This is a genomic window from Acinetobacter sp. WCHAc060042 (assembly GCF_003231195.1).
Classification (GTDB): domain Bacteria; phylum Pseudomonadota; class Gammaproteobacteria; order Pseudomonadales; family Moraxellaceae; genus Acinetobacter.
The window spans coordinates 1-52,206 of sequence record NZ_QKVN01000028.1; the positions used below are offsets into that span (position 1 = coordinate 1).

Sequence of the window (52,206 nt, forward strand, 5' to 3'; positions counted from 1 at the left end):
TGGATTGGGGAAAACTCAGCTTTTGAATGTTTATGCAACAAAGCCGATTATATTTAATTGTTATAAGAAATAAAAAAATCTATCTTTTATCATTTTTTATAAAAATACTAATCTAAAAAAATTCTTTCTATATTTTTCAAAAATCACTCATTATGCTTTCAATGTTTTATTTAACCAAATTAATTCACTCACCTGTGAATTAATAAAAAACTTAAAATTGAAAGAATATTTTATTATTCAAATTAAACCAATTTAATTGGTGAAATAAAAAATATTCTGCAATGAAAATTAAATCTTATTGAATGGTGCCTTACTGATATGAGTGAAGTCAGTCGAAGTCCTTATAAAAAGGCAATTTTGTTTGAACAACTTCAAAATGTTCAGTCCAATGTATTTCCAGCTGCAGATCCATTTGTTGCCCATTTGGCAAGTCCGATCGCAGCAGAAAAACCCGTTCAAACCCATAAGATCTTTTGGGCAATTGGTGCTGTTCTAGCATTGCATTACAGCATTTTTTATCTTGCAGAGCATCTTCCAACACCGCCGTTAGTGGTGAAAAAGCCTGAACCAATTGCGGTTGTAATTGAAAAACCCAAGGAAGAGCCACCTAAGGTGATTGAACCCAAACTTAAACAGGAAATACAAAAACCGATTATTCCTCCTGTGTCAGCAAAGCCTCAACCTGTACAAAAGCCTGTGGTTGAAAAATCCATTCAAAAGCCTGTCGAGCAGAAGCCAATTGAGCAACCTAGACCAGTCGCTAAATCAACGCCTCAAGCTGTACCACAGGCTGAACCCGCAGAAAATGTCGCACCGACCCAAAAAGTCGCTGAAGCTGTGAGTAAGCCTGCTCAAGAAAACTTGCCCGTCACGGCAGCCAAAGGTTATGCCGGTTATTTGAGTAATCCTGCCCCTGAATACCCAGAAGTGGCATTAGACCGAGGTTGGGAAGGCGTTGTGATGTTACGTGTGAAAGTCTCACCCACAGGCAGTCCTTTAGAAATCAACCTGAAAAATAGCAGCGGTAAAAAAGCACTGGATGATGCTGCTGTCAAAACTGTGAAGCGTTGGAAATTCTCGCCTGCAATGCGTGGCAATACCCCGATAGAAGGCTGGGTCGATGTTCCGATTCACTTCAAATTACCCAATTAAACTGTAAAATTTTATCTTAGGAAAATTCGATATGTCTGATATTAATACGATTATTCATGATGCAACCATTTGGCTATTGATCGGTTTTTCGATCGTAACGTGGGTGTTGATTGTGGTGAAAGCCATACAAACCTCAAAAGCCACCAAAGAAAGTAAACACTTTGTCGACAGTTTTTGGTCAGCCCAAAACTTGGCAGAGGCGATTAACCAATCTGAAAATGCACAGGGACCTACAGCACGTATTGCTCAAACTGGTTTTAAAACTTTGACTGATGCCAATGAAAAAACCCATCAAGACTTACAACAAACCTGGAGCCGTCAGGATTTATTAGAACGACACTTACGCAAGCAAATTCTTGCTGAGCGTCGCCAACTGGAGAAAGGCTCGGCTGTTCTTGCATCCATTGGTAATAATGCCCCATTTATTGGTTTATTTGGCACCGTGTTTGGGATTATTCACGCCTTACAAGCGATTGCTCAATCAGGCAGTGCCAGCATGGATGTAGTCGCAGGTCCAATTGGTCAGGCATTAGTTGCAACAGGTATTGGTATTGCTGTGGCTGTTCCTGCTGTACTTGCCTATAACTATTTTGTTCGTAAAGTAAAAGGCATTGGTGCAGATTTAGATGACTTTGCAACAGACTTTGTCAGCCTCACTCAAAAAGTAGGTTTCCAACTTCCAACCAAAACTCAAAGTACCCATGTTGCGGCAAAACCAGTGACGGCACATCAGCTGTCATCTCAAGAAAAGGAGGCTTTGGCTTAATATGGCTATTTCAACCTCTCAAGATGACGATGTCGTCAGCGACATTAACATTACCCCACTGGTCGACGTGATGTTGGTGTTATTGATCGTGTTTATCGTCACGGCGCCTTTATTAACCAATAGTGTGAAGGTCAACTTACCCAAAGCTGCACCAACACAATCTACAGATCAAAACAAAGCGCTGGTGATTAGCGTAAAACCTGATGGTGCAATCTTTTTGGATAAAGACCCAGTCAAACTCGAAAATTTTGAGCAAGAAATCACACAGCGTAAAAATACCAATGCGAAGTTAGCATTAAACTTAAATGCCGATGAAACTGTCCCTTATGGTACAGTGGCTAAACTCTTAGCCAGCATAGAGCGTGTTGGTGTAGAAAAATTATCGGTGATTACTGAACCAAAATAGTGGATTACTCACTGAAACCCAAGACATCTTCAACATTTCGATCTGTATTGATCCCAATGTTGTAGGTGTCTTTTTTATTGAACCTAAAAATTCGGGGTTGCAGAACTACTCTGTCCTTCGCCATTTGCCATGGTAACAACATAAACAGATCACGAAAATCTTAAATAAAAAAAGCACCCTTTGAATTAGACACAATGATCCAACTTCTGGGGTGCATTTCGTACTGGTACGGTTTATTCAGTTTAAGCCAATACGATGTTAAGAGACTTAGCGACTCACTCGCTGAATGGCTTCCTCATAGGTCGCACTTGGCTTGTATTGATTTGCCAATTGGTAATGTTGTTTAGCTTGAGTATAGTCCTGATTATTTTCATAAATTTTACCAATATTGTAATGTGAATACGCTTTGGTATTGTCATTGGACGCTAAAGCAATCGCCTTTTGATTTGCCCATAATGCCTCAGATGAACGATTCAACTTTTGATAAGCAACAGCAAGATTGCTATAGGTCTGCCCGACATTCGGATTGTAGTCAATGGATTGTTGATAAATCAGTGCAGCTTGTTCAAATTGATTGTTTTTATACGCCTTATCCGCTCTCAAATTCAGTGCCTTAGCCCTTGCCTGTGCATTGGCTGAAACAGGAACATAATGCACCTGCATCGCTTGGCTTTGATAACTCGATACAGTTGAACCCACTTGGCTTGCCCCAATGGTTGTCCCCGAAATACGGTTAATATCTTGGATTTCACCCTCTGGACTAATGCGGAACACAGTCCATAAGTTCCCTGTCAAACCCGTTGGAATATAGTAAGAGCGGATCAAAGACTCGCCTACATAAACCATAACTTTAGCTTGGCTATTCGACAAGTTCGCAGTATTGGGTTTCGCGCGGTCTGAATAATCATGCACTGAATAAACATAATATTGCCCATCTAAACGTTTATCAATCGTCACCGTTTCAGGGCCATAAGCGTCTGTGTCGTCAACATCTAAATTGGCATCTTGCCCTTGTTTATTGTCCCAATACACATGTTGATTTGTATAACTTAAATGTGAGTCCAGATCTGAAGGACTCTGCCCCCAGTTTAAAACGATTCGCATACTGTTTAAGTCTTTCAATACAGGGCTTAAAGCATAGGTCATACCATCACAAGGACATTTTGCCACCAGTGTAGAATAGCCTGATTTTTTGATAATCAATAAATTGTCTGCGCCATTTGCACTGCTACTGTTCACCGTTGCCCGACCGTCTGCGTTGGTTGAGGTTGATGCAGACTGTTCACCATTTTTTTGTAATATGACTTGTGCATCGGCAATATTTTGATCTTTTACCGTTGCACTTAAAACATGAATATTGGTTGTATCTGCATAGCTCAAAACAGGTATGCTTAAACCCAAGATAGAAGAATAAAGTAGATGTTTTTTCATTGCGTATCTCTTATTAAGATGCTTATCTCTTTTCAAAGTCTTTTTAAGCCTAGGACTTAAACGTTAAATTATACAAATTATGCGATACATTGGATGTATAGACGATGGCTTAAATCTTGAACTTCTGCTTAGGCTATTTTAAAAAATGCTCTGCCCATTTTTATTGTTCCGCAACACTCTAGGTCAACACGAGTATTCATCATGCTCTCGCCATCTTTAAATAATCGTATATTAACAAATTAACTCTGTGTCTCTTCATTTTTCAAAACAGGTTCAAGGCTTAGTTTCTTTGCAATAAACTGGATAAAAACCTCGATTTTCGGTGCTAAGTAGCGTGTAGGCGGATAAAGTAACCAAGCATCCCCACTATAATAGGTCTTGAAATGCCAATCTGGTAATACTTGGATCAGTGCTTGGCTATTTAAAGCATGTCTCGCCATAAAATACGGCAAACTTGCAACGCCCATATGCTTTAAAGCTGCATCTAGACGGATACCCGTATGATTTGCTGAATAACGTCCTTTTACAGTTACACAGGTGGTTTTATTGCCTTTTTGAAATTTCCACTTTGAGTCGCTGACTTGTTCACCTAAAAAAATACATTGATGTTGATTTAAATCACTCGGTTGCTGAGGCGTTCCATTCTTTTTTAAATACTCAGCTGTCGCCACTAAGACATGATCAATACGAATCAGCTGTCGACCCTTTAAGCCCAACGGCGGTTCATTAGTAATACGAATAGCTAGGTCAATTTCATCGTCAATAAAATCTATCAACCGATCTTCCAGTAACAGTTGAATATCTATTTGCGGATACAGTTCAAGAAACTCGGGGATATAGGGGTGAATCAGATAATGCCCTACGGCTTTCGGGACACTAATCCGAACGGTGCCACTCGGTTCAGTATTGAATTTGCCTGAATGCTCAATCACTGCTTGGGCGGCTCTGACCATCTCTAGACAATGATCATAAGTTTGTTTCCCACTCTCACTTAAACGTAGTTTTCGTGTTGTTCTTTCAAGTAGCCGTGTTCCTAAAGCCCGTTCCAATCGGCTAATGGCTTTACTCACTGCGGACGGTGTATTTCCAAGCTGTCGTGCAGTTTCTGAAAAACTGCCTGTCTCCACAACTTTGACAAAAATAGCCATTTCTTGGAGTAAAGCTATACTTTGATTTGTGCTCATGAGGAAAAAGTAATTTAATTTTTTACTAGATTATCATCAATAATGAAGCCTCCTATAATCTTTTCTGTGAAATTTTGACAGAGATAATCATGACTCAAGCTTTATATCTATCCGACATCACTCAAGCTGAGGTAGAGGTTCTAAAGTGTGAACCCACTGAAGATGGTCGATTTGCCATTCAGCTCTCCAACACACCATTTTACCCGCAAGGTGGTGGTCAACCCAGTGATGTAGGTAAAATCAATGATGCAGATGTACTTCATGTTGTCATGCAAAATGATCAAATTATTCATTATTCTAATCACGCCACTACATTAGGTCTGGCGCAAGCACGAGTTGACCTCAACCGACGACGTTATCACAGTCGCCTACACTCCGCAGGACACTTAATCGGGCATGTAATGCAAGCATTTGGCTGGGAACCTACCAAAGCACAGCACTGGCCAGAGGAATGCAAAGTCCAATTTGTCAAACAGGACCATTCTGAAGACCAAGATTTAGAAACTTTAGAGCTTCTATGTAATCAATATATTTCAAGCCAACTCGTCCGACTGACTCAACAAAATGCTGATGGCTACCGTGAAGTCAGTTTTGGCGATTTACCTGCATTTCCCTGTGGCGGAACCCATGTCCAAAATTTATCTGAAATTGGGACGCTCGAAATTACAAGCTATAAACTTAAAAAAGATAAATTAACCGTGAGCTATCGCGTTTCGGATGAGCATCAATAATATGTGGATGCAATATAGTTCAGAATTTTTAGCTTTGGCTTTGGTACATTTTCTTGCGGTCCTTTTACCCGGCCCCGACTTCGCCATTACGGTTAGAAATAGCGTGCGCTATGGCTATGCGATGGGTTGCATCACGGCTATTGGAATTGGTCTAGGAATTTCCGTTCATGTTTTATATACACTTATAGGCTTGGGGATTGTTATTCAACAAAGTCCGTGGTTCATGCTTATTTTGAGAATAGCAGGCGCACTGTATTTAATTTATTTAGGTTGGAGCTTATTACGTGCCCCCTCGATCAATATTGATCCTTCATTTGAACAGGCATCCAATACCCCATTAAGTCGAAGCAAAGCCTTTATGACAGGCTTTATGACCAATGCACTTAACCCCAAAGCGACTATTTTTTTTCTGGCTATATTTACTACACTGGTCAGCCCCACAACCCCGATGAAAGTGCAATTTGTTTATGGGGTATGGATGTGTAGCGTCAATGCACTTTGGTTCATGCTTGTTGCTGTTTTGTTTTCTCGCCCCATCGTTCGACAGCAGTTTTTAAAAATGGGAAAAAAGTTTGAGCGAGTGATGGGACTCATATTAATCGCTCTGGCACTAAAGCTTTTATTTACCCATTTATGATGTTTTATAACTTCAACAACTATCTAATTATTCAGATTGCTTAACCACAGACATCCTGAATAATTAGATAAAAGATAAGCAGTAAAGTTTTAATCATTAAATACGAAGTCATCTCGCTAAAATTTGGCTTCACTTTAATTTCTTATATTTTGAAAATGCCTTTTAAAATAAAAATCATTAAAATAAATCTGTACTAAAAATGATCAAATCAGCCATACTGTATTTTTATATCACGTGGTAAAAAATATACATAAAAAAAGGGGCTGACATGAAATTTAAAACATATTTATTTCTTTCACTCGGTATTTCTCTAAGCCAAAGTACAATGGCAGAAAGCTTTACAGAGACCTTTCACGGCGCACCAAAACTAAATCTGAATCTATATGCCTTTGGTGCAGATGTCGATGGAAAAATAAGCCAAGGAAATTTGAGTTATGAGGTCGATCAACCTGTCAGAGAAACCATCAAGGAGCTAGATCATTCTTTTATGGCACACGTTGATCTGAGTAAAGGTCGCTGGGGACTTTTTCTCGACCACCAAACTGTTGAAACCTCTCAAGAAAAAAGTGCGATGTCTGTGCCTGTTGCTCTCAGCACCAAGTTGAATCAAGCCAGCTATGGACTTTACTATCAAGCTTATATTTCTCCCGAAACCACTACTCAAAATTATCCAAAACTCGTGATAGAGCCGACCATTGGGATAAATCACACCAAAGCCGAAGCAAACTTGAGTGCTTTAAACCAAACATTAAATATGGAGACCTCATGGAACGAATTTTTCTGGGGTTCTCGTTTTAAATATAACTTTGACTCAGCTTGGAACTTGGCATCAGAAATTACTTTTGGCGTTGAAAATACTATTTCTGTACATGCTTATTTGGGGTATCGCATTCCAATCATGAATCGAAACCTAAACCTCAGAGCGGGTTATCGTTATTTTGACCAAGATTATAAAGCGAATAATTTTCATTGGGACATTCGACAACAAGGGCCAGTGATTGGCATTAATTTACCTATTTTCTAAGAGAGCATGATAATGAACAATGTATTAAAAAGAGTATTATTTGCCGCTGGAATATTTGTAGTAGCCGAAGCTGCTATGGCATGTACCCGTGTGGTTTATCTGGGCAATAATGATGTCATAACTGCGCGCTCGATGGACTGGAAAAGCGATGTTGGGACAAATTTGTGGATCTTACCCAATAATGTCAAACGTAATGGTATGGCAGGTCCAAAATCTATTCGATGGACATCAAAATATGGCAGTGTGGTTGCAACAGGTTATGACATTTCCACCACTGATGGCGTCAATGAAAAAGGGCTCATGGCAAACTTGCTGTGGCTAGTCGAGTCTGAATATCCAAATGTGCAAACCGCTAAAAAGCCGCCCTTAAGTATTTCACTTTGGGCACAATATGTTTTAGATAATTATGCCACTGTGCATGAAGCCATTCAGGCACTCGAAAAAGAGCCTTTCATCGTTGTGACTGACCAAGTTCCGGGTGAGAAACGTTTAGCGACACTGCACTTATCTATTTCCGATGCCACGGGTGATAGTGCCATTATTGAGTATATTAACGGTAAACAAGTGATTCATCATGGTCGACAGTACCAAGTGATGACCAACTCACCAACCTTTGATCAACAGCTCGCTTTAAATAGCTATTGGAAGCAGATTGGTGGCACAACCATGCTTCCAGGCACTAACCGCGCATCCGATCGTTTTGCCCGTGCTTCTTTTTATATCAATGCGATTCCAAAAAATGCGACCCCAGACCATTCGCTTGCCAGTGTATTTAGTGTCATCCGCAATACCTCAGTCCCTTTTGGCCTAAATACTGAAGAAGAGCCGAATATTTCCTCAACCCGTTGGCGTACGGTGGTCGATCATAAACGTGGTTTATATTTCTTTGAATCTGCCGTTTCGCCAAATGTGTTTTGGGTCGATTTAAAAGAGATTAACTTTAAAGATGGTCAAACCAAAAAGTTAGAACTTGGTCCAGACCAAGCGATGACCTATGCAGGCAAAGCCAATGCTTCTTTTAAAGTCACCAAACCATTTGAGTTTTTAGGAACCAAGCCCTAAGTTTTAGTTAAATCATAGACTTAAAGGTATAAACACTTCCCGTAATAGCCCTGCTCAAAGGGCTATTATTCACTCCAAATAAAGTTTCTTATGCTTATCTTTCACGACCAGATTTGACGTAGCCTTATTTATTAGCTGTTTTAAAATTTGAATTTTGACTCACATCAGCATATTCTAAACAGACCGATTTCACTTCCAAACACGTCTTGTTGCGTAGGAGTATTTATCATGTCAAAGAAGTTACCCATCTACTTCTCGGACGACGCATGGTCGTCTTTACAAGATCTCATGGGGCCCGAAGGTAAACCCAGCCCCACCATCAATAGTATGCTTGAGCAAATTGCGCAGCAAGCCGAATTTGTGGATCAACTTGGGCTGACACCTATTTTGCCTCAGTCCAAAGTCTCCCTTCCTGTCTCTTTAGAACGCATTCCCGCAGGTCCAGCCTTCAGCACAAAAGATGAGCAAGGCAAAGCCATTGATCTGAATGATTTTCTAATTCAAAACCCAATTGCGACATTCATCGCTTATGTAGACAGTGAGTCAATGTTAGGTGTAGGTCTTGAAGTAAATGATCCGATTATTATTGATCGGAGTATTGAAGCCAAACACTACGACATCGTGGTGGCTTTAATTGATAATAAAGATTCCACCATTAAAAGGTTGATGATTACGAGCAAAATGTCAAAGTCGGACATCAAAGACATTTTTGGGGATGAAAATTACCCTTTGCCTCAAATGTGGCTGAAAGCTGAAAACCCCGATTATGAACATATTATTCCGACAGAGAATCAAACCTTTGTCATTTGGGGAGTAGTGACGTTTAACTTAAAACGTCTGTACCACCGTTAAAAAAATAAGAAGAAGCAACATGAAAAATGAAACTGAAATATTCGCGCTCGTTGACGTGAATAATTGCTATGTCTCGTGTGAACGTGTATTTAACCCAAAACTGAATGACCATCCTGTCATTGTGTTAAGTAATAACGATGGTTGTGTCGTTGCTCGGAGTCAAGAAGCCAAGGATCTCGGCATTCGTATGGCGGTCCCTTTTTTCCAAATTCAAGAACTCGTCCAGCAGCACAATATTCAGGTATTTTCGAGCAACTACGCTTTATACGGTGCAATGTCTAGCCGCTTCATGCAGTTACTCGGGCAATATGTCGCAGCCGATGAACAGGAAATCTATTCTATTGATGAATGCTTTTTAAAGCTGACGGCCTATGAGCATTTATTCGATATCACTGATTATGCCAAAGATATGAAAGATAAAGCATGGCAATGGCTTGGACTTCCTTGCTGTATTGGCATTGGTCGCTCCAAAACAGAAGCCAAAATAGCCAATCATCTAGCCAAGAAAAATAAGGCTCTAAATGGCGTGTGCAATTTGGCACACATGGACCCGTGTACGGCTGAATACATGCTTGCACATGTGGAGGTCGGTGAGGTCTGGGGCGTTGGTCGGCAGAACTGTAAAAAACTAAATGCCATGGGCATTCATACCGTTTTAGACTTGATTGAGTCTAATCCCTGTGAAATCAAAAAGCATTTTAGTATTGTCATGGAAAAGACTGTCCGTGAGCTTCAGGGAACATCTTGCATTAATATTGAGAGCGATAAGGTTGCCCATAAACAGATTATTAGTAGTCGCTCCTATGGACAGGCTGTTTATGATATTGATGACATTAAAGCCTCTGTACGCTTATATGTTGCCAGTGCAGTGAAACGTCTACGTCATGATCGCTCTATTTGTAAAATGATCGGGGTGTATATTCAAACTGGCCGTTTTAATCAACAGGAACGTTACTCGCCCTATACCATTGTGCACATGCATGAACATACTGACGATTTGCTCAAAATCACACAGGCAGCGATGAAGGGCATTGATCAAATTTACAAGGCGGGGTTCAAATACAAAAAGGCTGGCATTGTCTTGTTGGAAATTATGGATAAGACTCAATTTGTACATGACCTTTTTACTGACTATAGCCATCAAAATGACCGTGAAATACTGTCCAATACGATAGATGCTATTACAGAGCGTTTTGGCAACAATCTAATCTCATTAGGGCTATGCCATGAGAAAAAAGAACCCTGGCAAATGAATCAATGCAATCGCTCCCCTGCCTATTTGACCAACTGGTCTGAGCTGTTTAAAGTTGGTTAAAATCACTCACTTAAAGAACAAAGATTAACGAGCATTTTCAGCTCAACCCTAAACCGAGAAGGATTTGTGAATGAACATCATAATTCGAAACGAACAGCCAAAAGATATTGAAGCCATTGATACGTTGACTCGCGCTGCATTTTTAAATGCTGAACATACTAGCCACACCGAACAATTCATTGTAAACAGCTTAAGAAAACATGGCCAACTCACAATTTCTTTGGTTGCTGTTGAAAATGGGGAAATAGTGGGTCATGTCGCTATTTCACCTGTATCCATTTCAACAGGTGCAACAGGTTGGTATGGTTTAGGCCCAATTTCTGTCTGCCCAACTAAACAAGGTTTGGGCATCGGGTCAAAGCTCATACAGACAGCACTTAAAAAATTAAAACAACTGGGTGCAAAGGGCTGTGTTCTTTTAGGCGACCCAAATTATTATCATCACTTTGGTTTCCGTACCTCTCTAGAACTTACCCTTCCTGATGTTCCTAGCGAATACTTTCAAGCCCTGAGTTTCAATGGGGAAATACCTCAAGGTGTTGTCCGTTACCATGAAGCCTTTAATGCAACTATGTAAGGCAAATGTAAACGAAACTTTAAAACTTAAAATATAACAAATAGTATATATGTACACATGATTTATATAGAAAAAGGTAGACTTCATGAAAAATATATTAGCTGCAACACTCGTCACTTTGGCCCTAGTAGGCTGTACCTCTACACCAACCGAAAAAGTCACGCAAGAATCAATCGCTACGGGTACATCAACACAAGTGATTCACTTTGTTGGTCCCATGGATTTAACCATTGAACTAAAATCATCCGATAACTTTGAAACAGCAATGATGACTGATAATTCTGATCGAACTTATATGCTTAAACATGTACCTGCTGCAAGTGGCATCCTGATGACAGATGGTAAAGGCGTATCTATTCACTTCAAAGGCGCTGAAGGTATTGTCGAGTTTGTCAAAGACAAACCGATCCAAATTACTGAATTCAAAAAATAAAAAAACAGCCTTCAACACTAAGATTGATCGCATAGACTTATGCACCGAAGCCCACTTTTAACGTGGGCTGTTTAAAAACAGTACCGTAGTACTTCATATAAATCTTTCACTTACTAAGTGTTATTTCAATTGAATATCAGACGGGAAATCTGGGAAAAAAACTTTAAAATCTTCTGCACTAACAGTCTCTAAATAAGTGAATGTTCGCCACTTGTTACTTTTTAGACTTCTCACGAAGATCCAATCATTCGTACTGAACTCAATATCTCCAGAAATTCGCGTTTGAATTTCTACAGGAATCACACAAATCTCTCCCACCGAAATCAGCCTATTCGCCTTTATAGGCTGTAGTTTAAATCCAGTTACAGAGTAGTTTCCCTCCCTAACGAAATCCAACACATCGGCCAACCGCGATTCATATACCTCCCGTTCAATCCATTTACCATTCACATAATATTGGTCGTTATGCAGCCTATTAAAACGAGAAGAATAATTATATTTCTGATTGTATTTAATGAGTTGCTGAACATCACCATGCTTGAGAAGATCCAGTTCCTCTTGCATAAATTGTTTGAACAGCACTAAGTGGTTTGGGCACTCTAAATCTTGTGCAAATGATGTTGTCGAGATAAGTGCAAAAATGAGAGCACAGATTTTTTTCATTTATAAAAACCTTATAATATTACAAAATTTGGAAGTGCATTTTTCAAACGATTGTGGGGTTTTAACCCATGAAGAAAAATTTTACAATATTATTTATTAATCAATGCATTAAGTTTGAAATACAGTAAAAAAAAATATCAAATAATAGGCTTAATAATTCCCCTTAAAACAATGATTAACCTAAAAAATGGAGTATCTCAACTGATCTTCAATCCCCTCAATATTTCAGGCACAAGCATATAATTTTATTAAGTTCAGTGGTCTATCAATAATGATACCCAAGAGGGTCAGACCTATCCCAGTACTGATTCAGTTGAAGATTCAATTCTTCTTTACAGATACCCTCAAGAACATAAAAGAGTTTTAACACCCCTTCTCTTTCAAGAATCATGAGTTTGTATTTATCAAATTCTGCAAGCCCAGGTCGAGCAATGACTCTTTGAAATCCAGCACTGTAGATCACAGGAGCCGTAGGTTTTTCGTATTCACATGCCCATTCTAATTCTGTTGAATTAAAACCCACTGCAATACTTTCCCTTACTTTTCCAGCAGCAACTCCACCAATAACCCCAATTTTCACGGATATCACTTTTTATACGTTGTACTAAACCATCTATAACAGACCCATTTACATATACAAGCTTTTTATCTTAAGTAATTTCTCAACTAAGTTCTATTGCTTACTCATTTGATCTTATCAATCAAATACTTCTAGGCTATTAGCTCAACACTTTTATAGATAATTCCTCTTATCAAATGGAGCTACAGAAGCACCTAATGTGCTTCTGTAGCTCATAATCGTTTAAATCAATACTTAAAATTAAACCCGACAAAAGCCGTTCGGCCCATTAAAATGTAATCAATAGAACGTGCGACATCATCGCGCTTGGTATTGGTTAAGTTTTTAATCCCCGCTTGCATAGTAAAACTTGGGTTAAATTGATACTGCCCACTTAAGCCTAAAACATGGTAATCATCTGATTTTTTACTCTTAGAAATGGCAGGCACATAGAGCATTTGGCTTCCAATATATTGATAGTTGAGGTTCAATCCCAACGCATCATTCACACGCCAATCCAAAGCCATATTGCCTGTATGACGCGGGCTATAGTCGAGTTCTTTGTCTGTATCTTTATTTTTAGCATCTGAATAGGTGTAATTAAACTTCATACCTAAAGCATCATTCACATCATACTGGCTCTCAAGTTCTACACCTTTGACTGATGCTGAATGCACATTGGTATAAGTCATGACTTTAGGACGGTATCCCGCTCTCCAACCATCGCTTACAATCATGTTTTTAATGTCATTATCGAAGTACATTAAACTTGCATAAAACTGGTCATTTTCATACACACCACCAAACTCATAACTTGTTGCCGTTTCTGGTTCCAAGTCCGGGTTCCCCACTACCTGACACATGCCACGGCAGGCCAATACTGAATATGTAGGATCGGATTGTGACAGACTCGGTGCTTTAAATGATTTACCAATTCCCCCTTTTAAATTAAATTGATCCGTGACTTGATAAACGCTATAAAAGCGTGGGCTGAACTCACTGCCAAAACTATCATAATCATCAAAGCGTCCAGCAAAGGTCAGAGCGAGTCGGTCAAGTTTCCATTCATCTTGTAAATAAAATGCTGTTTGATTTACCGATGCAGATCCATTCAAGTTTTGATTATGCTCTAACTCTGTTTTACGGAACTCGGCTCCGCCAGTCACTAAATGTTGTTCTCCAATATGACCGCTCAATTGGGCATCAACCGTATGATTGGTCTGCTGAATATCTCCCGTCTTTTTATACAAATTGGTGATGATTTCTGAGTTATCCATCAAGTCCACGTTTTCATAGTAATAACGCAGTCTGCTGTTAATATCATTCCAATTTGCAGAATAAGTCAGCCCAACACTGGTACGGTCCATTTCTTGAATATTGGTCGGAAATGACAGACCATAGTTGTTCCATACCGCTTTACGGTCATCTGAACGATGGGTCAAGTCAATATCTAAAGTCTGGTTATCATTAATCAGCCAACTGACATTTGAAAGAATGCTAAAACCTTTACGTTTTTCAGCAGCATCTGTATTTTTATAGATGCTTTGTTCAGAACGCCAAGCCTGTTGATCTACCCCCTCAAGTACCAAATTTGCCAAGAGTTTGTTTTCTATCAGGCTGCCACCAATATAGGCACTTGCTTTATGAATTGCCCCATCATCCCCTTCAGTTGGTAGCTCATAACTATAGTTAAACGCGGTCTCTAATTGCTCACTTGGTTTCTTTAAAATAATGTTAACGACGCCGCCGAGGGCATCTGCACCATATATGGATGACATTGGACCACGCACCACTTCAATACGATCTACTGCTGCCAAAGGAATAGATGACAAATCAAAATCATTTGAATAATTAGAGGTTAATGCATCTCTAGAATTCACACGGCGTCCATTGACCAATATCAATGTGTAATCTGAGTCTAGACCACGAATTTTTATTTCTTTACGACCATACGCAGAGGACGTATTAATATGGATACCCGCACTCTGTTGTAAAGCATCTGCTAAGTCATAAACAGGACGTTTTGCTAAATCTTCTTGCGTGATAACACTAATCGTTGCTGGTGCACTTTTTTGGTCATGCTCTGTTTGACTGGCTGTGACTGTAATTGTAGCTAACTTCTCTGCGATCACTTCATCTGCAAAAGCCGTAGTAGAAAGAATGCTCACCCCTAAAATACTTTGAATCGCAACACTCAAAACTTCCCGATTGAAAAAAATTTTATTTAACATGTTATTAAGCTCATAATTATAAGTGATAATCGTTCGCAATTATATTGATTGGTAAATATTTTGCAACATTTTTGTATAAAAAAAAACCGCCTTTTCAGGCGGTTTTTTTTACTAAATAAAATTTAAAATTTTGCGCGGACTGTAAACGTTACGTTTCTCGGCTCACCCCAATATACGCCATTATAGAAGCCCACATTGAGATAGTATTTTTCATCAAACAAGTTATTAATATTTAAGCTTGCAGACAACTCATCACTAAACTTATAACTCGCAAAGGCATTTGCTAAATAATACGATTTCTGTACGACTGTTCCGCCATTATAAGCATTTTGTGGTGCGGTTCCCCAGTTTTGAAAAATTTCACTTTGCCAATTGACTCCGCCTCCAACAGTAAGTTTATTAGCCCCATTCCACCAATTTTCTGGCAATGTATAGCTGGTAAAAAACTTAACTTGGTTTTGTGGAATTGTGGTCGTTGAGTTTGATATTGCTGAACTCACACTATTCACATAGGTATAACCCGCACTTACATTCCAATTGTCTTGTAACTTACCAATAACTTCCGTTTCAAAACCATTTATTTTTAATCCTTTACCCGATGACATATAGGCTGTGTCTAAATCATCTATTTTCGGAACTTTGCCTTGGTCATATTCAACATCTGTAACGGCAAGATCTTTGACTGATGACCAAAATACTGCAGCGCTTGTTAATAATTGAGCATCAAAAAATTCAGCTTTAAGTCCAAGTTCTGTACTACTACCAATCTCTGGGTCCAAATAATTACCGTTTCTATCCCTTTTGCTTGAAGGTGTAAACATGTCGGTATAACTTGCATAAGCTGTGTAGCGATCATTGAAATCATAAAGTAACCCCACATAAGGAACAAACTGCTCAAAACTCCGAGGTTTTTCAGGTTTTTGGTTCATCAACCATGTCTTGGTTTTATAATCATAGGTATTAAAACGACCGCCTAGAATTAACTTGAGTGGATCAGCCAAATTTAAACGCAGGGTTGAATAATAACCAAATAGTTCAGTGGTGGTTTTACTCCCAGCCCCTGTTTTTACATAGGTCGGCTTTGGTAAATCCCCCGTCCAATCACGATAGTCTTGAATCACCGCTGGATAATCAATCTTTCGGTCAACTTTTAGTGAAGTCGTCTCTGATTTAAAGCCACTGTAACCTACAATTAACTCATGTTCACGACCAAATAGCTGAAAAGGACCTGTTGCATATAAGTCTAAATTGAGTTTTTTACTCTCTGAGTAAGGTGCTACCTGTGTCCATATACTCAGGCCTTCACCTGTTGAAGGATCTGGGAATCCACTTCCGCCGTAAGCAACTAACCAACTATTATCCGATGTACTATGTGCAGCAGCCGCTTTTACCATCCAACCGTTGTCAAATTGATGCTGAATATCTGCAAAAATAGTTTCATCTTTATGTTTAATTGCACTCCAGTCTGTCGTTAAACTAAAGTTTCGTGGCAAGTGAGCAAGACTACCATCCGCATTAAAGTAAGGAACGGTTCCCCACGTCGATCCCTTAGGGTCATTGTCCTGATACTGAAATCCAAGCGACGCGGTTGTATTATCAGTTAAATCTGCTTCTACAATGGCCATGGCCGCAGTTGACTTTAGCTCATAGAAATCCATATAGGATTCTTTATCCGTATATGCAGCCATTACCCTACTACGTACACTGCCATCTTGAGTCAAGGGAATCGAGACATCAGCTGTTACACGAGTATTATTCCAGCTTCCATAAGTTGAACTTACACTCCCGGAAAAGTCTTTATCTGGGCGTTTACGTACCATATTGATCGTCGCTGACGGATTCCCTGTTGAACCCGTTAAGCCACTCGCCCCTTTAATTACCTCAACACGATCAAAGAAAAAACTGTCTGCCCTTGGGCTATTATCGCCCACTGGCATGCCATCAATTTGTCGGTTGGTAATAGAAAAACCACGAGCATAATAACTTGAACGCTCACTATCTTGTTTGCTAACAGTGACACCTGGTGTAGCAGCCAATACATCATCAATGCTCACAAGATTACGTTGCTCAATCTGTTCCTGCGTGACAACACTCACAGACTGCGGTGTTTCTTTTAAACTTAGATTTAACTTCGATGAAGATTTTGATTTATTTGCTTTAAAACTTCCTGTTCCTTCAGTTTGATCACTGATTGTTGCCTTGGAACTAATCGTCGCAAGTGTTGCTGTATCTGTGACTTGATCCTGCTCAGTTGCCCAAGCAAAATGCATTACTCCTCCATAAATTAAGATGGATTGAACAGCAAAGCTAAGGGTCTTTATTCGAAATTGTGAATTCATAATGTAGATTGAGTTAACTTTTGTGAGAATAATAATTATTATCATTATAATTTGTGATGTAAACCGCTAATGCCACCTCACATGATTGATAAAAAAAATGATACTTTTTTTGATGTCATAAAAATACCGCCTACAAGGACGGTTTATCTATATATTTCAATTAACTATATGAAAAAAAATAAAGTGAAAATGTATACCATAATGCGGATATAAATTATAGATTTCTCATAATTACAAAATAAAATATGGTATTAGTACTATTTTTTTACGCTGATATCTATCTAAATAGCAATTCTAAAGTTCAACTTCCCTTTAAAATATACATATTAGACAATTAAATAAAAAACACATTATCTATATAAATAGGCTAATGAGTACTTCAATCATGATAATTACTCAACCCGCCGTCTATTATTAAGAAATACCAAAACAACAAGAAAAGGCTCATGTAGAAAACATAAAAGAAGTTTCATTTATGAATAAATCGTTTTATTGCATGTACAATAAAACCAAGTTTAAACATTTTCTGTCTGTCCCACCTGATGATAAGCACGATTAAAATAAACCAAGCTTTGATCCTGTTGGCTTTGCTGAATAGCGACAATACGACACATAAACACCGTATGCGTCCCAACTTCTTGAATGTCATCAATCTCACAATCAAAATTAACCAACGCATCCTTTAAAACAGGTGCCCCTGTTTCTAGCTCCGTCCAAATACCATGTTTAAAACGCTCTTCAGAAGTCATTTTGGATGCAAAGACGTTAGAAATATGCTGATGCTGTGCGCCTAAAACATTCACGGTTAAAATTTTATTATCTACAAAATGTGTATGTGAACGAGAGGCTTTGTTCATACAAACCAATAATGTTGGTGGTGTATCAGTGACACTACACACAGCTGATGCGGTAAATCCATGACGATCAGACATACCTGCCGTGGTCACGACACTCACTGCACTGGTCAATAAAGACATTGCATTTCTAAAGTCTGTTGCTTCGATCATCATTTTACTCCTACACTGAACCGTACATTTTGTTTAGATTTGGCGATACCGTACTTCAATCAGATCAGCTATATCTAAAACTGCGACATAATGAAAATGAGGACTACCCGTTTGATCAACAAGGCAAAAGCCTATCCGACAAATCAAAGTAGCCCTTTTTATCACTCGGCCACTAATACTAAGCCGATAACTCTTTACGGATGATTTCCGCACCTGCACTTAACGCATTCAGCTTGCCTCTCGCCACTTCACGAGCCAAAGGTGCCATACCACAGTTAGTCGAAGGATAAAGTTTATCCGCATCGACAAATTGAAGTGCTTTGCGTAGCGTATCCGCAACTTCTTCTGCTGTTTCAATCGTATTGGTTGCCACATCAATCGCACCAACCATGACTTTTTTACCACGAATCAGTTCAATCAAGTCCATCGGCACACGCGAGTTTTGGCATTCAAGTGAGATGATATCAAGCTTAGATTTTTGCAGTTTAGGGAATGATTCTTCGTATTGACGCCATTCATTGCCTAAAGTTTGCTTCCAATCAGTATTGGCTTTAATACCATAACCGTAGCAAATGTGTACCGCAGTTTCACATTTCAAACCTTCAAGCGCACGTTCTAAAGTTGCAATACCCCAGTCATTCACTTCATCAAAGAATACATTAAATGCGGGTTCATCAAACTGGATAATGTCAACGCCTGCTGCTTCTAACTCTAGTGCTTCTTGATTCAAAATTTTGGCAAATTCCCAAGCCAATTTTTCACGGCTCTTATAATGACCATCATACAACGTGTCAATCATGGTCATTGGGCCAGGCAACGCCCACTTGATTGGTTGTGTGGTTTGGCTACGTAAAAACTTGGCATCATTAACAAATACAGGTTGCTTACGAGATACTTCACCCACAACAGATGGCACACTGGCATCGTAACGATTACGAATTCGCATTGTTTCACGTTTTTCGAAATCGACACCTTCAAGATGTTCAATAAAAGTGGTCACAAAGTGCTGACGCGTTTGCTCACCATCAGAAACAATATCAATACCTGCTTGCAACTGTTCATGTAACGATAAGCTTAAAGCATCGCGCTTGGCTTGAAGCAGTTCTTCACCTTCAAGTTTCCATGCGGACCACAGTTTCTCAGGCTCAGCAAGCCAAGAAGGTTTCGGCAAGCTGCCAGCGGTTGATGTTGGTAATAAAATTGCCATTCTAAATCTTCTATCTCTATTTCAGGTAAATTAAGCAGCGCTACTGTCTACGGTATAATTCGCAGCCCATTGCTCAAGGATGTTTTGATAAGGCTTGATAAAGTTTTCTTCCGTCCATTTACCTTGTTTTACCGCTAACTGACCACGTTCAACACGATCATAGACAATTCGTGTTAAGGAATAATCTGGGTATTCTAAACTTGCTTGATAGACCTGTGCTGCTGATGAATTTGCATTGTAAATTTCAGGACGATAAATCTTTTGGAACGTTTCCATCGTACTAATCGCACTGATCAGCTCAAAATCGGTGTAATCACGTAATAAATCACCCGCAAAATAGAATGCTAAAGGTGCAACGCTACCTTTCGGCATAAAGAAGCGAACCTGTAAGCCCATTTTATGGAAATACTCATCGGTACGAGAGTATTGGTCCTGTTTATATTCAACACCCAAAATAGGATGCTCATTGGTTGTACGCTGATAAGTTCTTGCTGTTGAAACACTCAAGCAAATCACAGGCTGTTGATTGAACGCTGCTTTAAAAGTATCTGAGTTGACGAGGTACTGATAAAGCTTGCCATGTAAATCACCAAAATTTTCAGGTGCGTACGAAGTTGAGTTTTCTTTATTATGTTCTTTAAGCACTACACTGAAATCATAGTCACGTACATAAGATGAGAAGCTATTACCAATCATGCCCTCAATACGTTGATTGGTGTGATGATCCGTAATTGTGCTTTTCAACATTTCAATAATCGGGAAAGCTTTACCATTACCTTCAATATCTAAATCGGCAGAAATGATATCAATTTCAAGTGAATAGCGATCACCATTTGGGTTGTCTGTTTGTGCTAAAGCATTGAAACGATTATTAATCATACGAAGTGTATTGCGTAGGTTCTGCTCACGGCTTTCACCACGCGCTAAGTTAGCAAAGTTAGTTGTTAGACGTGTGCTATCTGCTGGTTGATAGTTTTCATCAAAACGAATGCGTTTAATTGAACATGCAAACTCTGTACTCATGGCGACCTTTACCCTATTTTTGCAATAAAACCTGAATTTCTTTCATGCTCTTTTCAAACAGTCCAATTTTCTTTTGGTACACTTCTCGTTAACCACTATCCAGTTTTATCTATAGTCTGGCTAATAATTAACGATGAAGAATGTCTATCATTAAGAGCTTGGTGTAATTTATACCCGAAACTTCACATGAATAAAAATGATTTAATCTCACCCATAAGTGAGAAAAATTCATTTTAATAAATTTTATTACATCAAGAAAAAATTCCACCACCAATTCTGGTGCCATTTGTACTGATGAACTTCGTTATTTTTTGCGATAAAAGTCATCTGAATGCACACGGTATGCAAGAATTTATATTTCAAGAAACTGATAAATAAAAGAATATAATCATAATCCAACTACTTAGATGAGCGTAACCATGGAGTTACCGTTAAGCCTGTCAAAACACCCTCAGGACTTAAAAAGCGAGTGACAGATTGTCCCCAAGGTTCTATACGATTATTGACAAGTAATTGGTAACCTTTAGAAACCATATAAGCTGAAGCTACAACTATATCCTCTACCTCAAATTCAATCCAACTTTGAGGAATATTGAATTCTTCTGGCCACTCCTTTAGCCCAAAGCATGAATTCGCAGCTTGAGTCAAAGGCCAAAGTGCAAAATGTTTTACACCACCCAACTCACCATCATTCGTACTCATATAAGATTCATTTCCCTCCATCGCTTTAACTGGAAGATTAAGAATGTCGAGGTAGAAAGATTTACTTGCGTGATCTTCTTTGGTAATTGGTCCAAATCCAGCAACAAAAAGTATATGTACAGGATGCATTTCAATATCTCATTTTTTTTAAGTGATCTATTCTTTTATACTTAGAATTGTTTACTTTTCAAGCATAAAATTAAAAATGTGAGTTCGGTTAAATCCCCCCTATGTTGTTAGGCTCTACCATTTGCTGGGATCGTATTTAGCCATCGAAATATTTATGGAAAGAACTGTGTAGAAGCACTCGCTGGCTATGCAAATGTGAAGATGACGTATAGTATTTAGAAGGTCACGAAGTGCCTAAACCTGAGTAGATTAGCTCTCGTTAATAATTGGTTTTAACTTTAAATGGGCGAGTTTTCCACATTGGGGAATTACGCCATTCCCCGAAAACAAAAAGCCCACTTTTTGAGTGGGCTTTAATGTGTTGAAATATCAACGAATTTTGGTAGGTATATCCAGAATCGAACTGGAGACCTCTACGATGTCAATGGGTGGTCACATATGAAAAATCAACAATTTAGATACTATTGGCGCCCATGTTTCGCCCATGTTTTTTGTTACAATTTAGTTTAGCATTTACACAAAAATATCGATGTTTACTATCTATTGGTTCACTACTCGGCTTTGTTGTATAAAGCTATTCTTAAAGACTTCTTCAGTAATATAATTACTAAATGAAGAAGCCTGCATCTAAAATCTATCGTACAACGAATTGGTCCTCTATAACCAAACTCTAATCAAGCGAGGAAATATTTCAATTTGGTTCGATCCTCAGACTAAAATGGCATGCTCAGCCACAAGCTAAGCATGGAAGAAATCAAACCTATTCTGATAGAGCAATTCAGTGCTGTTTGATGATCAAATCTATCTTTAGACTTTCTTTGCGTATAGTCACAGGTTTTGTGCAAGGTCTAATTGAACTCAGTGGTTAAGTTGGACAGCACCAGATTATTCCACACTTTGACGACAAAAGCAGATGAATACCATCTGAAACAACGCAATAAAATAGAAACTTTATTCAGTTTTCTTATAGGGGCTTACAATCTAGTGACGACTAGAGCGAGAAGTGTTGCAGGCTATTCAGCTGGTATTTATGCATCTCTGTTCGCTTATGAAATATGTCATTAAAACAAGCCGATGCTTCGTATTATGGAAATATCAGCTTAAGTAGAATTAGGGTTAATATAATCAAATTATCTCTATGTAACTAGAAAGTAAATCAAATTCTTAAATAGTGATTATCCTAAATAAAATATTTATTAAATTTAAGTAAAATAAACAAAAAACACTTTAAATATTATAGTATTTACTTTCATTAGAAAAATTTACACAAAATAAATATAAATCAATATTTTACACATCCCATGTAATTTCCCAATATTAAAATGCACCATACTAGTGCCATAGTATCTTATTTGTGATTCATTATAGTGCAATAAATGTTTATTAACTGGCGCTACTTTGGTGCATTAATAATTAATTTTTAAGCATGTCTTTAATATATGGATTCCATATTAACATTTCGAAATCTTATGACCTGACTGTTGTTTTTTTCTATAAACTGCCTGCTCTTCTCAAACAGAGTGGTTTCATGCTTCAAATGTTGCATGGTTGCGTAATTTAAAATTTGATCTAAAAAGGTATATAGATAATGGAATTCAGTACCTTTGAACCAGAAGTTATAAAAAAGAAACAGAAGTTTCATCAAATATTATATGTCCAGGTAATATTTGCAATTATCTTAGGTATATTATTAGGTCATTTTTACCCTGAGTTTGGTGAAAGCCTAAAACCTCTAGGCGATGCATTTATTAAAATTGTTAAAATGATTATTGCTCCAGTAATTTTTTTAACAGTTGTTACGGGTATTGCTGGCATGACTAATATGAGTCGTGTTGGTCGTGTGACTGGTAAAGCGATGTTGTACTTTTTTACCTTCTCATCATTAGCTCTTATTGTAGGTATGGTAGTGGCAAATATCATTCAACCCGGTAAAGGTTTGAATATTGACCCAACTACATTAACAAATGATAAAGTAGCTGATTATGTAGAAAAAGCACATGATGCGACATTAGTCGACTTTTTCATGAATATTATTCCTAAGACACTAATAAGCCCTTTAGCTGAAGGAAGCATTTTACAAGTCTTATTTGTCGCAGTTTTATTCGGTATTGCTTTAGCTGCAATTGGTGACCGTGGTCGCCCAATTGTTGATATTCTGAATAATTTGACAGCCCCTGTATTTTATTTAGTCGGGATGTTAATGAAGTTAGCTCCAATTGGTGCTTTTGGCGCAATGGCATTTACAATTGGCGCATACGGTATTGAAGCTATAGGTAATTTGCTATTACTGATAATGACTTTCTACATAACATCGTTGTTGTTTATACTTATTATTTTAGGTGCGGTAGCTCGCTACAATGGTTTTTCAATTTTAGCTCTTATTCGATATATTAAAGATGAATTATGGCTTGTATTAGGTACAAGTTCATCAGAAGCGGCCCTACCCACTTTAATGCAAAAAATGGAAAAAGCTGGTTGTGAAAAGTCTGTAGTGGGCCTAGTAATCCCGACAGGGTATTCATTTAATCTTGATGGTACTAATATTTATATGACCATGGCAGCGTTATTTATTGCTCAAGCATGTAATGTAGACTTATCAATTGGTGAACAAATAGCTCTTTTACTGGTAGCAATGGTTAGCTCTAAAGGAGCAGCTGGAGTAACTGGTGCAGGATTTATTACGCTAGCGGCTACATTGTCTGTTGTACCAGCAGTACCTGTTGCAGGAATGGCATTAATTTTAGGTATTGATCGCTTTATGTCAGAATGCCGTGCATTAACCAATCTAGTAGGAAATGCTTGCGCAACAATCGTTGTTGCTCGTTGGGATAATGCTTTGGAAAAAGATGTACTAGATGAAGTTTTAAATAAACCAAAATCATCTTAATCTCTAATTTATTCAAACCCTTGAATAAATATATATTCAAGGGTTTTTTACATCTATTAATCTTCTAAAAGACTTCTTAACATCCATGCAGTTTTTTCATGTACTTCAAGTCTTTGTGTAACTAAATCTGCTGATGGCTGATCGTTTACCTCATCGACAATTGGAAAAATTCCTCTTGCTGTTTTTGCAACAGTTTCGTGAGCATTAACTAATAAACTAACCATTTCTTGTGCTTTTGGAACACCCTCTACTTCCTTAATTGCGGTCAATTTAGCAAACTGTTTGTATGTACCAGGGGCAGGGAAACCTAATGCTCTAATGCGTTCTGCTATAGTATCTAAAGCATTCCATTGTTCAGTATACTGATCCATAAACATATTATGTAAACTATTAAACTGAGGCCCTGTAACATTCCAGTGAAAATTATGCGTCATTAAATATAAGGTATAACTATCTGCAAGTAATTTTGACAGACCAGAAACAATCTTTTCTCGATCATTATGCGAAATACCGATATCAATCTTTATTGCTTTTACTTCTTTTTTAGGACTAGCCATGAACCTCTTCCTTTTGTAATAAGTACATGATTTTAAAAAATGAGAACCAAATGAATGTAGAGCTTAACTATTAAGACTATATATGAACCTACTCAGAAAGCAATTACGAGTAAAAAATTACCATTTTAAAATTGTCTATATCATTCCTAATGACTGTTAATTTCGATCTTAGTTATTGTGCATATAAAAATTGTATATTTAACATCCAACTAAAAAATAATTTTAGAAAACTTGTCAAATCTAAAATTAGAAGTAACTCATTGGTTTTTTATTGAAATTTACTTCACACACTAAAAACTCTTGTGTTTTCACATAAATTTCACTATCTGAGAACTATTTTAGCTGGAAAGTAATAGTTGCAAGTTTCTAAATTCTTAAAATACAGGGGTATAGTTAAATGGCTATAGAATTTGTTTCCAAATCAAAGTTACCTACTGCATTTGGCTATTTTGAAATTATAGCATTTCAAGATCAAAAGACTGGTGAAGAACATATCGCTCTTGCTAAAGGGATAAATGCTGCTTCCAATCAACCTGTATTGGTCAGAATACATTCAGAGTGCTTAACAGGTGATGCTTTTGGATCACTCAAATGTGATTGTGGTCCACAATTACACTCAACCATGAAGATGATTCATGATGCAGGTCAAGGTGTCATTTTATACCTTCGCCAAGAAGGCCGTGGCATAGGACTAACCAATAAAATTCGGGCCTACGCACTTCAAGACCAAGGACATGATACCCTTGATGCAAATTTATTATTAAACCTGCCAGCAGATGCTCGAAAGTATGATATGTGTACAATAATGCTTGATTATTTACAAATAAAAGACGTCAAATTAATTACGAATAATCCATTTAAAATCAAATCTTTGACTGATTTAGGTATTAACGTAGTTGAACGTATTCCTTTGAAAGTAGGCTTAAATAACTTTAATAAGAATTATATTGAAACAAAGCAAAAACGCATGTCACATCTATATGATTATAGTGATTTTTAAAAAGCAATCACTCTTAGAAAAAATCCACGTATAAAGTTCCATCTCCCTTTCGGGAGAAGGCTAAGATAAAATACTGTTTTATATTTAATTATGGTTTTAAAGAATACTTATGAAAGAAGCTGGCTTATTCTTTATTTTCTCTAAGGATTTGCGAAAAAACTGTGACTTTTTCTAAAGTCGCATTCATCCCCTTATTAAAAAAAGTATTGACAAGCGCTGAGCCAATGATAATAAGATCTATTTTATTGGCTAATGCTTTAACGTGGCTTTCATTTTTGATCCCAAAGCCAATTGCAACTGGAATATTAAAAATAGGCTTAATTTCAGCAATCTTTTTCTCAAGATTAGACAGATTGAAGTCTCCTCCTGTTAAACCATTTTCTGCAACATGATATAAAAAACCTGTCGCGCGCGCTGAGATTTGCTCTAACGTTTCAACTGGGGTCGTCGGCGCGGTCATTGCAATTAAATGCATATTTTTTTTATTTAACTGCACTTCGAATTTTTCTCGATATCTATATGGAGCATCTAAAATCAATATTCCATCTATAAGATTTTCTGTTTCGGCGACAAGTGTCCCGAAACCATATTGCATAATCGGATTTAAATAAGTCATGAAAATTATTGGTGTCTGGTCATCATATAGCCTGATTGCTTTTACCAACTCAATGGTCTGTTTTACCGTTTGACCGGAACTTAATGCTCTAAGATGTGCTGCCTGAATGATCTCTCCATCTGCCACTGGATCTGAAAATGGAATGCCGACTTCAATAATGTCAGCTCCAGCTTGCCCCAATTGACTTAACAAACGACAACTATCTGCAAAATTAGGATCCCCAGCAGTAAAATAACAGACCAGACCGCTTCGATTTTCCAGTTTCAATTGCTCTAATTTTTGATCTAGACGGTTCATGCTGTAGCTCCTGCAAGATATTTTTTGACCGTGTTTAAGTCTTTTTCACCTCTGCCGCTTAAATTGACAATAATAATCTGTTCTGGCTGCATTTCTTGAGCAAGTTGAATCGCATACGCAATCGCATGGGAACTCTCAAGAGCAGGAATAATGCCCTCCTGTTGGCTTAAAAGCTGAAATGCATTTACAGCTTCTTGATCGGTTATAGCCGTATATGTCACACGTCCTGTTTCAAACAGAATGCCATGCTCAGGGCCAATACCAGGATAATCTAAGCCGGCTGATATAGAATGCCCTTCTAAAATCTGCCCATCTAAATCTTGTAATAAATAGGTTAAATTGCCATGTAGCACACCGACTTGACCTTTGCAAATAGAGGCGGCATGTTCACCGTGATTTGTTCCTTTTCCACCTGCCTCAACGCCAAACATTTTGACATTCAGGTCTTCTAGAAAGGGATGCATCAACCCTAATGCATTTGATCCACCACCAACACAAGCAACCAAGGCATCAGGCAATTTATTTTCTTTGAGGAGTATTTGGTTTCTGGCTTCTAGACCAATAATTTTTTGAAATTCTCTGACCATTACGGGATATGGATGAGGGCCTGCACCAGTACCCAACAGATAATAGGTTGTATCAACATGACTAATCCAGTCACGTAATGCTTCGTTCATCGCATCTTTTAAAGTCCCACGACCTTTTTGAACACTTCTGACTTCAGCACCGAGTAATTTCATGCGTTCAACATTCATTTGTTGGCGCTGAATGTCTGTTTCTCCCATAAAAATGGTACATTTCATCTTAAACAGTGCGCAAACAGTTGCTGTTGCAACACCATGTTGTCCAGCACCGGTTTCTGCAATGATTCTGGTTTTCCCCATAAATTTGGCTAATAAGATTTGCCCCACACAATTATTGATCTTATGTGCACCCGTATGGTTCAAATCTTCCCGCTTGAGATATATTCGAGCACCTCCTGCATAAGATGTTAGATTTTTTGCATAAAAGAGAGGACTAGGACGACCAACAAAGTCCGTTAAAATCTGCTGATATTCAGCCCAAAATTCCTGTTTGTGCCGAACAGTATTAAAGGCTTGCTCTAATTCTTGAAGTGCTGGCATTAAGCTCTCTGGCATGTAACATCCGCCAAATTTACCAAAAAATCCCAAGTCATCAGGACCATTACCTGTATAAGGGGTTGTCATCTCATATCACTTTTACTATCAAAATTTGTTTGATCTTAAAATATTTTCATTTTTCTGATAATTGATATATTTTGAGCTGATGATGTTAGAAAATTTTACAACATGAAACGCAGAACATTACCTCCCCTTAATACTTTAAAAGCATTTGAAGCCGTCGCCAGAAATAAAAGTTTCAGCTTAGCTGCGGAAGAATTGTGTGTCACCCATAGTGCGATTAGCCACCAAATAAAGCAGTTAGAAGAATGGTTAAATAAAAAATTGTTTATTCGGCATTCCTCTACCATTTCTCAGACAACGGATGCAGAAGAATTATCTCGAGTTTGTACGCATCTTTTTAATCGTTTAGAACAATGCGTCTTTGAGTTAACAAATAAAACGTCAGAGGTAGAAGTGGTAATAGGCGCTTCTCATAGTTTTATGGCAAATTGGCTGATTCCCCGATTAGAAAAACTCGAAGTCATTTACCCCAATATCCATATCAAATTAATGACATGTAATGACTTAAAATTGTTAGAAAAAGAGAAAGTTGACATATTTATCAATAGCATCAGTGAAAATCATATACTTCCCAACTTTTTGAATAAATATCTTTTATTTCCCGATAACATGGGGCCTGTTTGTAATCGTGAAATAAATCCTTTTCATACAAAAAATGATCTTTTAAATTATCCATTACTTCATACCCACTCAAATAAAAGTGCATGGCATACATGGTTTGATCAGTCCAAGATTCACTTTTCCCCAAAAGCGAATGATCGTTATTTTGATAGTCTCAATTTAATGATAGAGGCGGCTGTGTCAGGCTTAGGAATTGCGATAGCACCTCAAATTTTAGTAGAAAAAGAAATACTAAATGGAAGAGTCATTGCCCCTTTTGGTTTTATCTATTGTGACTATAATTTTTATGCCATAGTCAGAAAAAATAATGAGAATCCTGATGTCATGAATATTATTCATTGGTTAATGGCTGAGAAAAAAAGGGAAAGTGAAATTTAATCCTTGATCACCAAAATTCTATTCAATGCACTGTCTTTAGCGTCTATCTTCACATTCTGTTCACTCTAGCCTATCTAAAGTATGAGGATAAACGGTAAAGATGGACAGTGAACATGAATCAACTCAAAACGTTAATGGTAGTTGCCTTATCCTTACCCGTGCTTTTCCTGTCAGGATGTAAAAGTGTTCCTCGTTATTCCTCTGATTATGCAAATGCCAGAGCGAGTATTCAAGGAATACCCTTAGATGATGCAAAAGCACTAGAAATCGGCACGCGCTTCACTTCGGCATTTAATACCTTGGGCACCCCTCAATTCGTTGAAAACGCTGGAGCACTGTATGCAGATCAGCTTTTTATTAACGATACTCTGTCGCAATTTTCATCGCGTAAAAAACTGCTTGAACATTTCCAAGGTATGAACCAGCGGGTGAGTAATGTAACCGTCAGCCTATTAAATACTTCGTATCATCAGGACTCTGCCTATGTGCATTGGCATATGGTTTATGATTTTAAAATGTTCGGCAAAACGCGAACCATGGATTCTTTTGGCATCAGTGAAATAAAGGTCAACCCAAATCATCAGATTATTTTCCAACAAGATTTCTGGGATCCTGCCAATGGCCTGTATCGTTCTTTGCCCTATGTAGGAGGAACCTATTCATGGGTACTGCCTTTCAAAAAGTAGCCATAACCACTGCACTGATGCTCGGGAGTTTTGGTTCCGCACATGCGCAGAGCTTAAATAAATGTGGTAATGGCCCACTCATGGTGGGACAAAAACAGGTCGGTGTGGCCAGTTACTTTGCGCAAAACTGTAATCAGCCTTGGCAAGGCCAAAACATACAGATGGATTTTACCTATACACAGAATATTCCAGAATGGGCATTCAAACGTGCGGCCACACATCTACTCCAACGTAATATTAAAGATCAAAAAATTCAGGCTGTTTTCAATCCAATCTCCGATTTGTATCGTCCAGTGAAGTCAGGAGATCTATACCAACTGAAGTATATCCATGCTACACACACATTAAGCCTATACTTAAACCAGAAACTGCTGGGACAACTCCAGAACCCATTAGCCCAGCAATATTTTAATATATGGCTAGGTCCTCAGCCATTTAGTGCTAAATTAAAACAGCAATTAATAAAGTAGTCTCTACAGTTATGTCTAAACATTTTATTTTGATGGTTGAAGATCATTACGAACTGGCATCTACCTTATGCGAGTTTCTAGAAGAGCATGGTTTTGTGGTCGATCATGCTCGAAACCTAAATGCGGCACGCCAATTGCTCAAGCAGCAACGCTATCATATTTTACTTTTAGATATTAACTTACCTGATGGTTCGGGTTATGAACTATGTGAATGGCTACGAAATAAAGAAGGTATGGACCTCCCTGTGCTGATGCTCACCGCACGCGATACGTTGAATGACAAACTCAAAGGTTTCAATTCAGGCACGGATGATTATCTAGTCAAGCCATTTGACTTTAATGAGCTGGTGGTTCGAATCAAAGCTCTGATCAAGCGTTCACAGGGTGAAGTCTCCTCTAGCCGTCTTCAAATTCATGATCTTATTCTGGACTCTGCAACACAGCAACTGACTCGTGGAGGACAAACTATTGAACTGCCCCCCATTCAATTCAAACTGCTCAAACTACTGATGCGTCATTCGCCTAAAGTTCTGACTAAACAGGAAATTATGATAGAGCTTTGGGGGGATGAAGAGCCTGAAAGCGATGCCCTACGTAGTCATATTTATAATTTGCGTAAAATGGTCGATAAGCCTTTTGAGCAAAAACTAATTCACACCATATCTGGCGTAGGGTTAAAGATCACTTTAGAAGCTTAAGCTTTCGAAGCCCAGTCTTAATTTAAATACACGACGACAATCAGTCCAGTCGTCATCGCCAGATCAACATCCTGATGAGTATTGAGATAATACTGCCGATCAAACAATTCCACCCGCCAGCCAAGCTGCTTGCACAACTTCTGTACCAATTGTAGTCCAATGCCATAGCCTTTGATCTCTAATTGCAATTGCTGCCCCGACAGTTCTTTCACCTTTGAGTTATTCGGTAAAGGAATGCCGACACCATTATCTGCAATCAATACTGTATTTTTTTGCAAAATGACATCAATTTCTGTGCCTTGTGAATAATTCAGTGCATTCCGCAAAATATTGCCAAATACCATTTTAGTCATCGATGGGTAAAGTTTACGTGGCTGTTCGTCTAGATCTTTTTGAAAATTTATCCGCATGCCTTTGTTATAGCTAACACTATCCAGATCCTGAACTAGATTTTCCAGACATTCTGAAAGCATAGTCGATGCAGCGGTTAAAGTATTGGTGGTATTGCGGGCGATAGCCAGTAGTGTGTCAACTAATAGTTGCATGTCTTCAATTGTGTTGTTCAAGCGAGTAAAGGATTTATTGTCCCCATAGCGTGCCTGGCACAACTGCACATTGCCTTTTAAGATGGTCAGTGGTGTGCGAAGCTCATGACTGACATCACCAGTAAATTCACGCTCACGCTGAATAAACTCGCTTAATACCTGATGATATTTTTCTAGCGCCTGCTTCAGATATTCCGCTTCCAGATTTGAATCAGTCCTGATGTCATGAAACGGTGAAGCCTGATTTTTATAATCTTCCCAATCAATATGTTCCAGTGCGTTGGCAAGCCTTGTAATGGGAGAAAAATAGCGCCGGGCACGACGGTTCCACCACCATAACATACTATAAAGTACAAACAAGCTGACCATCAGTGGTGCCAGACCAAACAGCCAGACCAGTTTATTGACATTGCTTTCGCCAAAAACCAACAGCACATGCTGCCCGTCTTTTTCACCATAAACGGTCATGCGTTCCTTGCCATCGACAAAATGCCGATTCACCCCTTGCTCAAGTGACATATTCTTAAATTGGGAGGGTGGCACAGTGTTCCAGCGGTAACCATACAGGTTTTTGGTATCGGGCAATTCTGCGGCAGGATTGCGTTCTAATCGCTGCCAGTAGTGTGACATCTCCTGTTCTAGCGCCGTTCTGAGCAAAGAACCTTTAATCACCCAGGCACTGAAGCCAATCCCAATAACCACAGACAGGGCAATGAATCCTATTTGCAGCCAGTAGTAGCGGTTAAACACCTCACCCAGAGGATGATCACGTTTGTCCCTAAACAGCTTTAACATTGATGCATTCCCCGCTGGCCAATCCCATTGTTCAATTATACGGCTTTCTTCTTTAACAGAAAGTGGCCAATGACCCACTCGCGTCCATGGTCATAACCAAATAGCTCCGCACAGGCCATAAAGAAAATCCGCCAGCGCTGCCACCAGATTGCGGCATCCGCGCCATAAGTTTTTTCAAATAAGGGCTTTAGCTCGGCCTGTTTACCATCCATATTTTCTAGCCAAGCATTTGCGGTACGTTCATACTGCGTACCCGCCCATTGCCAGTGCTGTTCTAGCTGTAAATGCTGCTGAAAATGTAGGAAAGTTGAGGCTGCTGGCATCAAACCACCACTAAAGAAATATTGCGACATCCAGTCAAACTCATTTTTGACTTCAAACGGATAATGCAAGAAACGATGACAGAAAATATGACACCACAATAAGCCATCTGGTTTGAGCCAAATACTAATATTTTCAAACAGTTTTTGATAGTTGCGTACATGCTCAAACATCTCCACCGATACCACACGGTCAAATGACGCAGGTTCAAGTTGCAACACATTGACATCACAAGTGATCACATTAAGGTTATCCAGTTTTTTTAAACGGGCTTGTTCCTGAATATACTCGCGCTGCGTTGAAGAATTTGATACGACTGTAATACGGGCCGTTGGATAATGCTCGGCCATATATAGACTTAAAGAACCCCAACCGCAGCCAATTTCCAAAATATCCTGCCCTTCTTTCAGTTGTGCTCGCTGGCAATAGCATGCAAGGGCAACTTCTTCGGCATGGTCTAGCGTCATATCGGCATGTTCAAATAGACTCGCACTATATTTCAAACGCTTACCGAGTACTGCCTGAAAAAATGCGGTCGGCAGTTCATAATGCTGCTCATTGGCTTTGTCTGTCTCAATGGCAATTTCGCTGTTTTTCAGCATGGTCAGCACATCCATATAGCGCTGCGCTGCCAATGCGGGGTTAAACCGACCTTCTTGTGCCAAACGTTTTTTGCTCAAGATTTTAATACCAGCACGAATCACTGGGTCTGGCACCTTGCCATTTTCGATCAGTTCTAAGGTTTTTTGAATCATAAAGTCCATGTATTTACCTACTCTTTGGGTGGCCACGGAATAAACATTGAAGTTCGTCGTTGATAGTCTTTATAGTTGTCACCACGGTGGGCAAGCGCTTGTTTTTCACTAAATGGAATACCTGTAAAGTAGTACAGGAATACCCACATCAACAGTGGATAAATCCATAATTCATAGCATCCTGCTGCCAGACCGAGCACTGGATAGGCAAACCAATGCAGCCATTCAAAAAAATAATTCGGATGGCGCGAATATTTCCACAAACCCTGATCCATGGTTTTACCTTGATTCTGTGGATCTAGCTTAAAACGGTAAAGTTGCTGATCTGCAGTGCTTTCACCTATCAAAGCCGAGAGCATGATCATGCCCGCCACAATCACAGTGACCAAAGTCCAGTCATTCCATTGCTCGGTCGAGATACTTAACAACTTCAGCATTGGGTAAGAAAACAGTAGAGTCAAACCTGCCTGGAATATAAAAAACACCAGAAAACCAAGATGCTGATAATCCCCCATCGCTCGGCGCATGTTGGCATAACGCGTGTCTTCTTGGGTTTCATTGGCATAGCGCCGTAACAGATGCCAAGTCAGCCGTGAAAACCAGATCCCACTTGCCAGTCCCAGAAATAACCGAACCAACATCGGTGCACTTTCAATCGCCCAAGCGGCAATAATCACATTAAGGACAATACTGAAACTCCAAGCGACATCGACCAGCCCTGCTCTGCGGTTATAGGTCACCAACACCCAGCTACAGAGCATGATGAAGACATTGAGCAAAAATAAATCTAGCAGCATGTCGCCCTCCTGTTTTATTTCTGCTTAGTAAGCACTGGCTTCAAACAGCAAATGAACATCACTGATCACACCTTCCCTAAAACCACCTTCGCAATAACACAGATAAAAATCCCACATACGTATAAAACGCTCATCAAAATCAAGTTGCAGTACTTGATCACGCTGCTCCAGAAAACGCTGGCGCCAACACTTCAGGGTTTGTGCATAGCTTTGACCAATATCTTCCAGATGTTTGAGACGAAGTTTTTGATCAGAAGCCGTTTGCGTCATCACACTGATACATGGAATAAAACTACCGGGGAAAATATAACGTTTAATGTAATCTACCGTATTTAAAGCTTTAACATAGCGTGCATCTTCAATCGTAATCGCCTGTATCAAGGCTAGACCATTCGGCTTGAGGAGCTCGCGGCATTTTCGGAAATACGTTGGTAAATATTGTTCACCAACTGCTTCAATCATTTCAATGGACACCAATTTGTCGTATTTACCCTCGAGTAAACGGTAGTCCTGAAGCTGTACAGACACCCGATGAGACAGCCCTGCTTCAGCAACTCGGGCGAGTGCTTCATCGTACTGAGCTTTGGAAATGGTAATGGTGGTCACCTTACAGCCATAATGCTGAGCCGCATAAATGGCAAAGCCTCCCCAGCCGCTGCCAATTTCAACCAAATGGTCCATCGGTTGCAATTGAAGTTTTTGGCAGATCAGTTCTTTTTTATAATCTGAAGCTTGTTCCAAGCTCATACAGGGTTCTTTAAACACCGCACTGGAATACATCATGCTGGAATCTAAGAACAATTTAAAAAAATCATTGCTCAAGTCATAATGCTCAGCAATATTCTGACGACTACCATCAATCGAATTCTTGCGGGATTTATACCAAGCCTTGAGTACCAACTGGCTGGCTTTTGCCACTACATTTTGATTCATCCGATCAAGAACATCACGATTACGTGCTAGAATACGAATTACGTTGACCAGATCTTTACTGCTCCAGTAACCACGAATAAATCCTTCTGCTGCCCCCAGTACACCATTACGGAACAGCAAATCGATAAGGCGTTGGTCGTGAACTTGAATTACTGCATGCAAGTCACTGTAATTTTCCCCGACCAGACCATTCCAGATACCTTTAAATATTAGCTGACCATGACGCAATTTCAGCATATGGCGTAGGACTATCGGCAGTTCGGTATGCTCTCCCATTAACAGTGTTTTCATAGTCATGTCTTTCCTTTTTCTTTTTTAGGATGCCGATAAAACGGAATTTTCTTTTTCCATAAGCGCAAAGCATGTAGATAAATCCCGCTCACCATCCTAAAGGGCTCAAGAACTTTTAATACAGCATATCGATGTTGCTGTGAAGGAAGTGTGATGGCTTGCAGCTTAAATTTCATCGTGGCATCAAATTGCAATATTTCTTGTTCAAACAGCTGCATGTGAATCACATTTTGCTGTTCAGAAAAGCTAAAACGCCAACGGTAATCTAGTGACATCGGCATGAATGGTGACACATGAAAGGCTTTTTTAAAGTCAAATTGGTGGCTCTGGTAAGGTGCATGTTTAGTTACATTGTGCCGACAATCGTGAATGTACACCTGACGTTCATTCCACGGTGTATTGGTGATTTCACTCAGTATAAAAATCAGTTGATCGGTCGTATCAAAGATCAAATAAAACACCACAGAATTAAAACGAAAACCCAGTGTGCGTGGCAAAGCCAGTACACGAATAGATGCAGCATGTGGTAAATGATAGTTTTCGTGCTTGATCAGTAAACGTGCAACTTTCTGCCGAATCGAACCATATTCCATGTTAAGAAAGTCACGCTCATCCAAGGTCAATAAACTCCAGCGACTAGAAGACCAGAACCAAGATTTTTGGGTAAAATTTGTCAGTTGATCCGGATCAAAGCATAAATAGCTAAGCTTTACCTCAAAAACATGTGATTTGGGAAAATAGCGACGATGGCGAATTTCGGTAGAAGCGATAGCCAGTGGATACATTTGCATTCTGTACTCCTAAGCCGCTTGCTCAGTGTGTTGCAGCAACTGATTTACAACCCATGAAGCACTACGCGCTCCATCTTCATGAAAGCCCCAGCCCCAGTAGGCACCACAGTATGACGTCCGGTTCTGACCATTAACCTCAGCCCAACGTTGTTGTGCCTCAATCGCGGCAGCATCAAATACTGGATGACGGTAATATCGTTCTATCCATATTTTTTTCGGATCGAGGTTAAAGTTAGGATTGAGTGTGGCAAAGATTTGGATTTTACAATTCAGGTTTTGCAACTGGTTCATCCAGTAACTGAAACCATAATGCATGCCACTATGCTGGAATGGAGTTGATTCGGTTGCACGACTAGGTGTCACATGTACATGCCAGCTGGCCCATTGGCGTCTGGATTTGGGCATGATATGAGTATCGGAATGCACCACCATATGGTTATCCTGATAACGAAACTTGCCAAGTACTTCCCTCTCTTGCGCTGACGGGTCTGTAAGTAAATTCAAGCTATCATCAGCATGGCTGGCAAAAATGACCCAGTCAAAACGTTCACTGCCCTGTCCAGTTTCAATCACTACATCATTGGCACTACGGGATACATGAAGCACACCTGTCTTGCGGAAAGTCATATTCGATTGGGCCTGAATGGCACGAACATAACGAGCTGATCCACCCTTGACCGTAAGCCACGAAGGTCGCTCTTTCAGCTGCAACATACGATGGTGCTGAAAAAAGCTCACCACAAATTTATACGGAATCTGTCCAGCTTGCTCTACTGGACAGGACCATAGCGCTCCGCACATCGGATAGAGATGTTCCTGACGAAAGGCTTCGGAATAGTCATGTCGATTGAGATATGCATCAATACTGAGCTGTGCATCGACCTGTTCAACATCAATATCTTTATTCGCCGCATAAAAACGGAACAGATCCGACAACATCATGCGAAAATCAGCGTTAAAGAAGTTTTGCGGTCGGAACAACAGCGAGAATTTTTTTGAAGGATTGTACTGCAAGCCAGTGACCTGATTGTTCACCGAAAAACCCATGTCACTGCTTTGCGATTGAATCCCGAGTTCTTTGAGCATTGCACAGAACAGTGGATAGTTATGCTCATTAAATACAATAAAGCCACTGTCCACTGCAACCTGTTCGCCATCTATATTCAACTGATGGGTATCGGTATGGCCGCCAAAGTAATTATTTTTTTCAAAGACCGTGACCTCATGTGCTTTGCTTAATTTCCAGGCCGCATACAAACCGGAAATACCTGAACCAATAATCGCAATTTTCATGGTGATTCCTTAGAATGAATAGTAGGTGCGCCTGTTTTGGCTGCTTTTCTCTGTTTTCGAGCTTGTGCAATTTTACTGACGTCATAGACCCGAGCTGGAATTGGCTTTAAGCCCCAGACTATCCCGAGCCAAGACATAATTTTTAGGAGGTAATAGGTCACATCAATCTGCCACCAGTAAAAGCCCTGTCGCGTACTGCCTGCATAATAATGGTGATTGTTGTGCCAGCCTTCGCCCAAGGTAATGATAGACAAGAATAAATTGTTGCGGCTTTGATCATCAGTGTCAAAATCACGGCTGCCGTAATGATGCGCCAGTGAATTGATACATAAGGTCGCATGAATCAGCAATACAGTGGACACCACAAATCCCCAGACCAGTAATTGCAAGCCGGAAGTCCCCAGTTGCGACCAAGCTATTGCCAACCATTCTCCTAGTGCATAAATCCCACACGCGGTCAACAGCACCACAATTAGACTAAACCGGTCTAGCCAGATTAATTCCGGATATTTCAGCCAGTCTTTAATGACTTCTTTACGCGTGGCAAAGTTATATTCATTCAGAAACCAACCCACATGGCTATACCAAAAACCGTGGGTAGATGAATGCGGGTCTTGTGAAGAATCTGTATAGCGGTGGTGATAACGATGATGGGCTGCCCACCATAAGGGGCCACGCTGTGCACTCATGGTGCCTAGTAATACAAATAGGAACTGCACTGGACGCGAGGTCTGAAAGGTTTTATGCGATAAATAGCGATGAAAAAAAGCCGTAATGGAAAACATACGAATCAGGTAGAACAGCAGCATAAAGCACACTGCAAACCACGACACTCCCACCCAGAACACGGCTAGACAAGCCAGATGCAACAGAATAAAGGGTAAAATCCGCTGCCACTGAATCTTGCTGTTTTCAGCCGTCAGTGTTTCGGGCGCTGTGGGTGTGGACCAGCTGTCTATCCATCGCATCAGAGTTTTCAACATGGACTCATCCTACTTTCGAGCGATTGTATTTATTCTATTTGATGAGTGTAATCAGTCAGGTATGAATTTTATGTGAAGTAAATAAAAAAACCGAACTGTTGAGAGATTTATCAGTTCGGCAAAAGGTTAACAGATTAATGAGGCAATTTGATAAGTTTTGTCACGTCATAGCCATAATCTTTCGCAGTGTCTATATATGACTGATAAGTTGCTTCATCTAGTTGCGGTTCACGTGACAAAATCCATAGGTATTTATTACTTGGGCCACCCACCAGTGCCACTTTATATTCCGGGTCTACTCGTAATACCCAGTAATGACCTTTAGTAAAGGGTATCCATCTTAAACCTTTAGGCAAAAAGCTGACCTTCAGTTTGCTGTTCCCCTGATTTTGCGAATACGCAACACCTTCAGAGCTAATTATCTCACCATTGGCAGTTCGGCAGCTATTCAATACGCCGATAGTTTGATCGGCATTGACGCTATATTGTGCCGTGATATTAGCTATACATTTACGCTGAAAATACATCGGTAAATGCGCAATTTCATACCATTTACCGGCATACTTCTGTATATCTACCCGTTCAACTGCCTGAGGCGCAGCAGTTTCTGCTTGAGTCGTTGTATTTAAGCTGATGATAGACAGTGCTATCGCTGCAAAAGCAGACTTAAATCGCATCTTCATTTTTTAGCCTTGTTGGATCTCAGGATTAAGATAACCCAGCTAGATGTGAACAAAGCGTGAAGATCAAATGATGCGATTCAGTTTCTCCAGATCAGGAAATGCCATCTGAATATTCACTACCTAATGCGTTATTGCAGTTTATTTGAGAGACCCAAACAAGATTACTTTTTCAAAGCCATTTTTTGCTGTCATCTGCAACAGGCGTTCCATGTATCACATGCTGAATCATGGTATAGGCTATACTACCCTTAAACGGAATCTCGGGTAACTGATCAAATTTAAAAAATTGCGCATCGCTGAGTTCATTTTCTTGAATCTGAATTTCCCCTCCCTGATATTCTGCCTTGAAGGCCATCATCAGATTGCTGGGAAACGGCCACGGCTGACTGGCTAGATATTGAATATTTTTGATTTGTAGTCCCACTTCTTCCAGCGTTTCACGGCTTACTGCCTCTTCCAGGGTTTCTCCAACTTCAACAAAGCCTGCAATCAGGCTGTACATCTGGGTTTTGTTGCGAGCATTTTTTGCCAGCAGAATTTCATCTGTACCTCGGGTAATGATGGTAATCACACAGGGATTCACCCGCGGATACTGGTTATAGCCACAGGATGGACAGATCATGGCATACTGGCTGACATGCTGCTGGGTGGCGTGACCGCATTTACTGCAAAAGCGGTGGTTACGGCGCCATTCCAGTAACTGTACCGCACGGCTGGCCTGTTCAAACTGCGGTCTGCTCCAGACTTGCACCAGTTGCCGGATTGGAACCAGCTGATAACCTTCCGGCACCGGTTCGTCTTCTTTCAGGTCACGAGCAATGATCTCGCAATTTTCCGACAGGTTTAGGTCGTGTTGCAGTCTTTCTACCTGAGGCAACTGAAAATGCTCATCCACTAGTAATTGCTGCTGTCTAAAAATATACGCTTTTGAATGCATGCTCATGACAATTCCCTGATTAAAAAAATCCCATACAGAGGGGTGTATGGGACAAAACTAAGGAAGCTCACATGGAGTAACTTCAAGCCAGATACTAGGCGTGAGCTACTTGAATTACAACCATAATAATTTGTATCTTTTTTGATTAAAATCACATAATTTTCACACTACTCATGTATTAAGAAATCATGTAAAGCGAGTTTCATCAACTGGCTTTAGCATTGTAGGGATGAATATTTTGTTATAGCAGTACTCATCATTTCTGTGCGATGTCAGCGAGCCATCTGGTCGAGTTGGATTGATTCAACATGCAGAATGATCTTTATTTTCACAAAAAATTGAACTGTCTTGACTTACACTGCGCTATCTTTCATAGGGTCTGGAATGGCTATGCGTTTCGGTTTAATTCTGGGTGACCAGCTTCATCATCAGCTTGCTACGCTCAAAGCGCTAGATCGTATCAGGGATGTGATCCTGATGGCCGAAGTTGTTGAGGAAGCCACTTATGTCGCCCATCATCCGCAGAAAATTGCCCTGATTTTTAGCGCCATGCGTCATTTTGCCAAAGAACTCAAAGCAGAAGGCTGGCGTGTACGTTACCATGCTTTTAAATCTGATAGTCCGATTCGTAGCCTGCTGGATTTCGTAGAGTCACAGCAGCAACTCTTACCAGTCACAGAACTGGTCATTACTCACTGCGGGGAATATCGTTTACAGCAGCAGATTGAACAGTATTGGAGCCAGCAGCTACAATTGCCAGTACAATGCCTGAATGATGAACGTTTTTTCTGTAGTCCGGAGCAGTTCCGGCACTGGGCCAGCCGCTACCAGACACTGCGTATGGAATATTTTTACCGTGAAATGCGCAAGCAGACCGGTTACTTGATGCAGGGACAGCAGCCGTTTGGAGAACAGTGGAACTATGACAGCGCCAATCGTAAGGCCTGGGCTGGCAATCCCCCTTTGCCTGCACCACTTCACTTTGAACACGATCAGATTGATCTGGATGTGCTTGAATTGGTTGAACGTGAATTTTCCCGTCACTCTGGCAGCCTTGACAACTTCCGCTGGGGCACCACACGTAGCAATGCTCTGCTTGCACTGGAGCATTTCATTACCCACAGTTTGCCACATTTTGGCGATTATCAAGATGCCATGGTTCAAGACTCAGACATGCTGTTTCACAGCCTGCTCTCACCTTATCTGAACTGTGGTCTGCTACTACCTAAAGAAATCTGTGATGCGGCAGAAGCTGCATACCATGCCGGTCATGCACCACTGAATGCCGTGGAAGGTTTTATCCGACAAATTCTCGGCTGGCGCGAATATGTTCGCGGAATTTACTGGCTGTACATGCCAGAATATGCCAGCCGCAATGCACTGCAGCACTCAGCACCATTGCCACAATTTTACTGGACTAGCCGTACTCGGATGAACTGTATGGCTGAGTGTTTCCGTAATACTTTTCAGCATGCCTATGCACATCATATCCAGCGTTTGATGGTGACTGGAAATTTTGCCTTATTAACTGGTGTAGACCCACAGCAGATCAGCGAGTGGTATCTGGCAGTCTATGCCGATGCCTATGAATGGGTAGAACTACCGAACACGCTGGGTATGGTGATGCATGCCGATAGCGGCTTGATGGCCAGCAAACCCTATGCGGCCTCGGGCAATTACATCCATAAGATGTCCGATTACTGTAAGCACTGTAGCTACAATGTCAAAACTCGGACCGAGCTAGATAGCTGTCCGTTCAATAGCCTGTACTGGTATTTTATGATCCGGAATGAGGCGAAATTTCGTACTCATCCACGTATGGGTATGATCTATCGACAGCTAGATAAACTTAAAGATCGGCATCAGATTATCAGCCATGCCCAGCAACTTCTTAGCCAGATCAATGAGTTATAAACGATGAAAAAACAGCATCTCCCTGAAAAAATCTGTATCCACTGTTTGCGCCCTTTTACTTGGCGCAAGAAATGGCACCGCTGCTGGGAGGAAGTACAATATTGTTCTGAACGATGTAAACGTGAGTCCAGACGGTAATCAAAATCAAACACTTAGAAACGCTTGTATTGGCGTGAACAATAGGCCCGTATCACATCAGGTAAACGCAGCTGTAGATGCTTGGTTTTTCGGCCTGTCACACGTGCACGCCACATTTTAAAGCTACTGGGTTTCATATTTTGCCGCATCAAGCGGATTACTGCCGCTTCGTTCAAACCAAACTCACATTGAATGGCTTCAAATGGGGTTCGATCCTCCCAGGCCATTTCGATAATTCTGGATAAGTCTTCTTCAGAAAATTGATTCATGCCATTCTCATTTTAATTACTATGAAGCTTCAATAAGTTCTATCAACTCATGTACATAACTTGAGTCAACTTTAATTCAACTAAAAGCATAATAATACGATCATGAATTTTTTGTGATTTTTCTCTAGTTTACGTACTCAGCACAAAAAAAGGGCTAGTTAAACTAGCCCTTTTAAATCTTAGTTACCTCTATAAGTCGAATATCCATAAGGACTTAGAAGTAGAGGAATATGATAATGGCTGACACTTCCATCTATCTTAAAAATTACAGGAACTTCAGGAAAGAAAGTATCTTGCTTATTTTTTTTAAACCAGTCCTCGGTTTTAAAGGTAACTTTATAAATACCGGCTTCAAGCTTCTGATTTTCAGGAAACAATGCAGTAATACGGCCATTAGGGCCAGTATATTGCTGATTTAACTTCACCCATTCATTCCCAGTACTTTTTTCGAGTACCACCTCGACTTGAGCGGAAGGCAGACCATTTTCCAAATTCAACACATGCACACTTAAGGGGTTAGTTTGTGCAAAAGTCATTGAGGTCAACAATAGTGTTGAGAGTGGCAATAATTTTTTAAACATGATGGATTCCTTAAGGATTGAAAGTAGACTTAACAGCTTTTTCAGCGCAGTAATGGTCATTTTTTGCCCCCCCTGCTCCGGCAACGCCAATGGCGCCAACTACTTGACTTCCATTACGCACAGGTATGCCGCCACCTAACAACAGCAAATTAGATAAAGTGGTTAAATTTCTTGCATCACTGTTTTCATGGGCATTTTGACTTAACAGCAAGGTCGCTGTTTTGGTCGATAAAGCGGTATAGGCTTTCTTTTCGGCTGCGCCCAAGTTATGGGGGCCGACATTTTCATGCCTACTTGCCATCAAGGTATTTCCTCCCCGATCAACCACGACCACAGCAATGTTGTGCTGTATTTTTTGACAAGCAGCTACTGCGGCATCAACAAGGATGTGGGCAGCGTTAGAATCGAGTGAATAAACTTGATTCAATTGAACGGTTTGTGCAAAAGTACTGCTACTCATCAGCATTACTGTTAAAACAAGCCCTTTGAGATTGTTCATCATGATTGCCCCCGAATTAAGTTTTACAAAATCTTATACAACCTGAATGATTTGAAGCATGACAATCACATTACAAAGTTGTCATCTTCAAAATGAGTCCGAGCAAAATGTGTATTCTAATTATCGAAGATGAAGTAAAGATCGCCTCATATCTGGTGAAGGGCTTAAATGAATCTGGCTATGCCGCTGAATGTGTTCATTCAGGGCTCGAAGGCTTGGAAAAACTAAAAATGCAACTTTATACCTTGGTCATACTCGATGTGATGCTGCCCGATATTGATGGCTGGGCAGTGTTAAAAGTATTGCGTCAATTTTCCCAAATCCCTGTGATTTTTCTTACCGCAAAAGATCAGGTGATCGATCGGGTCAAAGGTCTAGAACTGGGCGCTGATGATTACCTGTCTAAACCTTTTTCATATATTGAATTACTCGCACGCATTAAAAGCTTACTGAGACGGCAACAGCATGTTCAGGAAAACGAGCTATGGATCGGCAACTTAAAAATGGACTTAATCCATCATAAAGTGTGGCGGAATGAGCAGTTAATTGAACTCAGTAAAAAGGAATTTAGTCTATTGCGCTTTATGCTACAGCACCCAAATGAAATTATTACGCGCAGGCAAATTGCTTCCGAAGTTTGGCATATCAATTTTGATACCGATACGAATTTTATTGATGTCGCGGTACGCCGCTTACGCAGTAAAATTGATGAGGGGCATGAGATAAAACTCATTCATACTGTTCGTGGCCTGGGCTATAAAATTTCGGTTGAAGCCTAATGTTCAAGCGCCTTCGCTCTTTAGAACTCCGATTAACACTATTGGTCACATGGTGTGCTGCCATGGTGTTGTGTGCTGTGGCTTTTATGACCTATCTGGGCATCAATCAGATTTTAATTGCCCAGCAAGATCGGGCTTTGGTTGAACGCATTGAGCGACTGGAAATATTGCTGCAAGACAGTCGCAATATCGAACAGATTATTGCTCGCCCGAAGCTGTATCAAAATATGTTGGGTAATCAAGATAATTTGTTTTTATTGATTCAGGACGACCAGATTCTGATTAATATCAATCCACTTGGCATTCCGCTACCTGAATTTACCCATCAGCCCCAAATTCAATTCCGTGATTTATCGGCTTATGCTTATCCCACCCGTATTGCATGGAAAACTATTCAAATTAATCGACAACCCTATCTATTAATTGCAGGCAAGCAGTGGTCGGAACGTTTAGCGATTATCTCGCCTTTTAAAAAACGTCTTTTTATCTATGTGTTTAGTGGTATTCTAGCCATTTTCATACTTTGCGCGATTGCCAGCCATTTCGGATTGAACGCATTAAGAACACTACGCAAACAAACTCATGCTATTAGTATTCACAAACTTGAACAGAGACTTAATCTGAATCATCCTCCTCAAGAGATCGAACAACTAGCCTCCGATATTAACGCCATGCTTGACCGTATCGAACTAGGATATAGCCAACTGAATCGTTTTTCCGAAGACATTGCTCATGAATTCAGAACACCTTTGAATAATTTAATCGGTCAAACTGAAATTTTACTCATGAGTAAACGTAGTCCCGCACAGTATCAGGAACTCTTGATTTCCAACTTGGAGGACTATCAACGTTTAAAACGAATGATTGACAGCATGTTATTTCTAGCACGCGCAGATGCGCACAAAGTTTGCTTAAACAAACAGAAGATTCAACTTCAATCATTTATAGAAGATATATTCAGTATTTTCGAGTATCAAGCTGAAGAACAACACTGCAATTTTGTTTTAAGTCTTGAAGCGAATGAGCTATCGGCAGATCCTGAACTGTTACAACAAGCGCTGTCTAATCTGATATCAAATGCGCTCGTTCATGGCGGCAATCACCGAACTATTTATGTGCTTAGCCATAGAAAGATCATTAATAATATGCAGATGATTACATTATCTGTAATCACCAGTGGTTTGGAAGTTGCCCCTGAGCATTTGCCTCATCTCTTTGAGCGTTTTTATCAGTGCAGTTCCAGCAGACAAAGCCCTCATCAAACGGGTGGTTTAGGCCTATCAATTGTGGCATCCATTTTAACGCTTCATCAGGGAATGTATCAGGCAGTCAATAGCGCAGAAGGTATATGCTTTGAATTGCGTTTCCCAAAATAGTCTAAAATTTAAATGTATGTATTACGACATCAGTAAAGTAAATATTTACGTTATACTAAAAAATTAATTTAGACTTTAATTTTTTCTTATGCATATACATTTTTTTATCAGCTTGTTCTGCTGCAAATAGTAAACCTTTATGTGGAACTCTCATTGAAAAACCAATAGCTATACTAATATCAGCCTCACAAAAAGCATCTAAAATTCTTTTTAAAAGCATTTCAGCCCCTACTGAGTTGTTTTCCATACTTAATATTACAAATTCATCTCCACCTAATCTAGCAATAATATCATTACTGCGCACTGTATTAACAAGTACATTTGCAGCGCACTGTATTAAATGATCGCCAGCCGAATGCCCCAAACTATCATTAACTTGTTTCAAATCGTTTATATCAATAAAAAAAATTGCTGCTGGATGACCATACCGTTTACATCGCTCTTCTTCCTTTTCTAAGAATTCTTCCCAAGCTCTCCTATTGTATAAACCAGTCAAATCATCTTTAAATACTTTTTTTCTTAAACTTTTAAACTCATTAATATGCTTGAATTGACGTAATTCAGCTTGAAGTATTCTACTAAGTAAATCTCCTAACAATTCTATTATGGCTATATCTTGACTTATATTTTCAGATTTTGTTTGAGGATGAATAGCACATAATGTTCCAAATAAGCTACCATCCTCATTAGTTATAGGTTGGCCAATATATGATTTAATACTTACATGATTATTAATTGGTGCACTTGCATATAGTTCAATTTTTTCTGAGGCAGGAGCAATTTTTGGACCATTTCCTTTAACCATATGGCAACAAAATGAATCAGCCCATTTAAAAACTTGACCTGGTTTAATATGGTATCCATGGTCTTCTGTTTGCAATACTATCCAATCATCACCTTCTACCCGTGTAATCATACATAAGTCAAATCCAAACCTCTGATGTAAAAAATTTAAAATTTCTCTTCCTGCATCTTCAAAATTTTTAAACTTTTGTTTATTCATTAAAGTAGTCCTTGGTTGTATACTAGCCATCTCTCGGTGAAACTTTTGATCCTAAACATACATTCTTATATCAAAATTAAAAAATATATAAAAGCAGTTAAATTAATATGCACAAAAAAAACATATTTTTCATAAAGTTGTTTTTACTTTCCAATGTTTTTCAATATAGACTATTGATACTTAAATTAAATAAAAAATTACTTTTATTTCGCATAAAATGTATTGGAGCCAAGGAGGGTCTGAAAAGTGAAGAGTGATCTTAGAAAGCTAAATATTGAGTATGTTTTAAATTCTATTGATAAAAGTACAGATCTTCAACTTATACTTAACTCGATATGTTCTTGGCTTGAATCAAATATTACAGATGCTTTAGTCACAATTATGCTTTATTCAGAAGTGGAGCAAACATTAACACTTGTAAATGGGGAACATCACTTTTCTTCTAAATATTGTCGTTCAATCAGTCCTTTAAAAGTTAAGGATAAGAATGGATCTTGTGGTACAGCTGCTTTTTCTAGAAAAACTATTATTAGTCGTAATTTGATACTTGATCCTAATTGGAAAAATTATTTAGAGTTTGTTAGAGAAGAAAATATTATTAGTTGTTGGTCTGTGCCTATTATAAGTGCTAAAGGTATCTTATATGGAACTTTTGGCACCTACTATCGTGAAGAGAAGACGCCCAGATCAGAGCATTTTGAATTTATAAATCAAGCGGTATCATTAATTGCGTTAGCAATTGAAAGAGAAAATGAATACAAACAGAGACTAGCTATTAATGAAAAATATAGCTCTTTTTATACGCATCATCCTGATTTAATTATTGAAATTGACCTTAATGGTTATATTTTAAATTCAAATATTACTTGTAATAAAATTCTTGGATTCTCAGAAAAACAGATATTAGGAAAAAAATTTTGGACTTTTATACCAACTAAATATCATAAACTTATTAAATTAGCATTTAAAGATGCATTAAAAGGTATTGCTAAACATTATAAAATTCCTGCATATCATGCTTCTGGCAAACTCATTTGGCTTGATCTTACAAATTTACCCATTATTCAAAATCAAAAAGTCACTGGTGTATTTGCCATCGCACGTGATATTTCTACACGTTTAAAAAATGAAGAAATCCTGCGCCTATTAAAGCGCGGGGTAGATGCGAGTCCAAATGGGATCTTCATAACTGACATCTCTGATAATTTAGAAATAGTTTTTGTTAACCCCTCATTTACATCTATAACGGGATATAGCCCAGAAGAAATTTTAGGCAAAAGTTATAACTTCTTGTCAGGATCTGAAACTGATTTAATTCAGGTAGAAAAAATCAAAACAGGAATAAAAGAACTAAAAGAAACAACTGTGAAATTAAAAAAGTACCGCAGAAATGGAACTTGGTTTTGGTGTCGTTTAATGTTTGGACCTGTATTCGATCAAAATAATATTTGTACTCACTTCTTAGGTAATATTGAAGATATAACTGAGGATGAAAAGAACAGAAGTTATATTAAGTATCAACATACCTGTGACTCAATCACTGGTTTGCCAAATCAGAGAACATTTGATAAATTTTTAGAAAAAGAATTTGAACAACAAAATCAATCCCCAGCTAGTCTGGCATTATTTTACATTGATCTTGATGATTTTAGATCTATGAATGAAAGTCTAGGCTATTTGATCGGTGATAAAATAATTAGAGATATCGGCTCACGTTTACAGGACTTATTAAAAAAAGATGGTTTACTGAGTCGATATATTGAAGATAAGTTTATTTTATTAGTAAAAAATTCTAAAAATCAGAACCAATTAGTTACTTTGGCAGAAAGTATACTTGACCTTATTTCTCAAAACTTTCAGATTGAAAATAAAACTCTACATTTAACAGCTAGTATTGGAATTACCGTAAGAAATTCTAATACTCGATATGCTTCAGAGCTGTTATATGAATCCATGAATGCTCTGAAAGAAGCAAAAAAACAAGGAAGAAACACGTGGTATTTATATAAAAGAGATCCAAACAAATTTTTCCCAGAGAAAGATTATGCTCTTTTGCGATTAGAACTTATGACTGCACTAAAGGAAAAACAGTTTAGATTATTTTATCAACCTTTGGTGGATCCACGAACAGGAAAAGTTCACAGTGTAGAAGCACTCATTCGCTGGCATCATCCTCAAAAAGGCTTTATTTTACCAGATACTTTCATTCCATTAGCCGAAAGAACTGGGCAAATTGTCGCAATTGGTCAGTGGGTTCTTGAACAAGCGTGTTTTGATATTGCCCGTATAAATGGAAAAAATAGCTCTACAATTTCGGTCTCTGTCAATATTTCTCCCCTACAGTTCGGTCGCAGTAATTTCCTTAGTTGCTTGGAAAGTGTACTGATTAAAAGTCAACTTCCAGCTAATCTTCTTAAAATCGAAATTACAGAAGGCGTGATTATTAATGGTACAGATAGAGCAATTGAGATATTAAAGTCAGTTCGTGAGCTAGGAGTAAAAGTTTCAATTGATGATTTTGGAACAGGTTATTCAAGTCTTAGCTATTTACGTCGATTACCAATTAATCAAATTAAATTAGATCGTGAGTTTATAGATAATTTGACAAATAATTCTCAAGATGCATCTATAGTTCAATCTATAATTCATTTAGCTCATCAGCTTAATCTTGAGGTTGTTGCAGAAGGAGTAGAAACACTAGAACAAGCAAAAATACTTCATTATCAAAATTGTGATCTTTTGCAAGGATATTTTTACACGAAGCCAGTTGAACTGAATAACCTAATTTTTAAATATTACTCACTAGAAGAATGTTAAATTGTAGATTTTAGCTTAAAGCTAAAATCTACAAATAATGTTACTTCAAAAATAAAACTTATTTAAGTAATAACGCAATATCTATAAGCGGTTCAGTTCCTATAGTAGACGCTATTACATTCGGTGTTCCATCGATGCTAATAGCAGGTTTTGCACGGTTATCGCTCATTGTTGATGTACTGATATCAATTCGATATAAAACTGAAGGTCCTGCTGTTAGACTGGCGATAGAAGCCAATGCATAACCATTGTCGCCACCAACGATATCAAAACCATTATTTAACCCTAAACTAATACCTAACCCACCAATTGGGTTCAGTACTCCAGTATTAGGGGGATCTTGTTTAACCAATGTTTTATTGGTTTGTTCAAGATCAAAAAGTTCTGTACTGATACTAGGTGCACTTGTTTTAAAACTATTGGTGTAAGCTGCTGCACTAATTATTGCACTAGAAATACCATTAATATTACCATCTTGAATAGTTTCTCCTGTATCAACATTAATTCTAAGACTTTGTCCTGTATTACTGATTACTCTCAATCGATCAGCAGCAGGATTAAAATCAACAGCAAAATCTGTCCCGTCTATAACAGTATATGTACTGTTTAATGCCGGCCTTAGAACACTCACTAAGCTTGTTTCACCTGTCTCTGTGTTAAGCACATATATATTACCTTTATTTGTTAAACCGTAAAGCTTTCCGAACTGATCCGTATTGGTTCTTAGCCTAAAGTCAATTCCAATCAACTTTTCATCAACTAGTAAACCAGTAATTCTTTTTTCAATCACACTATTTGGATTATTTAGCGCGAAACGAATTAATTTATTATTAGTACTTAAACCAAATCCTTCGGCAGTGGCATTTTTATCACGTTTTAATGCAATGCCTCGTATACCGTTTTTTGTGTAAGTATTGTCTAATTCATTTGTAGTGAAAATAGCATTATTGGATGTACCAACATTAGCCAAATTTAGTTGATAGAATTTATAGCTACCAGAAACTTTTAATGCAGCATAACCAACATTATTCACAGGATCTATGTCAAAACCACCACCTGCTTTATCTAGGCTGTCTCCTAATGGAGCAGAAACTCCTAAAGTACCAGCATTTGCATTCTGTAAATATACACGTCCAGACACTTGATCAATACTATATAACTTAGTTGTTGCCGTACCCGCAAAGGCATTGGTGTAAGCAGCTGCCATAACAACAGGACTAATTGAAGTAGAACTTATTTGACCATCTGTAATGGTTGCGCCTGTATCAACATTAATCCTTAAATTTTGCCCTGTGTTCGTGATTACACGTAATCGGTCAGCTACTGGGTTGAAATTTACGCTTATTAGATTTGCATCCCCTAGAATCTTAAGAAACGGTGTATTTCCATCATTAGTGTCTGTCGGATCAGCAAAAAGTTTTCGAAGAAAAGTAGCAACCCCTGTATTGGGATTTAAAGTATATATGTTGCCCAACACCCCGATAGCATAAAGTTTTTCATCTTTAGGTCTATAGTCAATTCCAACCAATTGATCGCCTGCTTCAAGCATACTAATCTTCACAGAAGAAATAATGCTATTAGGAAGTTCTCGATTTATTGAAGTAATTAACCCATTATTTGTAAGAATAATCGTATCCCCAGAGGAAGTTGGAAGGAAAATTTCTTTTTTCTCTGAATTCGTATTACATCCTACTAATAGAAAACAACTGATAGATACCAATGCACAATTTGTTATGCTCTTTATCATTTCCAACTCCACTGTAAGTATTATTTTAAGTTAGTTTTATTATGTCAATATCAACCAAAATTTTAGTAATTCTTATTTTAGCCACAAAGAACATAATTTACTAACAAAAAAATATCAGACCTTAATTATTACGTAAAGGAATAATATTTTATCTTTATTATTATAAATATATTTTTTTGTTTTACTTCACATTAAATTCACACAACATATGATCTAAATATTATTCTAAAATAATATTTTTATTCAAATTAAGCAAAAATTAAATATTTATGATTTTAAATTGTTTTAAACAGAAGCATTATTACTTTTGTAAATAAAAAATATAGCAATAGCTAACAGCATAATTGCTGCTAATCTTGCCCCATCCAAAGGAATAACAGTATTTTTAAACCAACCAAAGTTGTCAATTAAGAGGCTCATAATTAACTGCCCACTAATTACAGCCACAGTGGTAGCAGCAGCACCAAGTTTAGGCATAGAAAACACAACGATTAGCATATAAGCAACGCCAAAAAAAGCACCTGTTAATTGCCATCTTGGTGCAGTAAAAATATTTAATGAATAATGTGGCTCAAAAAAGAAGCCTATTAAAAAGCTAACCATTGTTCCTATCACAAATGTTAACCAAGCACTTTCTAAGACTCCAACTTCTGAACCAAGCCGTCCATTTATTGACGATTGAGCACATAATACTGCCCCACCAAAGATTACAACTAATAACATCATGTAAATCATGTAAAATGTCCTTATTGAATAAGCCATAATGCAGCTAAAACAGCAATCAATGCACTGATACGATATTTGTCTATAGCTCGTTTACTACTACCCAATAAGCCCCAGTGATCAATAATGAGACTTGTCGCTATTTGACCAAATAAGATACCGACCATAGTTAAACCAACACCAATGTGAGGTGTCGCTATAGTTAAAGAAACCACGTACACAGGACCTAGTAGTCCGCCAGCAAGTTGCCAGCGTGGTTGTTTAAATAGAAGAGCAAGACGAGGCCGTCCGAAAATTAGCCCAAATGTTAGTAGAATCGAACCTAATGCGAAAATTCCTAATGTAGCCCAGATATATCCAATTTCTTCACCAAGTGGTCCCAGTAAACCCG

General features: G+C 38.8%; 51 protein-coding genes and 2 pseudogenes. 24 read left to right on the top strand and 29 right to left on the bottom strand.

Going from position 1 to position 52,206, the window contains the following annotated elements:
* Window positions 1–318 precede the first annotated feature (318 nt).
* Genes DPG01_RS12650 through DPG01_RS12660 form a run of 3 tightly spaced genes read left to right on the top strand, consistent with a single transcriptional unit; the run spans window position 319 to window position 2,324 of the window.
* Window positions 319–1,152 carry an energy transducer TonB gene (locus DPG01_RS12650; RefSeq protein ID WP_110975327.1) on the top strand — a complete coding sequence of 278 codons (834 nt, stop codon included), beginning with the start codon at window positions 319–321 and terminating at the stop codon, window positions 1,150–1,152.
* 31 nt (window positions 1,153–1,183) lie between these two features.
* Window positions 1,184–1,918 (top strand): MotA/TolQ/ExbB proton channel family protein, encoded by a 735-nt coding sequence (locus tag DPG01_RS12655; RefSeq protein ID WP_110975328.1) that lies wholly within the window; start codon window positions 1,184–1,186, stop codon window positions 1,916–1,918.
* Between the two features lies 1 nt (window position 1,919).
* Window positions 1,920–2,324 (top strand): ExbD/TolR family protein, encoded by a 405-nt coding sequence (locus DPG01_RS12660; protein WP_086209396.1) that lies wholly within the window; start codon window positions 1,920–1,922, stop codon window positions 2,322–2,324.
* 267 nt (window positions 2,325–2,591) lie between these two features.
* Here the strand turns inward: DPG01_RS12660 and DPG01_RS12665 are convergent, their stop codons facing one another.
* Together DPG01_RS12665 and DPG01_RS12670 are read right to left on the bottom strand one after the other, a co-directional pair.
* Complete coding sequence (locus tag DPG01_RS12665; RefSeq protein WP_110975329.1) at window positions 2,592–3,755, bottom strand: tetratricopeptide repeat protein; 1,164 nt, start codon at window positions 3,753–3,755, stop codon at window positions 2,592–2,594.
* Between the two features lie 239 nt (window positions 3,756–3,994).
* Window positions 3,995–4,939, bottom strand: a complete 945-nt coding sequence (locus tag DPG01_RS12670) for a LysR family transcriptional regulator (RefSeq protein WP_110975330.1) — start codon at window positions 4,937–4,939, stop codon at window positions 3,995–3,997.
* Between the two features lie 89 nt (window positions 4,940–5,028).
* Here DPG01_RS12670 and DPG01_RS12675 point away from each other — a divergent pair, with 89 nt between their 5' ends.
* From DPG01_RS12675 to DPG01_RS12710, 8 genes are all read left to right on the top strand, one after another.
* Window positions 5,029–5,670 carry an alanyl-tRNA editing protein gene (locus DPG01_RS12675; RefSeq protein ID WP_110975331.1) on the top strand — a complete coding sequence of 214 codons (642 nt, stop codon included), beginning with the start codon at window positions 5,029–5,031 and terminating at the stop codon, window positions 5,668–5,670.
* 1 nt (window position 5,671) lies between these two features.
* Window positions 5,672–6,307, top strand: coding sequence for a LysE family translocator (locus tag DPG01_RS12680; protein WP_110975332.1), 636 nt, complete (start codon window positions 5,672–5,674; stop codon window positions 6,305–6,307).
* Window positions 6,308–6,575: 268 nt separating this feature from the next.
* A complete protein-coding gene (locus DPG01_RS12685; protein ID WP_110975333.1) occupies window positions 6,576–7,331 on the top strand; it encodes a hypothetical protein in 756 nt (251 codons plus the stop codon).
* A 12-nt stretch (window positions 7,332–7,343) separates the two neighbouring features.
* Window positions 7,344–8,393 carry a linear amide C-N hydrolase gene (locus tag DPG01_RS12690; RefSeq protein WP_110975334.1) on the top strand — a complete coding sequence of 350 codons (1,050 nt, stop codon included), beginning with the start codon at window positions 7,344–7,346 and terminating at the stop codon, window positions 8,391–8,393.
* Window positions 8,394–8,621: 228 nt separating this feature from the next.
* Window positions 8,622–9,245, top strand: a complete 624-nt coding sequence (locus DPG01_RS12695) for a LexA family protein (RefSeq protein ID WP_110975335.1) — start codon at window positions 8,622–8,624, stop codon at window positions 9,243–9,245.
* A 19-nt stretch (window positions 9,246–9,264) separates the two neighbouring features.
* Window positions 9,265–10,560 carry a Y-family DNA polymerase gene (locus DPG01_RS12700; RefSeq protein ID WP_110975336.1) on the top strand — a complete coding sequence of 432 codons (1,296 nt, stop codon included), beginning with the start codon at window positions 9,265–9,267 and terminating at the stop codon, window positions 10,558–10,560.
* Between the two features lie 70 nt (window positions 10,561–10,630).
* Complete coding sequence (locus DPG01_RS12705; protein ID WP_110975337.1) at window positions 10,631–11,137, top strand: GNAT family N-acetyltransferase; 507 nt, start codon at window positions 10,631–10,633, stop codon at window positions 11,135–11,137.
* A gap of 85 nt (window positions 11,138–11,222) precedes the next feature.
* Window positions 11,223–11,570: a hypothetical protein gene (locus DPG01_RS12710; protein ID WP_086209406.1), complete on the top strand. Its 348-nt coding sequence runs from the start codon at window positions 11,223–11,225 to the stop codon at window positions 11,568–11,570.
* Between the two features lie 120 nt (window positions 11,571–11,690).
* Here DPG01_RS12710 and DPG01_RS12715 read toward each other — a convergent pair whose 3' ends face one another.
* The 8 genes from DPG01_RS12715 to DPG01_RS12750 all read right to left on the bottom strand — a co-directional run bounded on the left by DPG01_RS12715 (window position 11,691) and on the right by DPG01_RS12750 (window position 21,430).
* Window positions 11,691–12,233, bottom strand: coding sequence for a hypothetical protein (locus DPG01_RS12715; RefSeq protein ID WP_086209407.1), 543 nt, complete (start codon window positions 12,231–12,233; stop codon window positions 11,691–11,693).
* Window positions 12,234–12,498: 265 nt separating this feature from the next.
* Entirely contained in the window at window positions 12,499–12,813 is a 315-nt protein-coding gene (locus tag DPG01_RS12720) for a hypothetical protein (RefSeq protein ID WP_110975338.1), read from the bottom strand.
* Window positions 12,814–13,040: 227 nt separating this feature from the next.
* Window positions 13,041–15,023, bottom strand: a complete 1,983-nt coding sequence (locus DPG01_RS12725; protein WP_110975339.1) for a TonB-dependent receptor domain-containing protein — start codon at window positions 15,021–15,023, stop codon at window positions 13,041–13,043.
* 122 nt (window positions 15,024–15,145) lie between these two features.
* A complete protein-coding gene (locus tag DPG01_RS12730) occupies window positions 15,146–17,362 on the bottom strand; it encodes a TonB-dependent siderophore receptor (protein ID WP_110975340.1) in 2,217 nt (738 codons plus the stop codon).
* Between the two features lie 515 nt (window positions 17,363–17,877).
* Window positions 17,878–18,369 carry a flavin reductase gene (locus tag DPG01_RS12735; protein ID WP_110975341.1) on the bottom strand — a complete coding sequence of 164 codons (492 nt, stop codon included), beginning with the start codon at window positions 18,367–18,369 and terminating at the stop codon, window positions 17,878–17,880.
* A gap of 178 nt (window positions 18,370–18,547) precedes the next feature.
* Window positions 18,548–19,576 carry a methionine synthase gene (locus tag DPG01_RS12740; RefSeq protein ID WP_110975342.1) on the bottom strand — a complete coding sequence of 343 codons (1,029 nt, stop codon included), beginning with the start codon at window positions 19,574–19,576 and terminating at the stop codon, window positions 18,548–18,550.
* Window positions 19,577–19,606: 30 nt separating this feature from the next.
* On the bottom strand, window positions 19,607–20,599 hold the full coding sequence (locus DPG01_RS12745; protein ID WP_110975343.1) for a DUF1852 domain-containing protein: 993 nt from the start codon (window positions 20,597–20,599) through the stop codon (window positions 19,607–19,609).
* A 399-nt stretch (window positions 20,600–20,998) separates the two neighbouring features.
* Window positions 20,999–21,430 carry a glyoxalase gene (locus tag DPG01_RS12750; protein WP_110975344.1) on the bottom strand — a complete coding sequence of 144 codons (432 nt, stop codon included), beginning with the start codon at window positions 21,428–21,430 and terminating at the stop codon, window positions 20,999–21,001.
* Window positions 21,431–22,041: 611 nt separating this feature from the next.
* On the opposite strand from DPG01_RS12750, the pseudogene DPG01_RS12755 reads away from it, so the two are divergent.
* From DPG01_RS12755 to DPG01_RS12765, 3 genes and pseudogenes are all read left to right on the top strand, one after another.
* Window positions 22,042–22,328 (top strand): annotated as a pseudogene (locus DPG01_RS12755) (transposase); the annotation flags it as partial.
* 11 nt (window positions 22,329–22,339) lie between these two features.
* Window positions 22,340–22,495, top strand: a pseudogene (locus DPG01_RS18930) (IS982 family transposase); the annotation flags it as partial.
* A 523-nt stretch (window positions 22,496–23,018) separates the two neighbouring features.
* On the top strand, window positions 23,019–24,317 hold the full coding sequence (locus DPG01_RS12765) for a dicarboxylate/amino acid:cation symporter (protein WP_110975345.1): 1,299 nt from the start codon (window positions 23,019–23,021) through the stop codon (window positions 24,315–24,317).
* Between the two features lie 56 nt (window positions 24,318–24,373).
* Here the strand turns inward: DPG01_RS12765 and DPG01_RS12770 are convergent, their stop codons facing one another.
* A complete protein-coding gene (locus DPG01_RS12770; RefSeq protein WP_110975346.1) occupies window positions 24,374–24,874 on the bottom strand; it encodes a Dps family protein in 501 nt (166 codons plus the stop codon).
* Between the two features lie 397 nt (window positions 24,875–25,271).
* Between DPG01_RS12770 and ribA the strand changes: the two genes are divergently transcribed.
* The gene (ribA, locus tag DPG01_RS12775) at window positions 25,272–25,874 is read left to right on the top strand and encodes a GTP cyclohydrolase II (RefSeq protein WP_110975347.1); all 603 of its coding nucleotides are present in this window, start codon (window positions 25,272–25,274) and stop codon (window positions 25,872–25,874) included.
* Window positions 25,875–25,998: 124 nt separating this feature from the next.
* Here the strand turns inward: ribA and trpA are convergent, their stop codons facing one another.
* The gene (gene trpA / locus DPG01_RS12780; protein WP_110975348.1) at window positions 25,999–26,787 is read right to left on the bottom strand and encodes a tryptophan synthase subunit alpha; all 789 of its coding nucleotides are present in this window, start codon (window positions 26,785–26,787) and stop codon (window positions 25,999–26,001) included.
* Window positions 26,784–27,995, bottom strand: coding sequence for a tryptophan synthase subunit beta (gene trpB / locus DPG01_RS12785; RefSeq protein ID WP_110975349.1), 1,212 nt, complete (start codon window positions 27,993–27,995; stop codon window positions 26,784–26,786). The genes trpA and trpB overlap by 4 nt, the downstream gene beginning before the upstream one ends.
* Before the next feature lie 102 nt (window positions 27,996–28,097).
* Here trpB and DPG01_RS12790 point away from each other — a divergent pair, with 102 nt between their 5' ends.
* The 4 genes from DPG01_RS12790 (at window position 28,098) to DPG01_RS12805 (ending at window position 30,845) form a co-directional block, all read left to right on the top strand.
* A complete protein-coding gene (locus DPG01_RS12790; RefSeq protein WP_110975350.1) occupies window positions 28,098–28,991 on the top strand; it encodes a LysR substrate-binding domain-containing protein in 894 nt (297 codons plus the stop codon).
* Between the two features lie 113 nt (window positions 28,992–29,104).
* Window positions 29,105–29,677 (top strand): nuclear transport factor 2 family protein, encoded by a 573-nt coding sequence (locus tag DPG01_RS12795; protein WP_110975351.1) that lies wholly within the window; start codon window positions 29,105–29,107, stop codon window positions 29,675–29,677.
* The gene (locus tag DPG01_RS12800) at window positions 29,653–30,147 is read left to right on the top strand and encodes a chalcone isomerase family protein (RefSeq protein WP_110975352.1); all 495 of its coding nucleotides are present in this window, start codon (window positions 29,653–29,655) and stop codon (window positions 30,145–30,147) included. The genes DPG01_RS12795 and DPG01_RS12800 overlap by 25 nt, the downstream gene beginning before the upstream one ends.
* 11 nt (window positions 30,148–30,158) lie before the next feature.
* On the top strand, window positions 30,159–30,845 hold the full coding sequence (locus DPG01_RS12805; protein ID WP_110975353.1) for a response regulator transcription factor: 687 nt from the start codon (window positions 30,159–30,161) through the stop codon (window positions 30,843–30,845).
* 17 nt (window positions 30,846–30,862) lie between these two features.
* On the opposite strand, the gene DPG01_RS12810 is transcribed toward DPG01_RS12805, so the two are convergent.
* From DPG01_RS12810 to nudC, 9 genes are all read right to left on the bottom strand, one after another.
* The gene (locus tag DPG01_RS12810) at window positions 30,863–32,185 is read right to left on the bottom strand and encodes a sensor histidine kinase (protein WP_110975371.1); all 1,323 of its coding nucleotides are present in this window, start codon (window positions 32,183–32,185) and stop codon (window positions 30,863–30,865) included.
* Window positions 32,186–32,220: 35 nt separating this feature from the next.
* On the bottom strand, window positions 32,221–33,270 hold the full coding sequence (locus DPG01_RS12815) for an SAM-dependent methyltransferase (RefSeq protein WP_110975354.1): 1,050 nt from the start codon (window positions 33,268–33,270) through the stop codon (window positions 32,221–32,223).
* A gap of 8 nt (window positions 33,271–33,278) precedes the next feature.
* Entirely contained in the window at window positions 33,279–34,058 is a 780-nt protein-coding gene (locus tag DPG01_RS12820; protein WP_110975355.1) for a DUF1295 domain-containing protein, read from the bottom strand.
* 24 nt (window positions 34,059–34,082) lie between these two features.
* Window positions 34,083–35,288 (bottom strand): SAM-dependent methyltransferase, encoded by a 1,206-nt coding sequence (locus tag DPG01_RS12825; protein ID WP_110975356.1) that lies wholly within the window; start codon window positions 35,286–35,288, stop codon window positions 34,083–34,085.
* The gene (locus DPG01_RS12830) at window positions 35,285–36,073 is read right to left on the bottom strand and encodes a DUF1365 domain-containing protein (RefSeq protein WP_110975357.1); all 789 of its coding nucleotides are present in this window, start codon (window positions 36,071–36,073) and stop codon (window positions 35,285–35,287) included. The genes DPG01_RS12825 and DPG01_RS12830 overlap by 4 nt, the downstream gene beginning before the upstream one ends.
* A gap of 9 nt (window positions 36,074–36,082) precedes the next feature.
* Window positions 36,083–37,366: an NAD(P)/FAD-dependent oxidoreductase gene (locus tag DPG01_RS12835; RefSeq protein ID WP_086209433.1), complete on the bottom strand. Its 1,284-nt coding sequence runs from the start codon at window positions 37,364–37,366 to the stop codon at window positions 36,083–36,085.
* Complete coding sequence (locus DPG01_RS12840; protein WP_110975358.1) at window positions 37,363–38,349, bottom strand: acyl-CoA desaturase; 987 nt, start codon at window positions 38,347–38,349, stop codon at window positions 37,363–37,365. The genes DPG01_RS12835 and DPG01_RS12840 overlap by 4 nt, the downstream gene beginning before the upstream one ends.
* Before the next feature lie 134 nt (window positions 38,350–38,483).
* Complete coding sequence (locus tag DPG01_RS12845) at window positions 38,484–39,032, bottom strand: lipocalin family protein (RefSeq protein WP_110975359.1); 549 nt, start codon at window positions 39,030–39,032, stop codon at window positions 38,484–38,486.
* A 169-nt stretch (window positions 39,033–39,201) separates the two neighbouring features.
* Complete coding sequence (nudC, locus tag DPG01_RS12850) at window positions 39,202–39,975, bottom strand: NAD(+) diphosphatase (protein ID WP_110975360.1); 774 nt, start codon at window positions 39,973–39,975, stop codon at window positions 39,202–39,204.
* A gap of 384 nt (window positions 39,976–40,359) precedes the next feature.
* Between nudC and DPG01_RS12855 the strand changes: the two genes are divergently transcribed.
* Both DPG01_RS12855 and DPG01_RS12860 read left to right on the top strand, forming a co-directional pair.
* Complete coding sequence (locus DPG01_RS12855; RefSeq protein ID WP_110975361.1) at window positions 40,360–41,883, top strand: cryptochrome/photolyase family protein; 1,524 nt, start codon at window positions 40,360–40,362, stop codon at window positions 41,881–41,883.
* Window positions 41,884–41,886: 3 nt separating this feature from the next.
* Window positions 41,887–42,021 (top strand): DUF2256 domain-containing protein, encoded by a 135-nt coding sequence (locus tag DPG01_RS12860; protein WP_081408287.1) that lies wholly within the window; start codon window positions 41,887–41,889, stop codon window positions 42,019–42,021.
* Between the two features lie 14 nt (window positions 42,022–42,035).
* Here DPG01_RS12860 and DPG01_RS12865 read toward each other — a convergent pair whose 3' ends face one another.
* The 3 genes from DPG01_RS12865 to DPG01_RS12875 all read right to left on the bottom strand — a co-directional run bounded on the left by DPG01_RS12865 (window position 42,036) and on the right by DPG01_RS12875 (window position 43,370).
* Complete coding sequence (locus tag DPG01_RS12865; RefSeq protein ID WP_058952279.1) at window positions 42,036–42,290, bottom strand: TIGR03643 family protein; 255 nt, start codon at window positions 42,288–42,290, stop codon at window positions 42,036–42,038.
* A gap of 179 nt (window positions 42,291–42,469) precedes the next feature.
* Window positions 42,470–42,871 carry a hydroxyisourate hydrolase gene (uraH, locus tag DPG01_RS12870; RefSeq protein WP_110975362.1) on the bottom strand — a complete coding sequence of 134 codons (402 nt, stop codon included), beginning with the start codon at window positions 42,869–42,871 and terminating at the stop codon, window positions 42,470–42,472.
* A gap of 10 nt (window positions 42,872–42,881) precedes the next feature.
* The gene (locus DPG01_RS12875; protein ID WP_171327413.1) at window positions 42,882–43,370 is read right to left on the bottom strand and encodes a GlcG/HbpS family heme-binding protein; all 489 of its coding nucleotides are present in this window, start codon (window positions 43,368–43,370) and stop codon (window positions 42,882–42,884) included.
* A gap of 107 nt (window positions 43,371–43,477) precedes the next feature.
* Here DPG01_RS12875 and DPG01_RS12880 point away from each other — a divergent pair, with 107 nt between their 5' ends.
* Together DPG01_RS12880 and DPG01_RS12885 are read left to right on the top strand one after the other, a co-directional pair.
* Window positions 43,478–44,149 carry a heavy metal response regulator transcription factor gene (locus DPG01_RS12880; RefSeq protein WP_110975364.1) on the top strand — a complete coding sequence of 224 codons (672 nt, stop codon included), beginning with the start codon at window positions 43,478–43,480 and terminating at the stop codon, window positions 44,147–44,149.
* Window positions 44,149–45,525, top strand: coding sequence for a heavy metal sensor histidine kinase (locus DPG01_RS12885; protein ID WP_110975365.1), 1,377 nt, complete (start codon window positions 44,149–44,151; stop codon window positions 45,523–45,525). Before DPG01_RS12880 ends, DPG01_RS12885 begins: the two co-directional genes overlap by 1 nt.
* Before the next feature lie 55 nt (window positions 45,526–45,580).
* On the opposite strand, the gene DPG01_RS12890 is transcribed toward DPG01_RS12885, so the two are convergent.
* Window positions 45,581–46,528 (bottom strand): sensor domain-containing diguanylate cyclase, encoded by a 948-nt coding sequence (locus tag DPG01_RS12890; protein ID WP_110975366.1) that lies wholly within the window; start codon window positions 46,526–46,528, stop codon window positions 45,581–45,583.
* Window positions 46,529–46,774: 246 nt separating this feature from the next.
* Here DPG01_RS12890 and DPG01_RS12895 point away from each other — a divergent pair, with 246 nt between their 5' ends.
* The gene (locus tag DPG01_RS12895) at window positions 46,775–49,345 is read left to right on the top strand and encodes an EAL domain-containing protein (RefSeq protein ID WP_110975367.1); all 2,571 of its coding nucleotides are present in this window, start codon (window positions 46,775–46,777) and stop codon (window positions 49,343–49,345) included.
* A gap of 58 nt (window positions 49,346–49,403) precedes the next feature.
* Here DPG01_RS12895 and DPG01_RS12900 read toward each other — a convergent pair whose 3' ends face one another.
* From DPG01_RS12900 to DPG01_RS12910, 3 genes are all read right to left on the bottom strand, one after another.
* A complete protein-coding gene (locus DPG01_RS12900; protein ID WP_110975368.1) occupies window positions 49,404–51,092 on the bottom strand; it encodes a DUF4394 domain-containing protein in 1,689 nt (562 codons plus the stop codon).
* Between the two features lie 285 nt (window positions 51,093–51,377).
* Window positions 51,378–51,827 (bottom strand): DMT family transporter, encoded by a 450-nt coding sequence (locus DPG01_RS12905; RefSeq protein ID WP_110975369.1) that lies wholly within the window; start codon window positions 51,825–51,827, stop codon window positions 51,378–51,380.
* Window positions 51,828–51,838: 11 nt separating this feature from the next.
* Window positions 51,839–52,206: DMT family transporter (locus tag DPG01_RS12910; protein WP_110975370.1), on the bottom strand; the 368-nt coding region annotated here is incomplete at its 5' end.

Coding starts and splice junctions, on each gene's coding strand:
- DPG01_RS12875 (WP_171327413.1), bottom strand. CDS start 43,370: ATGAACAATCTCAAAGGGCTTGTTTTAACAGTAATGCTGATGAGTAGC.
- uraH (WP_110975362.1), bottom strand. CDS start 42,871: ATGTTTAAAAAATTATTGCCACTCTCAACACTATTGTTGACCTCAATG.
- DPG01_RS12665 (WP_110975329.1), bottom strand. CDS start 3,755: ATGAAAAAACATCTACTTTATTCTTCTATCTTGGGTTTAAGCATACCT.
- DPG01_RS12865 (WP_058952279.1), bottom strand. CDS start 42,290: ATGAATCAATTTTCTGAAGAAGACTTATCCAGAATTATCGAAATGGCC.
- DPG01_RS12655 (WP_110975328.1), top strand. CDS start 1,184: ATGTCTGATATTAATACGATTATTCATGATGCAACCATTTGGCTATTG.
- DPG01_RS12900 (WP_110975368.1), bottom strand. CDS start 51,092: ATGATAAAGAGCATAACAAATTGTGCATTGGTATCTATCAGTTGTTTT.
- DPG01_RS12790 (WP_110975350.1), top strand. CDS start 28,098: ATGAAACGCAGAACATTACCTCCCCTTAATACTTTAAAAGCATTTGAA.
- DPG01_RS12800 (WP_110975352.1), top strand. CDS start 29,653: ATGGGTACTGCCTTTCAAAAAGTAGCCATAACCACTGCACTGATGCTC.
- DPG01_RS12825 (WP_110975356.1), bottom strand. CDS start 35,288: ATGACTATGAAAACACTGTTAATGGGAGAGCATACCGAACTGCCGATA.
- DPG01_RS12840 (WP_110975358.1), bottom strand. CDS start 38,349: ATGTTGAAAACTCTGATGCGATGGATAGACAGCTGGTCCACACCCACA.
- DPG01_RS12745 (WP_110975343.1), bottom strand. CDS start 20,599: ATGAGTACAGAGTTTGCATGTTCAATTAAACGCATTCGTTTTGATGAA.
- ribA (WP_110975347.1), top strand. CDS start 25,272: ATGGCTATAGAATTTGTTTCCAAATCAAAGTTACCTACTGCATTTGGC.
- DPG01_RS12700 (WP_110975336.1), top strand. CDS start 9,265: ATGAAAAATGAAACTGAAATATTCGCGCTCGTTGACGTGAATAATTGC.
- DPG01_RS12705 (WP_110975337.1), top strand. CDS start 10,631: ATGAACATCATAATTCGAAACGAACAGCCAAAAGATATTGAAGCCATT.
- DPG01_RS12820 (WP_110975355.1), bottom strand. CDS start 34,058: ATGCTGCTAGATTTATTTTTGCTCAATGTCTTCATCATGCTCTGTAGC.
- DPG01_RS12660 (WP_086209396.1), top strand. CDS start 1,920: ATGGCTATTTCAACCTCTCAAGATGACGATGTCGTCAGCGACATTAAC.
- DPG01_RS12710 (WP_086209406.1), top strand. CDS start 11,223: ATGAAAAATATATTAGCTGCAACACTCGTCACTTTGGCCCTAGTAGGC.
- DPG01_RS12715 (WP_086209407.1), bottom strand. CDS start 12,233: ATGAAAAAAATCTGTGCTCTCATTTTTGCACTTATCTCGACAACATCA.
- DPG01_RS12905 (WP_110975369.1), bottom strand. CDS start 51,827: ATGATTTACATGATGTTATTAGTTGTAATCTTTGGTGGGGCAGTATTA.
- DPG01_RS12670 (WP_110975330.1), bottom strand. CDS start 4,939: ATGAGCACAAATCAAAGTATAGCTTTACTCCAAGAAATGGCTATTTTT.
- DPG01_RS12685 (WP_110975333.1), top strand. CDS start 6,576: ATGAAATTTAAAACATATTTATTTCTTTCACTCGGTATTTCTCTAAGC.
- DPG01_RS12835 (WP_086209433.1), bottom strand. CDS start 37,366: ATGAAAATTGCGATTATTGGTTCAGGTATTTCCGGTTTGTATGCGGCC.
- DPG01_RS12740 (WP_110975342.1), bottom strand. CDS start 19,576: ATGGCAATTTTATTACCAACATCAACCGCTGGCAGCTTGCCGAAACCT.
- DPG01_RS12750 (WP_110975344.1), bottom strand. CDS start 21,430: ATGCATCCTGTACATATACTTTTTGTTGCTGGATTTGGACCAATTACC.
- DPG01_RS12695 (WP_110975335.1), top strand. CDS start 8,622: ATGTCAAAGAAGTTACCCATCTACTTCTCGGACGACGCATGGTCGTCT.
- DPG01_RS12815 (WP_110975354.1), bottom strand. CDS start 33,270: ATGGACTTTATGATTCAAAAAACCTTAGAACTGATCGAAAATGGCAAG.
- DPG01_RS12830 (WP_110975357.1), bottom strand. CDS start 36,073: ATGCAAATGTATCCACTGGCTATCGCTTCTACCGAAATTCGCCATCGT.
- DPG01_RS12885 (WP_110975365.1), top strand. CDS start 44,149: ATGTTCAAGCGCCTTCGCTCTTTAGAACTCCGATTAACACTATTGGTC.
- nudC (WP_110975360.1), bottom strand. CDS start 39,975: ATGAGCATGCATTCAAAAGCGTATATTTTTAGACAGCAGCAATTACTA.
- DPG01_RS12805 (WP_110975353.1), top strand. CDS start 30,159: ATGTCTAAACATTTTATTTTGATGGTTGAAGATCATTACGAACTGGCA.
- DPG01_RS12730 (WP_110975340.1), bottom strand. CDS start 17,362: ATGAATTCACAATTTCGAATAAAGACCCTTAGCTTTGCTGTTCAATCC.
- DPG01_RS12845 (WP_110975359.1), bottom strand. CDS start 39,032: ATGAAGATGCGATTTAAGTCTGCTTTTGCAGCGATAGCACTGTCTATC.
- DPG01_RS12725 (WP_110975339.1), bottom strand. CDS start 15,023: ATGTTAAATAAAATTTTTTTCAATCGGGAAGTTTTGAGTGTTGCGATT.
- DPG01_RS12795 (WP_110975351.1), top strand. CDS start 29,105: ATGAATCAACTCAAAACGTTAATGGTAGTTGCCTTATCCTTACCCGTG.
- DPG01_RS12680 (WP_110975332.1), top strand. CDS start 5,672: ATGTGGATGCAATATAGTTCAGAATTTTTAGCTTTGGCTTTGGTACAT.
- trpB (WP_110975349.1), bottom strand. CDS start 27,995: ATGACAACCCCTTATACAGGTAATGGTCCTGATGACTTGGGATTTTTT.
- DPG01_RS12890 (WP_110975366.1), bottom strand. CDS start 46,528: ATGAATAAACAAAAGTTTAAAAATTTTGAAGATGCAGGAAGAGAAATT.
- DPG01_RS12690 (WP_110975334.1), top strand. CDS start 7,344: ATGAACAATGTATTAAAAAGAGTATTATTTGCCGCTGGAATATTTGTA.
- DPG01_RS12770 (WP_110975346.1), bottom strand. CDS start 24,874: ATGGCTAGTCCTAAAAAAGAAGTAAAAGCAATAAAGATTGATATCGGT.
- DPG01_RS12650 (WP_110975327.1), top strand. CDS start 319: ATGAGTGAAGTCAGTCGAAGTCCTTATAAAAAGGCAATTTTGTTTGAA.
- trpA (WP_110975348.1), bottom strand. CDS start 26,787: ATGAACCGTCTAGATCAAAAATTAGAGCAATTGAAACTGGAAAATCGA.
- DPG01_RS12860 (WP_081408287.1), top strand. CDS start 41,887: ATGAAAAAACAGCATCTCCCTGAAAAAATCTGTATCCACTGTTTGCGC.
- DPG01_RS12855 (WP_110975361.1), top strand. CDS start 40,360: ATGCGTTTCGGTTTAATTCTGGGTGACCAGCTTCATCATCAGCTTGCT.
- DPG01_RS12675 (WP_110975331.1), top strand. CDS start 5,029: ATGACTCAAGCTTTATATCTATCCGACATCACTCAAGCTGAGGTAGAG.
- DPG01_RS12735 (WP_110975341.1), bottom strand. CDS start 18,369: ATGATCGAAGCAACAGACTTTAGAAATGCAATGTCTTTATTGACCAGT.
- DPG01_RS12880 (WP_110975364.1), top strand. CDS start 43,478: ATGTGTATTCTAATTATCGAAGATGAAGTAAAGATCGCCTCATATCTG.
- DPG01_RS12765 (WP_110975345.1), top strand. CDS start 23,019: ATGGAATTCAGTACCTTTGAACCAGAAGTTATAAAAAAGAAACAGAAG.
- DPG01_RS12810 (WP_110975371.1), bottom strand. CDS start 32,185: ATGTTAAAGCTGTTTAGGGACAAACGTGATCATCCTCTGGGTGAGGTG.